Origin of the sequence: Kluyvera cryocrescens NBRC 102467 (assembly GCF_001571285.1) — a bacterium.
GTDB classification, from domain to species: Bacteria; Pseudomonadota; Gammaproteobacteria; order Enterobacterales; family Enterobacteriaceae; genus Kluyvera; species Kluyvera cryocrescens.
The window spans coordinates 1-57,251 of the sequence record NZ_BCTM01000007.1; the positions used below are offsets into that span (position 1 = coordinate 1).

The 57,251-nt window shown below is 54.5% G+C and carries 53 protein-coding genes, 1 pseudogene and 1 other annotated feature (1 of these 55 running past the window's edge); of the genes and pseudogenes, 35 read left to right on the top strand and 19 right to left on the bottom strand.

Translation table 11 applies throughout. The features are described from left to right. Window positions 1–277: 277 nt before the first annotated feature. From pstS to phoU, 5 genes are all read left to right on the top strand, one after another. Window positions 278–1,318 (top strand): phosphate ABC transporter substrate-binding protein PstS, encoded by a 1,041-nt coding sequence (gene pstS, locus KCR01S_RS04855; RefSeq protein WP_061280364.1) that lies wholly within the window; start codon window positions 278–280, stop codon window positions 1,316–1,318. 71 nt (window positions 1,319–1,389) lie between these two features. Further along, entirely contained in the window at window positions 1,390–2,352 is a 963-nt protein-coding gene (pstC, locus tag KCR01S_RS04860; protein ID WP_061280367.1) for a phosphate ABC transporter permease PstC, read from the top strand. Then, on the top strand, window positions 2,349–3,239 hold the full coding sequence (gene pstA, locus KCR01S_RS04865) for a phosphate ABC transporter permease PstA (RefSeq protein ID WP_061280371.1): 891 nt from the start codon (window positions 2,349–2,351) through the stop codon (window positions 3,237–3,239). Before pstC ends, pstA begins: the two co-directional genes overlap by 4 nt. A 48-nt stretch (window positions 3,240–3,287) precedes the next feature. Beyond that, window positions 3,288–4,061, top strand: a complete 774-nt coding sequence (gene pstB, locus KCR01S_RS04870) for a phosphate ABC transporter ATP-binding protein PstB (RefSeq protein ID WP_035893601.1) — start codon at window positions 3,288–3,290, stop codon at window positions 4,059–4,061. Between the two features lie 138 nt (window positions 4,062–4,199). Continuing rightward, on the top strand, window positions 4,200–4,925 hold the full coding sequence (gene phoU, locus KCR01S_RS04875; RefSeq protein ID WP_052284581.1) for a phosphate signaling complex protein PhoU: 726 nt from the start codon (window positions 4,200–4,202) through the stop codon (window positions 4,923–4,925). 81 nt (window positions 4,926–5,006) lie between these two features. Here phoU and yieH read toward each other — a convergent pair whose 3' ends face one another. Further along, entirely contained in the window at window positions 5,007–5,672 is a 666-nt protein-coding gene (gene yieH, locus KCR01S_RS04880; RefSeq protein ID WP_061280374.1) for a 6-phosphogluconate phosphatase, read from the bottom strand. Window positions 5,673–5,839: 167 nt separating this feature from the next. On the opposite strand from yieH, the gene adeP reads away from it, so the two are divergent. Next, window positions 5,840–7,177 (top strand): adenine permease AdeP, encoded by a 1,338-nt coding sequence (adeP, locus tag KCR01S_RS04885; RefSeq protein WP_061280377.1) that lies wholly within the window; start codon window positions 5,840–5,842, stop codon window positions 7,175–7,177. Between the two features lie 102 nt (window positions 7,178–7,279). On the opposite strand, the pseudogene KCR01S_RS04890 reads toward adeP, so the two are convergent. The 10 genes and pseudogenes from KCR01S_RS04890 to rpmH all read right to left on the bottom strand — a co-directional run bounded on the left by KCR01S_RS04890 (window position 7,280) and on the right by rpmH (window position 15,351). Then, window positions 7,280–7,847, bottom strand: a pseudogene (locus KCR01S_RS04890) (NADPH-dependent FMN reductase). Window positions 7,848–7,885: 38 nt separating this feature from the next. Further along, window positions 7,886–8,635: a 4'-phosphopantetheinyl transferase family protein gene (locus tag KCR01S_RS04895; RefSeq protein ID WP_061280382.1), complete on the bottom strand. Its 750-nt coding sequence runs from the start codon at window positions 8,633–8,635 to the stop codon at window positions 7,886–7,888. A 157-nt stretch (window positions 8,636–8,792) separates the two neighbouring features. After that, window positions 8,793–9,752 carry an HTH-type transcriptional regulator YidZ gene (gene yidZ, locus KCR01S_RS04900; RefSeq protein ID WP_061280385.1) on the bottom strand — a complete coding sequence of 320 codons (960 nt, stop codon included), beginning with the start codon at window positions 9,750–9,752 and terminating at the stop codon, window positions 8,793–8,795. Then, window positions 9,721–10,902, bottom strand: a complete 1,182-nt coding sequence (locus KCR01S_RS04905) for an MFS transporter (protein WP_061280387.1) — start codon at window positions 10,900–10,902, stop codon at window positions 9,721–9,723. Before KCR01S_RS04905 ends, yidZ begins: the two co-directional genes overlap by 32 nt. Window positions 10,903–10,996: 94 nt before the next feature. Further along, window positions 10,997–11,404, bottom strand: a complete 408-nt coding sequence (locus KCR01S_RS04910; protein ID WP_061280391.1) for a GNAT family N-acetyltransferase — start codon at window positions 11,402–11,404, stop codon at window positions 10,997–10,999. Window positions 11,405–11,523: 119 nt separating this feature from the next. Beyond that, a complete protein-coding gene (mnmE, locus tag KCR01S_RS04915; RefSeq protein ID WP_061280393.1) occupies window positions 11,524–12,888 on the bottom strand; it encodes a tRNA uridine-5-carboxymethylaminomethyl(34) synthesis GTPase MnmE in 1,365 nt (454 codons plus the stop codon). Window positions 12,889–12,963: 75 nt separating this feature from the next. Further along, window positions 12,964–14,610: a membrane protein insertase YidC gene (yidC, locus tag KCR01S_RS04920; protein ID WP_061280397.1), complete on the bottom strand. Its 1,647-nt coding sequence runs from the start codon at window positions 14,608–14,610 to the stop codon at window positions 12,964–12,966. Window positions 14,611–14,612: 2 nt separating this feature from the next. Then, window positions 14,613–14,870, bottom strand: coding sequence for a membrane protein insertion efficiency factor YidD (yidD, locus tag KCR01S_RS23920; protein WP_072129142.1), 258 nt, complete (start codon window positions 14,868–14,870; stop codon window positions 14,613–14,615). After that, window positions 14,834–15,193, bottom strand: a complete 360-nt coding sequence (gene rnpA / locus KCR01S_RS04925; RefSeq protein WP_052284591.1) for a ribonuclease P protein component — start codon at window positions 15,191–15,193, stop codon at window positions 14,834–14,836. The genes yidD and rnpA overlap by 37 nt, the downstream gene beginning before the upstream one ends. Before the next feature lie 17 nt (window positions 15,194–15,210). Next, a complete protein-coding gene (gene rpmH / locus KCR01S_RS23925) occupies window positions 15,211–15,351 on the bottom strand; it encodes a 50S ribosomal protein L34 (protein WP_003023858.1) in 141 nt (46 codons plus the stop codon). Window positions 15,352–16,124: 773 nt separating this feature from the next. Between rpmH and dnaA the strand changes: the two genes are divergently transcribed. From dnaA to KCR01S_RS04965, 7 genes are all read left to right on the top strand, one after another. Continuing rightward, on the top strand, window positions 16,125–17,522 hold the full coding sequence (gene dnaA, locus KCR01S_RS04935) for a chromosomal replication initiator protein DnaA (RefSeq protein WP_061280403.1): 1,398 nt from the start codon (window positions 16,125–16,127) through the stop codon (window positions 17,520–17,522). A 4-nt stretch (window positions 17,523–17,526) separates the two neighbouring features. Continuing rightward, complete coding sequence (dnaN, locus tag KCR01S_RS04940; protein ID WP_052284593.1) at window positions 17,527–18,627, top strand: DNA polymerase III subunit beta; 1,101 nt, start codon at window positions 17,527–17,529, stop codon at window positions 18,625–18,627. Window positions 18,628–18,834: 207 nt separating this feature from the next. Further along, window positions 18,835–19,908 carry a DNA replication/repair protein RecF gene (gene recF, locus KCR01S_RS04945; protein WP_061280985.1) on the top strand — a complete coding sequence of 358 codons (1,074 nt, stop codon included), beginning with the start codon at window positions 18,835–18,837 and terminating at the stop codon, window positions 19,906–19,908. A 28-nt stretch (window positions 19,909–19,936) separates the two neighbouring features. Next, the gene (gene gyrB, locus KCR01S_RS04950) at window positions 19,937–22,351 is read left to right on the top strand and encodes a DNA topoisomerase (ATP-hydrolyzing) subunit B (protein WP_061280407.1); all 2,415 of its coding nucleotides are present in this window, start codon (window positions 19,937–19,939) and stop codon (window positions 22,349–22,351) included. 113 nt (window positions 22,352–22,464) lie between these two features. Beyond that, window positions 22,465–22,866 carry a YidB family protein gene (locus KCR01S_RS04955; protein WP_061280411.1) on the top strand — a complete coding sequence of 134 codons (402 nt, stop codon included), beginning with the start codon at window positions 22,465–22,467 and terminating at the stop codon, window positions 22,864–22,866. Between the two features lie 121 nt (window positions 22,867–22,987). Further along, the gene (gene yidA, locus KCR01S_RS04960) at window positions 22,988–23,800 is read left to right on the top strand and encodes a sugar-phosphatase (protein WP_061280414.1); all 813 of its coding nucleotides are present in this window, start codon (window positions 22,988–22,990) and stop codon (window positions 23,798–23,800) included. Between the two features lie 103 nt (window positions 23,801–23,903). Further along, window positions 23,904–25,130 carry a YidR family protein gene (locus KCR01S_RS04965; RefSeq protein ID WP_061280417.1) on the top strand — a complete coding sequence of 409 codons (1,227 nt, stop codon included), beginning with the start codon at window positions 23,904–23,906 and terminating at the stop codon, window positions 25,128–25,130. Window position 25,131: 1 nt separating this feature from the next. Here KCR01S_RS04965 and KCR01S_RS04970 read toward each other — a convergent pair whose 3' ends face one another. Further along, the gene (locus KCR01S_RS04970; protein WP_061280989.1) at window positions 25,132–25,461 is read right to left on the bottom strand and encodes a YceK/YidQ family lipoprotein; all 330 of its coding nucleotides are present in this window, start codon (window positions 25,459–25,461) and stop codon (window positions 25,132–25,134) included. Window positions 25,462–25,703: 242 nt separating this feature from the next. Continuing rightward, window positions 25,704–25,780 (top strand) — a sequence feature (ROSE (Repression Of Heat Shock gene Expression) occurs in the 5'-region of heat shock genes and acts as an RNA thermometer to modulate expression.). Between KCR01S_RS04970 and ibpA the strand changes: the two genes are divergently transcribed. The 3 genes from ibpA (at window position 25,774) to KCR01S_RS04985 (ending at window position 28,528) form a co-directional block, all read left to right on the top strand. Further along, window positions 25,774–26,187 (top strand): small heat shock chaperone IbpA, encoded by a 414-nt coding sequence (ibpA, locus tag KCR01S_RS04975; protein ID WP_052284599.1) that lies wholly within the window; start codon window positions 25,774–25,776, stop codon window positions 26,185–26,187. Its footprint overlaps the feature before it by 7 nt. Before the next feature lie 94 nt (window positions 26,188–26,281). Beyond that, window positions 26,282–26,710, top strand: a complete 429-nt coding sequence (ibpB, locus tag KCR01S_RS04980) for a small heat shock chaperone IbpB (protein ID WP_061280422.1) — start codon at window positions 26,282–26,284, stop codon at window positions 26,708–26,710. 156 nt (window positions 26,711–26,866) lie between these two features. Then, window positions 26,867–28,528 carry a putative transporter gene (locus KCR01S_RS04985; protein WP_061280425.1) on the top strand — a complete coding sequence of 554 codons (1,662 nt, stop codon included), beginning with the start codon at window positions 26,867–26,869 and terminating at the stop codon, window positions 28,526–28,528. On the opposite strand, the gene KCR01S_RS04990 is transcribed toward KCR01S_RS04985, so the two are convergent. Continuing rightward, the gene (locus KCR01S_RS04990; protein ID WP_061280430.1) at window positions 28,525–29,235 is read right to left on the bottom strand and encodes a GntR family transcriptional regulator; all 711 of its coding nucleotides are present in this window, start codon (window positions 29,233–29,235) and stop codon (window positions 28,525–28,527) included. The genes KCR01S_RS04985 and KCR01S_RS04990 overlap by 4 nt on opposite strands. Before the next feature lie 298 nt (window positions 29,236–29,533). Here KCR01S_RS04990 and KCR01S_RS04995 point away from each other — a divergent pair, with 298 nt between their 5' ends. Further along, on the top strand, window positions 29,534–31,156 hold the full coding sequence (locus tag KCR01S_RS04995; RefSeq protein WP_061280435.1) for an alpha-glucoside-specific PTS transporter subunit IIBC: 1,623 nt from the start codon (window positions 29,534–29,536) through the stop codon (window positions 31,154–31,156). Then, a complete protein-coding gene (locus KCR01S_RS05000; protein WP_061280439.1) occupies window positions 31,153–32,475 on the top strand; it encodes a 6-phospho-alpha-glucosidase in 1,323 nt (440 codons plus the stop codon). Before KCR01S_RS04995 ends, KCR01S_RS05000 begins: the two co-directional genes overlap by 4 nt. Here KCR01S_RS05000 and KCR01S_RS05005 read toward each other — a convergent pair. Further along, a complete protein-coding gene (locus KCR01S_RS05005) occupies window positions 32,472–33,365 on the bottom strand; it encodes a helix-turn-helix transcriptional regulator (protein ID WP_061280442.1) in 894 nt (297 codons plus the stop codon). The two genes, KCR01S_RS05000 and KCR01S_RS05005, sit on opposite strands and share 4 nt — an antisense overlap. A 172-nt stretch (window positions 33,366–33,537) precedes the next feature. Here KCR01S_RS05005 and KCR01S_RS05010 point away from each other — a divergent pair, with 172 nt between their 5' ends. The 8 genes from KCR01S_RS05010 (at window position 33,538) to KCR01S_RS05045 (ending at window position 41,998) form a co-directional block, all read left to right on the top strand. Continuing rightward, window positions 33,538–35,253 (top strand): solute:sodium symporter family transporter, encoded by a 1,716-nt coding sequence (locus tag KCR01S_RS05010; RefSeq protein ID WP_061280446.1) that lies wholly within the window; start codon window positions 33,538–33,540, stop codon window positions 35,251–35,253. Then, a complete protein-coding gene (locus KCR01S_RS05015; RefSeq protein ID WP_061280450.1) occupies window positions 35,250–36,743 on the top strand; it encodes a sulfatase-like hydrolase/transferase in 1,494 nt (497 codons plus the stop codon). The genes KCR01S_RS05010 and KCR01S_RS05015 overlap by 4 nt, the downstream gene beginning before the upstream one ends. A gap of 101 nt (window positions 36,744–36,844) precedes the next feature. Continuing rightward, window positions 36,845–37,192 (top strand): YidH family protein, encoded by a 348-nt coding sequence (locus tag KCR01S_RS05020; protein WP_061280453.1) that lies wholly within the window; start codon window positions 36,845–36,847, stop codon window positions 37,190–37,192. Continuing rightward, window positions 37,182–37,544 (top strand): DUF202 domain-containing protein, encoded by a 363-nt coding sequence (locus KCR01S_RS05025; protein ID WP_061280457.1) that lies wholly within the window; start codon window positions 37,182–37,184, stop codon window positions 37,542–37,544. Before KCR01S_RS05020 ends, KCR01S_RS05025 begins: the two co-directional genes overlap by 11 nt. Next, window positions 37,541–38,665 (top strand): anaerobic sulfatase maturase, encoded by a 1,125-nt coding sequence (locus tag KCR01S_RS05030; RefSeq protein WP_167348814.1) that lies wholly within the window; start codon window positions 37,541–37,543, stop codon window positions 38,663–38,665. The genes KCR01S_RS05025 and KCR01S_RS05030 overlap by 4 nt, the downstream gene beginning before the upstream one ends. A 293-nt stretch (window positions 38,666–38,958) precedes the next feature. Continuing rightward, complete coding sequence (locus KCR01S_RS05035; RefSeq protein WP_061280462.1) at window positions 38,959–39,273, top strand: PTS sugar transporter subunit IIB; 315 nt, start codon at window positions 38,959–38,961, stop codon at window positions 39,271–39,273. 9 nt (window positions 39,274–39,282) lie between these two features. Further along, window positions 39,283–40,671, top strand: coding sequence for a glycoside hydrolase family 1 protein (locus KCR01S_RS05040; protein ID WP_061280465.1), 1,389 nt, complete (start codon window positions 39,283–39,285; stop codon window positions 40,669–40,671). Between the two features lies 1 nt (window position 40,672). Next, the gene (locus tag KCR01S_RS05045) at window positions 40,673–41,998 is read left to right on the top strand and encodes a PTS sugar transporter subunit IIC (protein WP_061280467.1); all 1,326 of its coding nucleotides are present in this window, start codon (window positions 40,673–40,675) and stop codon (window positions 41,996–41,998) included. 84 nt (window positions 41,999–42,082) lie between these two features. Here KCR01S_RS05045 and dsdA read toward each other — a convergent pair whose 3' ends face one another. Beyond that, window positions 42,083–43,405, bottom strand: a complete 1,323-nt coding sequence (gene dsdA, locus KCR01S_RS05050; protein ID WP_061280470.1) for a D-serine ammonia-lyase — start codon at window positions 43,403–43,405, stop codon at window positions 42,083–42,085. A 17-nt stretch (window positions 43,406–43,422) separates the two neighbouring features. Further along, entirely contained in the window at window positions 43,423–44,760 is a 1,338-nt protein-coding gene (gene dsdX, locus KCR01S_RS05055) for a D-serine transporter DsdX (protein WP_061280475.1), read from the bottom strand. Window positions 44,761–44,988: 228 nt separating this feature from the next. Between dsdX and dsdC the strand changes: the two genes are divergently transcribed. Beyond that, window positions 44,989–45,915, top strand: coding sequence for a DNA-binding transcriptional regulator DsdC (gene dsdC, locus KCR01S_RS05060; protein ID WP_061280479.1), 927 nt, complete (start codon window positions 44,989–44,991; stop codon window positions 45,913–45,915). Between the two features lie 34 nt (window positions 45,916–45,949). Here dsdC and emrD read toward each other — a convergent pair whose 3' ends face one another. Together emrD and KCR01S_RS05070 are read right to left on the bottom strand one after the other, a co-directional pair. Next, window positions 45,950–47,134: a multidrug efflux MFS transporter EmrD gene (emrD, locus tag KCR01S_RS05065; protein ID WP_052284617.1), complete on the bottom strand. Its 1,185-nt coding sequence runs from the start codon at window positions 47,132–47,134 to the stop codon at window positions 45,950–45,952. A 176-nt stretch (window positions 47,135–47,310) separates the two neighbouring features. Next, window positions 47,311–48,144: a DMT family transporter gene (locus tag KCR01S_RS05070; RefSeq protein WP_061280483.1), complete on the bottom strand. Its 834-nt coding sequence runs from the start codon at window positions 48,142–48,144 to the stop codon at window positions 47,311–47,313. Window positions 48,145–48,364: 220 nt separating this feature from the next. Between KCR01S_RS05070 and ivbL the strand changes: the two genes are divergently transcribed. From ivbL to uhpT, 7 genes are all read left to right on the top strand, one after another. Beyond that, window positions 48,365–48,463: an ilvB operon leader peptide IvbL gene (gene ivbL / locus KCR01S_RS23945; protein WP_072277096.1), complete on the top strand. Its 99-nt coding sequence runs from the start codon at window positions 48,365–48,367 to the stop codon at window positions 48,461–48,463. 163 nt (window positions 48,464–48,626) lie between these two features. Further along, window positions 48,627–50,315 (top strand): acetolactate synthase large subunit, encoded by a 1,689-nt coding sequence (gene ilvB / locus KCR01S_RS05075; protein ID WP_061280486.1) that lies wholly within the window; start codon window positions 48,627–48,629, stop codon window positions 50,313–50,315. Window positions 50,316–50,318: 3 nt separating this feature from the next. After that, a complete protein-coding gene (gene ilvN, locus KCR01S_RS05080; protein ID WP_052284620.1) occupies window positions 50,319–50,609 on the top strand; it encodes an acetolactate synthase small subunit in 291 nt (96 codons plus the stop codon). A gap of 73 nt (window positions 50,610–50,682) precedes the next feature. Next, window positions 50,683–51,276, top strand: coding sequence for a response regulator transcription factor UhpA (uhpA, locus tag KCR01S_RS05085; RefSeq protein WP_061280489.1), 594 nt, complete (start codon window positions 50,683–50,685; stop codon window positions 51,274–51,276). Next, window positions 51,273–52,775 (top strand): signal transduction histidine-protein kinase/phosphatase UhpB, encoded by a 1,503-nt coding sequence (gene uhpB / locus KCR01S_RS05090; protein ID WP_061280492.1) that lies wholly within the window; start codon window positions 51,273–51,275, stop codon window positions 52,773–52,775. The genes uhpA and uhpB overlap by 4 nt, the downstream gene beginning before the upstream one ends. A 9-nt stretch (window positions 52,776–52,784) precedes the next feature. After that, window positions 52,785–54,104 (top strand): MFS transporter, encoded by a 1,320-nt coding sequence (uhpC, locus tag KCR01S_RS05095; RefSeq protein WP_061280497.1) that lies wholly within the window; start codon window positions 52,785–52,787, stop codon window positions 54,102–54,104. A gap of 146 nt (window positions 54,105–54,250) precedes the next feature. Next, window positions 54,251–55,642 (top strand): hexose-6-phosphate:phosphate antiporter, encoded by a 1,392-nt coding sequence (uhpT, locus tag KCR01S_RS05100; protein ID WP_061280500.1) that lies wholly within the window; start codon window positions 54,251–54,253, stop codon window positions 55,640–55,642. A gap of 44 nt (window positions 55,643–55,686) precedes the next feature. On the opposite strand, the gene KCR01S_RS05105 is transcribed toward uhpT, so the two are convergent. Then, the gene (locus KCR01S_RS05105; protein WP_061280504.1) at window positions 55,687–56,592 is read right to left on the bottom strand and encodes a LysR family transcriptional regulator; all 906 of its coding nucleotides are present in this window, start codon (window positions 56,590–56,592) and stop codon (window positions 55,687–55,689) included. A 236-nt stretch (window positions 56,593–56,828) separates the two neighbouring features. On the opposite strand from KCR01S_RS05105, the gene KCR01S_RS05110 reads away from it, so the two are divergent. Further along, window positions 56,829–57,251: the 5' portion of a DUF1198 domain-containing protein gene (locus KCR01S_RS05110; protein WP_061280508.1), read on the top strand. It continues 30 nt past the right edge of the window; only the first 423 of its 453 coding nucleotides appear in the window; it begins with the start codon at window positions 56,829–56,831; its stop codon lies beyond the right edge, outside the window.

A 57,251-nucleotide genomic window follows, 5' to 3' on the forward strand; every position in this document is an offset into this window, starting at 1 on the left:
TCCGGCTATGTCTCAGGCATAGCCGGATTTTTTTTACCTGCTATAACTGTCATAAAGCGCAGCAATTTTGCTGTCATAAAAAGAAAATTTTTTTGAAATTTTATTGTAAATTATTTTTATAATTTATTGATTTTAATGGCTTTAATAATGACGTTTTTCACAGGGTTTCTGTTGTCATTAAACTGTCATAAACCTTACATATAACTGTCACCTGTTTATCCTATTTTGCTCATCGTAGCCACTAAACAACACTTTACGGATCCTTGCAGGAGACATTATGAAAGTTATGCGTACCACTGTCGCAACTGTTGTCGCCGCGACCTTATCGATGAGCGCTTTCTCTGCATTTGCAGCAGCAAGCCTGACAGGTGCAGGTGCAACCTTCCCTGCGCCAGTGTATGCCAAATGGGCAGATACCTATCAAAAAGAGACCGGTAGTAAAGTTAACTACCAGGGTATCGGTTCTTCCGGTGGCGTAAAACAAATCACTGCTAACACCGTAGATTTCGGTGCGTCTGACGCTCCGCTGTCTGACGAAAAACTGACGCAGGAAGGCCTGTTCCAGTTCCCGACCGTGATCGGCGGTGTTGTGCTGGCCGTCAACATCCCTGGCCTGAAATCAGGCGAGCTGGTGCTGGATGGTAAAACGCTGGGTGACATTTACCTCGGCAAGATCAAAAAGTGGGATGATGAAGCCATCACCAAACTGAACCCAGGCGTCAAGCTGCCTTCTCAGAACATCGCCGTTGTGCGTCGTGCTGACGGTTCTGGTACCTCCTTCGTCTTCACCAGCTATCTGGCGAAAGTGAACGAAGAGTGGAAATCCAAAATCGGTTCCGGTTCTACCGTGAACTGGCCGACCGGTCTGGGCGGGAAAGGTAACGACGGCATCGCCGCCTTCGTACAGCGTCTGCCGGGTGCGATTGGTTACGTGGAATATGCTTACGCTAAGCAGAACAACCTGGCTTACACCAAGCTGATTTCTGCTGACGGAAAAGCGGTTAGCCCAACCGAAGAGAACTTCGCCAACGCGGCTAAAGGCGCTGACTGGAGCAAATCCTTCGCGCAGGACCTGACCAACCAGAAAGGCGAAGGCGCGTGGCCAATTACCTCCACCACCTTCATTCTGGTTCACAAAGAGCAGAAGAAGCCTGAGCAGGGCGCTGAAGTGCTGAAGTTCTTTGATTGGGCGTACAAAAACGGTGGGAAGCAGGCTAACGAACTGGATTATGCTACCCTGCCGGAAAGCGTGGTTGAGCAGGTTCGTGCTGCATGGAAGACCAACGTAAAAGATAGCAGCGGTAAAGCGCTGTACTGATTACGGTAGCCCGGCGGTGACGCCGGGCATCTGTAAACGTCGTCGCGGATTTTAAACTGAAAGAGTAATTTATGGCTGCAACCAAGCCTGCTTTTAACCCACCGGGTAAAAAGGGTGACATGATATTCAGCGCGCTGGTAAGACTGGCTGCGCTGATTGTGCTATTGATGTTGGGCGGGATTATTGTCTCCCTTGTCATCTCTTCCTGGCCCAGCATGGAGAAGTTCGGCTTCGCCTTCCTGTGGACCAAAGAGTGGGATGCACCTAACGATGTCTACGGTGCACTGGTACCGATTTACGGTACGATCGTCACTTCTGTTATCGCCTTGCTGATCGCCGTTCCGGTGAGCTTCGGCATCGCACTCTTCCTGACTGAACTGGCACCCAACTGGCTCAAGCGCCCGTTAGGTATCGCGATTGAACTGCTGGCGGCGATCCCCAGTATTGTTTACGGCATGTGGGGGCTGTTTATCTTTGCTCCGCTGTTCGCGACCTACTTCCAGGAACCGGTCGGCAATATTCTTTCTAACATCCCGTTTGTCGGTGCTCTGTTCTCCGGCCCGGCGTTTGGTATCGGTATCCTGGCGGCGGGTGTCATCCTTGCCATCATGATTATCCCGTATATCTCCGCCGTTATGCGTGATGTGTTCGAACAGACCCCGGTGATGATGAAAGAGTCAGCCTACGGTATTGGCTGCACCACCTGGGAAGTTATCTGGCGCATCGTCCTGCCGTTCACCAAAAATGGGGTTATCGGCGGCGTGATGCTCGGCCTTGGCCGCGCGCTGGGTGAAACCATGGCGGTGACCTTTATCATCGGTAACACCTACCAGCTCGACAGCGCCTCGCTGTATATGCCGGGCAACAGTATTACCTCTGCGCTGGCAAATGAATTTGCTGAAGCGGAATCTGGCCTGCACGTCTCGGCCTTGATGGAACTGGGCCTGATCCTGTTTGCGATTACCTTTATCGTTCTGGCCGCCTCGAAGTTCATGATCATGCGCCTGGCGAAAAATGAGGGGGCACGTTCATGACCACTCTGGAAATGCAAAACACCGCTGAGCTGGCCGAGTCCCGCCGCAAAATGCAGGCTCGTCGCCGCATGAAGAACCGCATCGCGCTGACGCTCTCTATGGCCACGATGATCTTCGGCCTGTTCTGGCTGGTGTGGATCTTAATGGCCACCATTACCCGCGGTATTGATGGGATGTCGCTGGCGCTGTTTACCGAGATGACTCCGCCGCCGAACACAGCGGGCGGTGGTTTGGCAAACGCCCTGGCGGGCAGCGGCCTGCTGATTCTGTGGGCGACCGTGTTTGGTACGCCGCTGGGCATAATGGCGGGTATCTACCTTGCCGAGTATGGGCGTAAGTCCTGGCTGGCTGAAATTATTCGTTTTATTAACGATATTCTGCTCTCCGCTCCTTCTATTGTGGTCGGTCTGTTCGTCTACACCATCGTGGTGGCGCAGATGCAGCACTTCTCCGGCTGGGCGGGCGTGATTGCGCTGGCGCTGCTGCAGGTACCCATCGTGATTCGTACCACCGAGAACATGTTGAAGCTGGTGCCGGATAGCCTGCGTGAAGCGGCCTATGCGCTGGGGACGCCGAAATGGCGGATGATCTCGGCCATTACGCTCAAAGCGTCTATTTCCGGGATTATGACCGGCATCCTGCTGGCGATTGCGCGCATCGCGGGTGAAACGGCACCGCTGCTGTTTACCGCGCTCTCCAACCAGTTCTGGAGTACCGACATGATGCAGCCTATCGCTAACCTGCCGGTGACCATCTTTAAATTTGCGATGAGCCCGTTTGCTGAGTGGCAGCAACTGGCCTGGGCCGGGGTGTTGATTATCACTCTGTGCGTACTGCTGCTGAACATTCTGGCGCGCGTCATTTTCGCGAAGAAGAAACACGGTTAATTTTTTACAGCGCGGCCAACGGCGGCGCTGGATGAGGAAGAGATTGAGATGAGTATGGTGAACACAACTCCGGGTAAGATTTCAGTACGTGACCTGAACTTCTACTACGGCAAATTCCATGCCCTGAAGAACATTAACCTGGATATCGCAAAAAACCAGGTTACCGCGTTTATCGGCCCGTCGGGCTGCGGTAAATCGACGCTGCTGCGTACCTTTAACAAAATGTTTGAACTGTACCCAGAGCAGCGCGCGGAAGGTGAAATTTTGCTGGATGGCGACAATATTCTCACCAATACCCAGGATATCGCGCTGCTGCGTGCGAAAGTGGGCATGGTATTCCAGAAGCCGACGCCGTTCCCGATGTCCATCTATGACAACATCGCCTTTGGCGTACGCCTGTTTGAAAAGCTGTCGCGTACCGATATGGATGAGCGCGTGCAGTGGGCGTTGACCAAGGCCGCATTATGGAATGAAACCAAAGATAAACTGCACCAGAGCGGGTACTCTCTCTCCGGTGGTCAGCAGCAGCGTCTGTGCATCGCGCGCGGTATCGCCATTCGCCCGGAAGTTCTGCTGCTGGATGAGCCGTGCTCAGCGCTTGACCCGATCTCAACCGGGCGTATCGAGGAGCTGATCACCGAGCTGAAAGAGGACTACACCGTGGTTATCGTGACCCACAACATGCAGCAGGCTGCGCGTTGTTCCGACCACACGGCGTTTATGTACCTGGGCGAATTGATTGAGTTTAGTAACACGGACGATCTGTTCACCAAGCCCGCGAAAAAACAAACTGAAGATTATATTACTGGCCGCTACGGTTGATATGCCCTTCATTTTTTAAGCGAGAGCCGCGCTGGTTGCGTTGACCGGTCCCGATAATGCAGCGAACTGCATTATCGGGAACTTAGCGAAACACACGCCTTGTTCTTGCTAGAAATCGTTTGGGCATCTGGAGAAATGATGGACAATTTAAATCTCAATAAACATATTTCCGGCCAGTTCAACGCAGAACTGGAAAGCATCCGCACCCAGGTGATGACCATGGGTGGCATGGTAGAGCAGCAGCTTTCTGATGCGATTACCGCGATGCACAACCAGGACAGCGAGCTGGCGAAGCGCGTTATTGAAGGCGATAAGCACGTCAACATGATGGAAGTGGCGATCGACGAAGCCTGCGTGCGCATTATTGCCAAACGTCAGCCAACGGCGAGCGACCTGCGTCTGGTGATGGCTATCATCAAAACGATCGCTGAACTGGAACGTATTGGCGACGTTGCGGATAAAATCTGCAGCACCGCGCTGGAGAAATTCTCGCATCAGCACCAGCCGCTGTTGGTAAGCCTGGAATCGCTGGGCCGCCACACCGTACAGATGCTGCATGATGTGCTGGATGCATTTGCGCGCATGGATCTGGACGAAGCGGTGCGTATTTACCGTGAAGACAAGAAAGTTGACCAGGAGTATGAGGGCATTGTGCGCCAGCTGATGACCTATATGATGGAAGACCCTCGCACCATTCCAAGCGTGCTGACCGCACTGTTTTGCGCCCGTTCTATCGAGCGTATCGGCGATCGCTGCCAGAATATCTGTGAATACATTTTCTACTTCGTGAAGGGGCAGGATTTCCGTCACGTTGGTGGTGATGAGCTGGATAAGCTGCTGGCGGGGAAAGCACCGAAAGAGTAAGCGTCTTAGCGGCCGGCGTTTTGCTGGCTTGTAGCGGATGAGAGAGGCCGGATAAGCGCGTGCGCTATCCGGCTTTTTCATTTATCGCGTAATATCCCAGCCGCGCGCTTTCCACAGTGCAGGCAGCTGCGACAGATCGGTAAACGTCGTGACTTTGGGATGGTCAATCGGCTTGTTATGCGGATCGGCGCAGAAATAGAACACCTCCATTCCCGCATCAATTCCCGACTGGGCGCCGGCCGATGAGTCATCCACCAGGATGCAGTTCTCGACATTGACGTTCATGGCTTTCGCCGCGTGATACATCAGCGCCGGATCGGGCTTCCAGCGCTGAATATCGTAGCCGCTGAATAATTTATCCGGAAAATGGTGCAACATTCCCAGTTTGCCCAGCGAATGCTGCATTTTGCTGACCGGGCCGTTTGAGACGATACACATGGGAATATTGACTGCATCAATAAGGGCATTCGCGCCATCGATCACCTCGAGTTCTGTGTCGAAAAGGCGTGCGACCTCTGCGCGGTACACGGGTTCTAACGCGGATTTCTCAAGCGTAGTGCCGTGCTCCTGGTTGATGATGTCGATAATTTCGTAGAGCTTTACGCCCTTGAAACGTTTAAAAATCTCTTCCAGATCGAGCGTGATGCCAAATGTTTTAAACATATGGACGTAGGCCCGTGAACAGATAACCTCGCTGTCAACCAGCGTGCCGTCACAGTCGAAAAAAACCGCTTCAACTCCGGACATGTCATTTCCTTTTTAACAAGTTTAACGTTTACGTAATGCAGAATTAAGAGACGCAATCGTTGCCGTATAAGCAAAATCAATGAAAAAAGTATCTCAGAACCGCGCCTATTGTCGCATTTTGGTATAGGATAGCGACGAATTTTCCTTCCTTTCTGCGGAAATAGATAATGAGCCAACAACACACCACCCCGGCTTCCGGTCAGGGGATACTGGAGCGCGTGTTTAAACTGCGCGAACACGGCACAACGGCACGCACCGAAGTGATCGCCGGTTTCACCACTTTCCTGACGATGGTCTACATCGTCTTCGTAAACCCGCAAATTCTTGGCGTCGCCGGAATGGACACCAGCGCGGTGTTCGTCACGACCTGTCTGATTGCGGCGCTGGGCAGTATCCTGATGGGCGTATTCGCTAACCTGCCGGTGGCGCTGGCGCCAGCGATGGGCCTGAACGCCTTCTTCGCATTTGTGGTGGTACAGGCGATGGGCCTGCCGTGGCAGGTGGGCATGGGCGCTATCTTCTGGGGCGCCGTAGGCCTGCTGCTGCTTACGATTTTCCGCGTACGTTACTGGATGATTGCGAATATTCCGGTGAGCCTGCGTGTGGGCATCACCAGCGGTATTGGTTTATTCATCGGCATGATGGGGCTGAAAAACGCCGGCGTTATTGTCGCAAACCAGGACACGCTGGTTTCTATTGGCAACCTGACCTCTCACAGCGTTCTACTGGGCGTTCTGGGCTTCTTTATCATCGCGATTCTGGCATCCCGTAATATTCATGCGGCAGTTCTGGTGTCTATCGTGGTGACCACTCTGCTGGGCTGGATGCTGGGCGACGTTCACTATAACGGTATCGTCTCCGCACCACCGAGCATTACCACGGTTGTGGGCCACGTTGATCTCGTCGGTTCGTTTAATCTTGGCCTGGCTGGGGTGATCTTCTCCTTCATGCTGGTTAACCTGTTTGACTCCTCCGGCACGCTGATTGGCGTCACCGATAAAGCCGGTCTGGCGGATGAAAAGGGCAAGTTCCCACGTATGAAGCAGGCGCTGTTCGTGGATAGCGTCTCTTCGGTCGCCGGTTCCTTTATCGGTACTTCATCCGTTACCGCGTATATCGAATCTTCTTCCGGTGTTTCCGTTGGCGGCCGTACCGGTCTGACGGCGGTGGTCGTTGGCCTGCTGTTCCTGCTGGTGATTTTCCTGTCACCTCTGGCGGGAATGGTGCCGGGCTATGCGGCGGCGGGTGCGTTGATTTACGTTGGCGTGCTGATGACCTCAAGCCTGTCACGCGTGAAGTGGGATGACCTGACTGAAGCGGTTCCGGCGTTTATTACCGCGGTGATGATGCCATTTAGCTTCTCGATCACCGAAGGTATCGCGCTGGGCTTTATCTCTTACTGCATCATGAAAGTGGGCACCGGTCGTTTCCGCGATCTCAGCCCGTGCGTGATTATCGTCGCGCTGCTGTTTATTCTGAAGATTGTGTTTATCGACGCTCACTAAAGTGAGGCTTGCGGTATCAGGCGACGCTTTGCTGACCTGATAGACGAGAGAATGAAGGCCCGGTAAGCGTGACGCTGCCGGGCCTTTTCTTTAGGTTTTAACTTAGGCTTTAACGCGCTGAATATATTCGCCAAACGCGGTCAACTGACCGGTCAGGTGATCCAACGTTCCCTGCTCAATCACTTCACCTAACTGCGGGTCGACCTTGTTCTGAATGACGCCGCCCATAAACTCTGGTTTGTTCATCACCATGGCATCGAGGAAGACCAGGATCTGACGCAGATGGTATTGGCAGCGCGCGCCACCAATGGCGCCCATGGAGCTGGTCTGGATCAGTACCGGTTTACCCGCCAGCGGTTGATCCGGCAGGCGGGACAGCCAGTCGATGGCATTTTTCAAGCCACCCGGTACGGAGTAGTTATATTCCGGCGTGACGATGACGACGCCGTCAGCCTGGCGAATTTGTTCAGCCAGCGCTTCTACGCTTTGCGGGAATCCATCTTCTTGTTGCAGATCAGCATCGTACAGCGGGATATCGCCAATCGACGGGAGCGGAGAGACGCTCATGCCCGCCGGGGCGATTTTTGGCAGGGTGCGTGCCACCATACCGTTAAATGAACCTTTGCGCAGGCTTTCCCAATAACGTAACAACTTTCAACGCTTCAGACATGATTACTCCTTTGCATCATGAGGCTGTTTTCAGCCGAATCAGTTGAGTATAAGCGCTTTCTCTGCCGGTAGGCTGGTGAATCTCATCAACCGTGCTGCGGGTTCATTGGCCCGCGTTTGTGCGTCCGGCAGGCTGCGCCAACCGTATTTGCCATCAAACTCCCACACTTTTAGCTTCTCAATCGAAGGGGACACGGCGAGTGACCAGGCCAGCACGTCCTCTGCGTCACAAATCGCTTCGAGTTGGTCGGTGGTGGCGGAACGCAGGCGTCCGGAGCCGGGGAGCAGTTGAAGAGACTGCGGCGAGTCGAGATGCACATCGCCGGTCATTTTGAGCACGCTTTGGCGCAGAGCAATTAGCTGTACGCGCGCTTCGTGTGGATCGCTTTGGTTGTTAATCCACAGATTTTCATTACTGGTAAATCGATAGTTTTCCATCATGGTTGCCTGCGGCGTATTGCGCAGCACGCGCAGCAGTTCCATATCGAGGCCGCACTGGCCTTCGGTGGTTAGCGCCACGCCGACAATGTTGCCCGCATAGGCGATGGAAAAATCAGGCAGGTGGCTATCTTTAAAGAAGGGTTTGCCTTCTTTTTGGGTCACGATTTCGGGAAGTTCGCTGATGCCATAAAGCATAAACAGTAGCTCAGCCAGCAGTGCGCGCGACGCCAGATAACGCGTACGGCGATAGGCCGGCAGCTGGCGTGCGATGTTGTGGCTGGTGGATGATAACCTGACCGACAGTAGATGCCCGTCCTTGAGGATCCCTCTTGCAAAGTGCGTCGCCATTTTTCGCTCCGTGATTAATGGACTGTGGATATTGTGAGAGTAACATTTACACAAGTTATGGTCAGGTTTTACTGCCTAAAAATGCGAATGAAAAGGGGTATTACGAGACTTTTACACTTCCCCCTAACTGAAACGCATTATTTTTACGAATAATGAGTCAGGAAACAGTGAGATATAAGGATTTGAGGGTTTCACGCAACCAAATAATTTTCGGGTTGTGACTATTTCGTTTATGCCAAAGCAGGGTGAACGGAACCAGCAGCTTGTCTAGCTGTACGGTATCGAAGGGGAGAGGTCTGGCGACCAAAGAGAGCTGGTGGAGCTGATTATAATAGCGGCAATAGCGCGGTGCCGTGGCCAGCATATGATGATCCGGCTGAGCCGCCATAAACAATGACTGTTCAAACCCAGGCAGGCTGAGAGCGATGTTACGCTCGCGCCCCATCTCCTGCAGGACATCATCCAGCGCCCAGGTGTCGTTTTGCTCCCAGCTGATGCTGATATGCGGGTAGCGCAAAAAGGTCTCCAGACACCATTCTTCCTGTAAAGCGGGATGATCCTCACGCAGCCAGACGCAGGGAAGATCGGAAAACAGCACTTCATAATCGATCGACAGCGGCAGCAGGCTCAGCAATTCGCGTGAACGCGGATGGCTTTCGCGGCCGGTAAAGCCGATATCCACCTCGCCGCGGACAATAGCATCCAGCGAATCGTAGTCCCAGTTGCGGACTTTGATCGACGCCTGGGGATAACGCTGGTAGATCTGCTGCGCCAGCGCATTAAACATGATCATCACCAGCGGCGTTTCGGCGACCAGATCAAATTTCAGCCCGCGCGGCGTCTCGTGGTTTGGCTTATCGAGTAGCTGATTACCCATCTGCATCCATTCTGCCAGGCTATGCTCCATGCTGAGCATCAGCGGCGTGGGTGTTAACCCCAGCGGGGTGTTCACAAACAGCGGGTCATCAAACCAGGCTCTCAGCTTCGACAGCGATTTACTGACCGCCGACGGCGTCACGTTCATCCGTTTGGCGGTTTTGGTCACGCTGCGCTCCTGCATCAGGAGCTGCAGGCAGAGCAGTAAATTAAGATCGAGACTGCTGAGGGATTTCTTCATGGGCTGGCGCGGACCGGTTAGGAGCAACAATGATAATCAACATGATGCTCACTATGCTACAGCCAATCAGAATCCCGATCAGCATATTCAGCGCGTCAAGACCCAGGATGGCAGCTAGCCAAATCCACAGCGATGAGCCGCAGACCTGCGCGATGCCTAAGGCGGAACTCGCGACGCCCGCTCGCAGCGAGAAAGGACCCAGCGCCTGGCTCATGGCAACCCCAAAGCCAACCGAGAAGCCTGCGCAGATTAAGGTCAACCCGAACAGCGTCATGGTGTTGGTATTAGCGAGGGTGAGTACGACTCCGGCGGCCAGAAACAGCACTTGCGAAGCTAGCATCAGGGTGCGTGGCTTGAAGAGACTGAGGGCAAACGGCGTGGAGAACGAGACGGCCATACTGACGCCAGCGGTCATCGCCATGGTGGTGGCGTACTCTCCGCGGTCAAAGCCCATCACTTCCATCAGCAGCACCGGCGAAGTATTCACGAAGGTGAGGATCACCGACACGCTGAGAGTCGTAATGGCGAGGCGGCTGAGGAAAAAGCGGTTTAACAACGACTCCGCGCCGCGCGCCGTTGGCGTTGCGGTCTGGAGAGCCGCTGGACGCGATTCTCGCAGGATAAAAACCGACAGCAGGCACACGACCACCCCCATGCCTATCATCGTGTAGAACAGGCTCTGCCACGGATATTTGAGCATGATCAGATGCCCCATCACCGGCGCTAATACCGGGACGATACAGGTGATCCCGTTGAGTAAAGACAGCACCTTCGCCCGGCGGCGATCGTCTAACGTATCGCGCAGGATCGCAAATGCCACCACGTAACAGCAGCCCGCCCCCACGCCCTGGATAAAACGGCCCACCAGGAACGGTGTACCGCTTTCAGCCATTGAACAGAGCGCTGAGGCGAGAATATAGATAACAGCCCCGACGATGGCGACCGGCTTGCGTCCAGACTGATCGGCCACTTTACCGGCAAACAGCATGGCGGTTGCCATCCCGGCCAGATAGACCGAAAACGCGATATGCAGCTGTGCTTCGCTCGCCTGTAAATCAGCAGCAATGCGGGGTAATCCCACCAGATACATATCAATACCTGCGGGATACAGGAGAACCAAAGCAAAACTGCAGATTAGAAAGCGTGTCATAGCAACCTCATGAGGAATGTGGCGCTAAGCATACGGGGAGTGCGTCTGCGGCACGAGTTGCCATTTGGACAACAGTGATTTCCTATAAGGAAATTTACTTCCAGACTCGCGCCATTCCTTCACTTTCCGGGCGAACGGATTCGAAGCCAAACTTAGCGTACAGCTCGGGAACATCGGCGACTAACGAAACGTAAGATCCCTTAAAGGCATTAGCATTCAGCCAGCCGATCAGCGCTTCCATGACTTTGCGGCCTAATCCTTTTCCTTGATGCGCCGGATCAACGGCGATATCGACAATTTCGAAGTTTAGCGCGCCATCACCGACGATGCGGCCCATGCCCACGGGAACGCCCTGCCAGAGAATATGCACGCCGTAGCAGCTGCGCGGGAGCCCTATTTTGGCCGCCTCAAGCGGGCGGGGGGAAAGCCCGGAAACCTGGCGCAGGCGGCAAAAATCTTCAGCGGAAGGCACGGTCTCCAGCAGGGTGTATTCAGTTGTCATCACGGTTACCTGTCTTAAATGAATAGTTAGGTTTAGCAGGCTTTTTCAGATGCAGGCAAGGCGGGCATGGGAAAAGAACAGCGCCGGAATCAGGCTCAATGTGATTCCGGCGGGGGGACTTATTTACCGATACAGAAGCTAGAGAAAATACGCCCCAGCAGGTCGTCGGAGGTAAACTCGCCTGTAATTTCGCTCAGGCACTGCTGGGACAGACGTAGTTCTTCTGCCAACAGTTCACCTGCCCAGGCGCCCAGAAGCTGTGCTTTACCCTGTTGCAGATGCTCTGCGGCGTCCGATAGCGCCTGCAGGTGACGACGACGGGCCAGGAAGCCGCCTTCCATATTGGTTTCAAAGCCCATGCTCTGCTTGAGATGGTTACGCAGCACGTCAACCCCTTCGCCGGTACGCGCGGAAAGGCGTACAAGTGAGTGGTCATTTACTTCGCTAAGGCCCAGCGTCTCACCGGTAATATCCGCTTTGTTGCGCACCACGGTTATCGGCAGGGTTTTTGGCAGACGGGCGATAAAGTCCGGCCAAATCTCCGCTGGGTCGGTGGCGTCGGTGGTGGTGCCATCAACCATAAACAGCACGCGGTCAGCCTGTTCGATTTCCTGCCAGGCGCGTTCGATACCGATACGCTCCACTTCATCGCTCGCCTCGCGCAGCCCGGCGGTATCAATGATGTGCAGCGGCATGCCGTCGATATGGATATGTTCACGCAGCACGTCGCGCGTGGTGCCGGCGATATCGGTGACGATAGCCGCTTCACGGCCGGCCAGTGCGTTCAGCAGGCTCGATTTCCCGGCATTCGGACGCCCGGCAATCACCACTTTCATCCCTTCACGCAGCAGGCTGCCCTGGCGGGCTTCGGCACGGACGGCGTCGAGATCGGCAATCACGTTGTTAAGCTGGGCTTCGATTTTACCGTCAGAAAGAAAGTCGATCTCTTCATCCGGGAAATCGATAGCTGCTTCGACAAAGATGCGCAGGTGAGTGAGTGCTTCCACAAGGTGGTTAACGCGGGTGGAGAACGCCCCCTGCAGCGAGTTTAGCGCGGAACGGGCCGCCTGCTCGGAGCTGGCGTCAATCAGGTCGGCAATCGCTTCGGCCTGGGCCAAATCGAGTTTATCGTTTAAAAACGCGCGCTCGGAAAATTCGCCGGGTTTGGCAATACGTACGCCCGGCAGCGTCAGAATGCGTTTAAGCAGCAAATCGAGAATTACCGGGCCGCCGTGACCCTGAAGTTCTAACACATCCTCACCGGTGAAGGAGTTCGGGCCGGGGAACCACAGCGCAATGCCTTGATCCAGCGCGCTGCCGTCAGCGTCTTTAAAGGGCAGGTAGTCGGCATAGCGCGGCTTCGGCAGCTTGCCCAGCACCGCCTGTGCGACGTCGCGCGCCTTCAGGCCGGAGATACGCAAAATGCCCACGCCACCGCGTCCCGGTGGGGTTGCCTGGGCGACAATAGTGTCGTTATGGCTCATGGTTAGTCTCTATTTTGTTGCAATAAAAAAGGCGGTCATTCGACCGCCTTTCATTTTAGCGCTTATGGTACCGAATCAGGATTTTTTCTTCTCGCGGCTATGCAGGCCACGTTTTTCCAGACCACGGTAAATCAGCTGCTGCTGAATAATGGTCACCAGGTTGCTGACGATATAGTAAACCACCAGACCGGATGGGAACCACAGGAAGAACACCGTGAAGATGACCGGCATAAAGGTCATGATCTTCTGCTGCATCGGGTCGGTTACCGTGGTCGGAGACATCTTCTGAATGAAGAACATCGTCGCGCCCATGATGATCGGCAGGATGTAGTACGGGTCTTGTGCAGACAGGTCGTGAATCCACAGGATAAACGGCGCATGACGCAGTTCAACGGATGCACTCAGCATGTAGTACAGCGCAAGGAAGATTGGCATCTGGATAATCAGCGGGAAGCAGCCACCCAGTGGGTTCACTTTTTCCGCTTTATACAGGGCCATCATTTCCTGGCTTTGACGCTGTTTGTCGTCGCCCAGACGCTCACGCATCGCCTGAATCTTCGGCTGCAGCATACGCATCTTCGCCATGGAGGTGTACTGCGCTTTAGTCAGCGGGTACATGATGCCACGAACGATAAAGGTGATAACGATGATGGAGAAGCCCCAGTTGCCCAGGAAGCTATGGATCCATTTCAGCAGTTTGAACAGCGGCTGAGAGATGAACCACAGCCAGCCATAGTCAACGGTCAGGTCCAGGTGTGGCGCAACGGCGGCCATTTTGTCCTGAATCGCTGGGCCCACCCACAGGGTGCTGTTCAGCTTATCAACCTGGCCTGGCTGAACCAGTACTGGCTGAGATTTGTAGCCAATGGCCACAACGCCGTTACCGAGGTTAGCGGTGTAAAGGTTGTTAGTGCCTTTGTTATCTGGAACCCATGCAGTGGTGAAGTACTGCTGCAGCATCGCCACCCAACCATTCTGGGTATTGGTGTTCAGGTTCTCGTTATCAACGATCGTATCGAATTTGTATTTTTCATATTTCGAATCGGAAGTTGAATACGCCGCGCCGCGGAAAGTATGCATGGTAGACAGGCCACCGGTCTGGGTATCACGACTGGTTGGCAGCGCAGCGGTTTGCTTGAGCTGACCAAAGGTCGAGATTTCCAGCGGTTTGTCGCTGACGTTCTGCACGTTATAGCCAACGTTCACCGCATAATCACCGCGTTTCAGGGTGAAGGTTTTGGTGAAGACGTTGCCCGCTTTATCGGTATAGGTCAGTGGAATGACGAGTTCATTCTGACCGTCAGCCAGTACAAACGCATCTTTATCAACGTTATACAGCGGACGAGGGCCGTTAGCCGGGTTATCCGGGCCATCACGACCGGTTAAGCCGCTCTGTGCCTGATAGATAAACTGTGGTGTGGTTTCCAGTAACTGGAACGGTTCGTTAGATTTCAGTGCTTTCGGGTATGCCGGAAGCAGTGCCTGCTCAACATCACCACCGCGGGTGTTGATGGTCAGCTCAAGCACATCAGTTTTAACCGTGATCAGTTTCCCTTGGCCACTGGCTGGTACGCCCTGGTCTGCGGCGCTACCCGCTGCTGTGGTCGTAGTCTGCGTGGTCTGCTGCTGGGTCTGAGGATTGTTATCCTGCTCCCAGGCTTGCCAGATCATGAAAGACACGAACAACAAAGCGATGATAAGAAGATTGCGTTGCGAATCCATCGTTAGTGTTCTCTGGTATCAAATGGTCCAGGCGGGACGGGGTCGTCACCACCAGGGTGTAAAGGGTGGCATTTTAATACGCGTTTCACTGTCAACCAACTGCCTTTTATCACTCCAAACCTGCGCAATGCCTCAATTCCGTACTGAGAACAGGTTGGCGTGAAACGGCAATGCGGCCCGAGTAGCGGACTAATCAGGCGCTGATAGACCCGAATCAGGCCTATCAGGAGCCGGGAGATAGGCGACAGTGACGGCGCCATAATTTTTCCAACGCTTCCGAGAGAGCACGGTTATCGAGATCGGCAACCCCTTTCTTCGCCACCACCACGAAATCCATAGGCGGAAGTTCATGCTGACGTAAACGGAAACTTTCACGCGTCAGACGTTTAATCCGATTGCGTTCATGTGCGCGCTTAACGTTTTTCTTGGCGACGGTAAGACCGATGCGGGGATGCCCCAGCGAATTTAGGCGGCCGAGGATGGTGATTTGCGGCGTGCCAGCCCGTTGTGGCTGCTGGAAGACGAATGTGAAATGATTGGGAGTTAACAAACGTAACTCCCTGGGAAATGCTAGCTTAACCACTCGAAGGGTTAGCTTTATTACTTAGAAACGGTCAGACGAGAACGGCCTTTAGCACGACGACGTGCCAGAACCTGACGACCATTTTTATTAGCCATACGAGCACGGAAGCCGTGAGAACGGTTGCGCTTCAGTACAGACGGTTGAAAAGTGCGTTTCATGGCGATTTCTACCTAAACTTGAATAAATTCAATGGCTTTATTGGATATCCGAACGAAAATCGAACGATGGACACCGAAGCCATGGGTGATTAAAGAGGCCGGATTGTAATAATTGTACACTCCGGAGTCAATTCTCTTTCCTTATTTACCGCGTAAAAAACCACGTTTTACCGTAATTTTTCGCCCGGTAAATGAGCAGCACCCCACGCCGAAATTCGGGCGGAATGCACCGGGTGGGGGATTATACGGCCTGCCTGTTAAAGCGCAAGGATCATCCTGGATCTTTGTTAGATCATTTAAGCAGAAATTTGTCGCTAGTCATTAATTTTTCCAATATGCGAAGGAAATCGTGCCTCCTCTTCGCCGGGATCGTTTACACTTACCGCTTCCGGATCCAGCCTGTGGATAAATCGGGAAGAATCTGTGAGAAACAGAAGATCTCTGGCGCAGTTTACGCTATGATCCTCGGCCCGATCGCGATCGGTGGATCGTTTAGGGGAAGTACCGCGCTCTTTCAGCACAGCGTCTGAAGGGCCGTTGAAAACCGCAAATAGCGGTTCGCACGTCACCCGCTTGCATCGGGTCTATTCGACGTGCGTCAAAAATCACGAATTTTTAATCTTATACACAGCATTTGTTCGGGCTGCATTTTTGCAGCAGCTGAATGAATCCCCGACAGCATTCAGTTTTGCTGACGGTAGGGTTTTCAGAGGTAGCCTGCAGGTTTGCCTGGAGGATGATGTGTATCGACTTTTTTTCGAGTGGAGTCCGCCGTGTCACTTTCGCTTTGGCAGCAATGTCTTGCCCGATTGCAGGATGAGTTACCAGCCACAGAATTCAGCATGTGGATCCGCCCATTGCAGGCGGAACTAAGCGATAACACGCTGGCCCTGTACGCGCCAAATCGTTTTGTGCTTGATTGGGTACGGGATAAATACCTCAATAACATCAACGGACTGTTGAATGATTTCTGCGGGACAGATGCCCCGCAGCTGCGTTTTGAGGTCGGCACCAAGCCTGTCACGCAAACCCTTAAAGAAACGGCGAGCGTGAGCGCCCCGGCGCAAACGGCACAAGTTTATGCGCCACGCGTCGCACCGGCACCGCGTGCGGGTTGGGATAACGTCCCGGCACCTGCGGAACCGTCCTACCGCTCCAATGTTAACGTTAAGCACACCTTTGATAACTTTGTTGAAGGTAAATCGAACCAGCTAGCCCGTGCGGCGGCGCGCCAGGTTGCGGACAATCCAGGCGGCGCCTATAACCCACTGTTCCTCTACGGCGGCACGGGTTTAGGTAAAACGCACCTGCTGCATGCGGTAGGAAACGGCATTATTGCCCGTAAACCGAATGCAAAAGTGGTGTATATGCACTCCGAACGCTTTGTCCAGGACATGGTAAAAGCCCTGCAAAACAACGCGATCGAAGAGTTTAAACGCTACTACCGCTCCGTAGATGCATTGCTTATCGATGACATTCAATTCTTTGCTAATAAAGAACGATCCCAGGAAGAGTTTTTCCATACCTTTAACGCCCTGCTGGAAGGTAATCAGCAGATCATCCTCACGTCGGATCGCTATCCGAAAGAGATCAATGGCGTAGAAGATCGTCTTAAATCCCGTTTCGGCTGGGGGCTGACCGTCGCCATCGAACCGCCTGAGCTTGAGACTCGCGTCGCTATTCTGATGAAAAAAGCCGACGAAAATGATATTCGTCTGCCAGGCGAAGTGGCGTTCTTTATTGCCAAGCGTCTACGCTCTAACGTGCGTGAACTTGAAGGGGCGCTGAACCGCGTTATCGCCAACGCCAATTTTACCGGCCGGGCGATCACCATCGATTTCGTGCGTGAAGCACTGCGCGATCTGCTGGCGCTGCAGGAAAAGCTGGTCACCATCGACAATATTCAGAAGACGGTGGCGGAGTATTACAAAATCAAAATTGCGGACTTGCTCTCCAAGCGACGCTCTCGCTCGGTTGCGCGTCCGCGCCAGATGGCGATGGCGTTGGCGAAAGAGCTCACCAACCACAGTCTGCCGGAAATTGGCGATGCGTTTGGTGGCCGTGACCATACCACCGTGCTGCACGCCTGCCGTAAGATTGAGCAGCTGCGTGAAGAAAGCCACGATATCAAAGAAGACTTTTCCAATTTAATCAGAACATTGTCGTCGTGATCCTATGAAATTTACCGTAGAACGTGAACATTTATTAAAACCGTTACAACAGGTGAGTGGCCCGCTTGGCGGGCGTCCGACATTGCCGATTCTGGGTAACCTGCTGCTGCAGGTCGCGGACGGCACGCTGTCGCTGACCGGTACCGATTTAGAAATGGAAATGGTAGCGCGCGTTACGCTGCTTCAACCGCATGAACCGGGCGCGACTACCGTGCCGGCGCGTAAATTCTTCGACATTTGTCGTGGCCTGCCGGAAGGTGCGGAAATCGTTGTGCAGCTGGAAGGCGACCGCATGCTGGTACGCTCTGGCCGTAGCCGCTTCTCACTGTCTACGCTGCCCGCTGCCGACTTCCCGAACCTGGACGACTGGCAGAGCGACGTTGAGTTCACGCTGCCACAGGCGACGATGAAACGTTTGATTGAAGCCACTCAGTTCTCGATGGCTCATCAGGACGTGCGCTATTACTTAAACGGCATGCTGTTTGAAACCGAAGGCGAAGAGCTGCGTACCGTAGCGACCGATGGGCACCGCCTGGCGGTCTGTTCGATGCCGGTTGGGCAATCTCTGCCGAGCCATTCGGTGATCGTGCCGCGTAAAGGGGTGATTGAGCTGATGCGTATGCTTGACGGTGGCGATACGCCGCTGCGCGTGCAGATTGGCAGCAATAACATCCGCGCCCACGTCGGCGATTTTATCTTTACGTCCAAGCTGGTGGATGGTCGTTTCCCTGACTATCGCCGCGTGTTGCCGAAAAATCCGGATAAACACCTGGAAGCTGGCTGCGATATCCTCAAGCAGGCGTTTGCCCGTGCGGCCATTCTCTCAAACGAGAAATTCCGCGGCGTGCGTCTGTATGTGAGTGAGAACCAGATTAAAATCACGGCCAATAACCCAGAGCAGGAAGAGGCAGAAGAGATTCTGGATGTCTCCTATCCTGGTACCGAGCTGGAAATCGGCTTCAACGTTAGCTACGTGCTGGATGTGCTGAACGCGCTGAAATGCGAAACCGTCCGTATCCTGCTGACGGACTCCGTCTCCAGCGTGCAGATTGAAGACGCAGCCAGCCAAAGCGCGGCTTACGTCGTGATGCCAATGAGACTGTAGTGTCTGATAAGGGGCAGGTTTACTTGCCATTTCGCCTCCCGGCAGTGCTCGACAAAACGCTTTGCGTTTTGGACGTCTGTAAGACGGTCCGATGGACGAGCGGAGCGAGCAAATGCTCGCGTACTTCGTGTACGCTCCGCTTTCTGTGCGCTGGCGGTAGACGAACTGGCTGCGACACCCATGCCCCTGGACGAATATAATCAGCTTATGTCACTGACGCGCTTACTCATCAAAGATTTCCGCAATATCGAAGCTGCGGATCTCGCGTTATCCCCTGGCTTTAACTTCCTGGTTGGCGCTAACGGCAGCGGCAAAACCAGCGTTCTGGAAGCCATTTATACGCTGGGCCACGGCCGGGCGTTTCGCAGCTTGCAAATCGGCCGCGTGATTCGCCACGAACAGGACGCTTTTGTGCTTCATGGGCGTCTAAAAGGCGAAGAGCGTGAAACGGCCATTGGCCTGACGAAAGATAAGCTCGGTGACAGCAAGGTTCGCATTGATGGCACCGACGGTCATAAGGTCGCTGAGCTGGCGATGATGATGCCAATGCAGCTGATTACGCCTGAGGGGTTTACTTTACTCAACGGCGGCCCCAAATACAGAAGAGCATTCCTTGATTGGGGGTGCTTCCACAATGAAGCCGGATTCTTCACTGCCTGGAGCAACCTGAAGCGGTTACTCAAGCAGCGCAATGCAGCGCTGCGCCAGGTGAGCCGTTATGAACAACTGCGCCCCTGGGATAAAGAACTGATCCCCCTTGCGGAACAGGTCAGCCGCTGGCGTGCGGAATACAGCACCGGTATCGCCGAAGATATGGCGGATACCTGCAAACAATTTCTCCCGGAGTTTTCTCTCGCCTTCTCTTTCCAGCGTGGCTGGGAAAAAGAGACCGATTATGCCGAAGTGCTGGAGAAAAACTTCGAACGCGACCGTATGCTGACCTACACAGCGCACGGTCCGCACAAGGCGGACTTCCGCATTCGCGCCGACGGCGCGCCGGTAGAAGACACCTTATCGCGCGGGCAGCTCAAGCTGCTGATGTGCGCACTACGTCTGGCACAGGGCGAGTTTCTCACCCGTGAGAGCGGACGACGCTGCCTGTACCTGATAGATGATTTTGCCTCGGAACTTGATGATGCGCGACGCGGCCTGCTGGCAAGCCGTTTAAAAGCCACGCAGTCACAGGTTTTCGTCAGTGCGATCAGCGCTGAACACGTTATAGACATGTCGGACGAAAATTCGAAGATGTTTACCGTGGAAAAGGGTAAAATAACGGATTAACCCAAGATTAAATGAGCGAGAAACGTTGATGTCGAATTCTTATGACTCCTCCAGTATCAAAGTCCTGAAAGGACTGGATGCGGTGCGTAAGCGCCCGGGTATGTATATCGGCGACACGGATGACGGCACCGGTCTGCACCACATGGTATTCGAGGTTGTGGATAACGCTATCGACGAAGCGCTCGCAGGGTACTGTAAAGACATCGTTGTCACCATCCATAGCGATAACTCCGTATCCGTACAGGATGACGGTCGTGGTATCCCAACCGGTATTCACCCGGAAGAGGGCGTATCGGCGGCGGAAGTGATCATGACCGTTCTGCACGCAGGCGGTAAATTCGATGATAACTCCTACAAAGTTTCCGGTGGTCTGCACGGCGTCGGCGTGTCGGTTGTAAACGCCCTGTCGCAGAAGCTGGAACTGGTTATCCAGCGCGATAACAAAATCCACAAACAGATTTATGCGCACGGCGTGCCGCAGGCTCCGCTAGCGGTCACTGGCGATACCGAGAAAACCGGTACCATGGTGCGTTTCTGGCCGAGCTACGAAACCTTCACCAATGTCATTGAATTCGAATATGACATTCTGGCAAAACGCCTGCGCGAGCTGTCATTCCTGAACTCCGGCGTGTCTATCCGTCTGCGCGATAAGCGCGACGGCAAAGAAGATCATTTCCACTACGAAGGTGGCATCAAGGCATTTGTTGAATATCTCAACAAAAACAAAACGCCAATCCACCCAAATATCTTCTACTTCTCCACCGAAAAAGACGGTATCGGCGTTGAAGTGGCGCTGCAGTGGAACGATGGTTTCCAGGAAAACATCTACTGCTTTACCAACAACATTCCACAGCGTGACGGTGGTACTCACCTTGCCGGCTTCCGTGCGGCGATGACCCGTACGCTGAACGCCTACATGGACAAAGAAGGCTACAGCAAAAAAGCGAAAGTCAGCGCCACCGGCGATGATGCTCGTGAAGGCCTGATTGCCGTGGTTTCCGTGAAAGTGCCGGATCCGAAGTTCTCCTCACAGACCAAAGATAAACTGGTTTCTTCTGAGGTGAAAACGGCAGTTGAGCAGCAGATGAACGAACTGCTGAGCGAATACCTGTTGGAAAACCCATCCGACGCCAAGATCGTTGTGGGCAAAATTATTGACGCTGCGCGTGCTCGCGAAGCGGCCCGCCGTGCGCGTGAAATGACTCGCCGTAAAGGTGCGCTGGACTTAGCCGGCCTGCCGGGCAAACTGGCGGACTGCCAGGAACGCGACCCAGCCCACTCTGAACTGTACCTTGTGGAAGGGGACTCTGCGGGCGGCTCTGCAAAACAGGGGCGTAACCGTAAGAACCAGGCCATTCTGCCGCTGAAGGGTAAAATCCTGAACGTTGAGAAGGCGCGCTTCGACAAGATGCTCTCTTCTCAGGAAGTGGCAACGCTGATCACTGCGCTGGGCTGCGGTATCGGTCGCGATGAGTACAACCCGGATAAACTGCGCTATCACAGCATCATCATCATGACCGATGCGGATGTCGACGGCTCGCACATTCGTACGCTGCTGTTGACCTTCTTCTATCGTCAGATGCCAGAAATCGTTGAACGTGGCCACGTCTACATTGCACAGCCACCGCTGTACAAAGTGAAAAAAGGCAAACAGGAACAGTACATCAAAGACGATGAAGCAATGGATCAATACCAGATCTCCATTGCCCTTGATGGCGCAACGCTGCACACCAATGCTCACGCTCCGGCGCTGGCGGGTGAAGCGCTGGAAAAACTGGTTGCCGAGTTCAACGGTACGCAGAAAATGATCCATCGTATGGAGCGTCGTTTCCCGAAAGCGCTGCTGAAAGAGCTTATCTATCAGCCAACGCTGGTGGAAGCCGATCTCTCCGACGAGCAAAAAGTGACCCGCTGGGTGAACACCCTGGTTTCCGAGCTGAACGAGAAAGAGCAGCACGGCAGCCAGTGGAAATTTGATGTTCGCGAAAACGTTGAACAGCAGCAGTTCGAACCGATTATCCGCGTCCGTACCCACGGCGTTGATACCGATTATCCGCTGGATAATGAATTCGTGACCGGCGGTGAATACCGCCGCATCTGCACGCTGGGTGAGAAACTGCGTGGCCTGGTGGAAGAAGACGCGTTCATTGAACGTGGCGAGCGCCGTCAGCCGGTTGCCAGCTTCGAGCAGGCGCTGGACTGGCTGGTGAAAGAGTCCCGCCGTGGCCTCTCCATTCAGCGTTATAAAGGTCTGGGAGAAATGAACCCTGATCAGCTGTGGGAAACCACCATGGACCCAGATAGCCGCCGCATGCTGCGCGTCACCGTGAAAGATGCGATTGCTGCTGACCAGCTGTTCACCACCCTGATGGGCGACGCCGTTGAACCGCGTCGTGCGTTTATCGAAGAGAACGCCCTGAAAGCGGCGAACATCGATATCTAATCGCGTGTCGAACCCACGAAAACGCCTGAATCTTTCAGGCGTTTTTTTTTGCCCCATCCCGCGATCACCTATACTTCACTACGTCTTCTATTAACCGCAATTTGAGGTGGAACATGGGGCTTTTTGATGATGTGGTTGGCTCATTACTGCAAGGGGATTCCGGGAAATATCAGGCAATCCTGACCTGGGTAAACGAGCAGGGCGGTGTACAGGCGCTGCTGGAAAAGCTGCAAAACGGTGGATTGGGCGATATTGCGTCATCGTGGATTAGCAATCAGCAGAGTAACCAGCCGATTAGCGGCGATCAGGTTGAATCTGCGCTGGGAACCTCAGCCGTATCGGATCTGGGGCAAAAGTTGGGCGTAGATACCGGCTCCGCCTCTGCGATGTTAGCCGACTATCTGCCGAAAATCATTGATGCGCTCTCGCCGCAGGGTGAAGTTGATCCGCAGGCGCATAATGACCTGCTATCCGCCGGCATGAATCTGCTTAAGGGCGGCAAGCTTTTTGGCTAGCGAAACGACAAAAGGGGAGCACGCATTGTGCGTTGTATCCCCGTTTTAACCCGCTATAGCTGCTGTTTTTTGAGCTAAACCGAGTTAGCATGAGGATAGACTCATCTAACCTGGGGATCTCATGGCTATTAAACTGATTGCAATCGACATGGACGGAACATTGCTGTTGCCGGACCACACTATTTCTCCTGCGGTAAAAAACGCGCTGGAAGCTGCACGCGCGAAGGGAGTTAACGTGGTTTTGACCACCGGGCGTCCGTACGCTGGCGTGCATAGCTACTTGAAAGAGCTGGGCATGAATAAGCCAGGAGATTACTGCATTACCTACAACGGCGCACTGGTTCAAAAAGCCGGTGACGGCAGCACGGTGGCACAAACCGCGCTGAACTATGACGATTACCGCTTCCTGGAAGAACTCTCCCGCAAAGTGGGTTCTCACTTCCATGCTCTGGATCGCAATACCCTGTACACCGCGAACCGCGATATCAGCTACTACACGGTGCATGAATCCTTTGTCGCGACCATCCCACTGGTCTTCTGTGAAGCCGAAAAAATGGACCCGGCGACCGAATTCCTGAAAGTGATGATGATTGACGAACCGGCCATCCTCGACAAAGCGATCGCGCGCATTCCGCCAGAAGTCAAAGAGAAATACACCGTACTGAAAAGCTCGCCGTACTTCCTCGAAATCCTCGACAAGCGCGTCAACAAAGGCACCGGCGTGAAGTCTCTGGCCGACGTCTTGGGCATTAAGCAAGAAGAGATCATGGCCATTGGCGATCAGGAAAACGACATTGCAATGATCGAATTCGCCGGCGTTGGCGTGGCGATGGATAACGCGATTCCTGCGGTGAAAGAGGTGGCAAACTTCGTCACCAAATCCAACCTGGAAGACGGCGTGGCATACGCTATTGAGAAGTTTGTGCTGAACTGATTTTTACGTTGCCCGGCTGAGGCCGGGCATTTCACTGAAAGCCTTATGGCTTCCTCTCTTCACGTGGTAAAAGTATGCGGTATCTTTTGACCGGGACTCAGCCATGAAACAAATCACTTTCGCACCACGTCATCATCAGCTCACAAACACTCGAACATGGACCGCAGACAGCCAGTGGCTGGTTTTCGATGTCCGTCCTTCGGGCGCATCGTTTACCGGTGAGACCATTGAGCGTGTGAATGTGAAGAGTGGGGACGTTGAGGTGATTTATCGGGCAAGCCAGGGTGCGCACGTCGGCGTGGTGACGGTGCATCCGTCGGCCGAAAGGTATGTGTTTATTCACGGTCCGGAGAATCCGGATGCGCAATGGCAATACGATTTTCACCACCGTCGCGGCGTGGTGGCTGAGCAGGGCAACGTTCAGAATCTTGACGCGATGGATATCACCCCTCCGTTTACTCCAGGTGCGCTACGCGGCGGCAGCCATGTCCACGTTTACAGCCCAAACGGCGACTACGTGAGTTTTACCTATAACGACCATGTTCTTCATGAACACGATCCGGCGCTGGATTTGCGTAACGTTGGCGTTGCGACCCCGTTCGGCCCCGTTGTGCCTGCTGGTCACCATCCTCGCGAGTATTCGGGTAGCCACTGGAGCGTGCTGATAAGCCAGACTACGGCGATGCCGCGTCCGGGCAGCGATGAGATCAATCGCGCCTACGAAGAGGGCTGGGTGGGTAACGATCGGCTGGCTTTTATCGGCGACACGCTGTCGGTTGATGGCAAGAAAGTGCCGGAGCTGTTTATCGTCGACCTGCCAAAAGATGAAGCGGGTTGGAAACAGCCGGGTGATGCGCCGTTGGCAGGAACGGATACTACGCTGCCTGCCCCTCCTGCCGGCGTACGCCAGCAGCGTTTGACCTTCACCCATCAGCGAGCGTATCCGGGGCTGGTAAATGTGCCGCGTCACTGGGTGCGCAGCAATCCGCTGGGTTCGCAGGTTGCCGTATTGATGCGTGATGACCACGGCGTAGTGCAACTGTGGCTTGTGTCGCCACAGGGCGGAGAGCCGCAGCAACTCACCCACAATAGGACTGATATTCAGTCGGCGTTCAACTGGCATCCGTCAGGAAATTGGCTGGGCTTTGTGCTGGATGGCCGCATCGCGCTGTGCGATGCGAAAAGCGGTGAGGTGACATTTTTAACGACCGATCACGCAAATCCGCCGTCGGCGGATGCGGTGGTCTTCTCACCCGATGGGCATGAAATTGCCTGGATGGAAGAGGTTGCAGGTTTCCGCCAGATTTGGACGACGAAAACCAGCCGCTAGATTACTGAGTTGGCATGGGCGCTGGTGGAATCACCGAATTGGTCGCCAGCGTCTCCTGTTCGCTCTTTTCAACGCGTGAGCGTACAGAGTTATCTTTGCGGAAGAAATCCCACGGTAGCAGAACCGTATCCATCACGGCGGTAAACGGCATATCCAGGGCGACCAGTGATTTGGTGGCCCAGCCGTTATCGGTATCGCTCAGCATCTCTGCGCTGGCTCGCGTACCAGGATAAGTCCCTTCTTTGCCGCCCGTATGCGACATCACGCTGGAACACCCTCCTGATAAGAAGATCCCCCCAACCAGCGCCGTTTTAATCAGAACATTTTTCATCATGAGCTCTTCATTGTTATGAGCATAAAAAAGCCCGTCTTCCGGGTTATAGCCACCCGTTGCCAAAATAGAAAGCCCTGGATCGCCGCTCTGTGGCGGCTGTCGCACTTTGACCTTTTGTGCTCTGACCAGTGTAAGCCTTCTGCAGGAAAGTGCAAAAAAAGTCAGACAAGGGGGCTTGAAAAAGGTTCTTCCCCCCTCATTTTATAGGTGTAGCCGAAGAGAGCATGCCTACGGGGTGTTCGGGCTTCAACGACCTGTCCATGATGGAAGGTTTTTAATTTCTCGCTGATTTTCAGGAGCTATTTAACTATGCGTAACTTTGACTTATCTCCGCTATACCGTTCTGCCATTGGTTTTGACCGCCTGTTCAACCTGTTAGAAAACAATCAAACACAAAGTAACGGTGGCTACCCTCCGTATAACGTTGAACTGGTTGATGAAAACCACTATCGCATAGCGATTGCAGTGGCCGGTTTTGCGGAAAGCGAACTGGAAATTACCGCGCAGGATAACGTGCTGGTGGTGAAAGGCGCTCATGAAGCGGATCAGAAAGAACGCACCTATCTCTATCAGGGTATTGCCGAGCGCAACTTTGAACGCAAATTCCAGTTAGCGGAAAATATCCACGTGCGTGGCGCTAACCTGGTCAACGGCCTGCTGTATATCGAACTGGAACGCGTGATTCCAGAAGCGAACAAACCGCGCCGTATCGAAATTAACTAATTCTGCCGGGCCGCTCGCGCGGCCTGTGTTAATCAATAGGCTTGCCGTCAGGGAGCCGAAAGGTACTTACTCGCTTCTTAGAAGGAGAAACACAATGCGTAACTACGATTTATCCCCACTGCTGCGTCAATGGATCGGTTTTGACAAATTGGCGAATGCGCTGCAAAGCACAACCGAAAGCCAGACCTTCCCGCCATACAACATCGAAAAAAGCGACGACAACCACTATCGCATAACCCTTGCGCTAGCCGGGTTCCGTCAGGAAGATCTGGATGTTCAGCTTGAAGGGACGCGCCTGACCGTCAAAGGTACGCCGCAGCCGCAGGAAAAAGAGACCCAATGGCTCCATCAAGGGCTGGTCACCCAGGCCTTTAGCCTGAGCTTTACTCTGGCTGAAAATATGGAAGTCACCGGTGCGACCTACACCAACGGTCTGCTGCATATCGATTTGACCCGTAATGTACCGGAAGCCATCGCGCCGCAGCGTATCGAGATTAGCGAACGCCCTGCGTTGAATAGCTAACCATCACTTACTAAAAAAGCCCCGATTTTCGGGGCTTTTTTGTATCTGTTCCCTGCTGTTTCAATTACCGATTATTGTGCGCCGCACTACATACAGTCCCCCAGCCCTTCGGTCATAATCCCTATTGTTAATAATGTTAATCACAGGGAAAAAACAATGAGTGATATAGCATTGACGGTCAGCGTTCTGGCGCTGGTTGCAGTCGTTGGGCTGTGGATTGGCAATATCAAAATCCGCGGTATCGGCTTTGGCATTGGCGGCGTGCTATTTGGCGGGATTATCGTTGGCCACTTTGTCGATCAGGCGGGCATTACCCTGAGCAGCCCAATGCTGCACTTCATTCAGGAGTTCGGCCTGATTCTGTTTGTCTACACCATCGGTATTCAGGTGGGGCCGGGGTTCTTTGCCTCGCTGCGGGTTTCGGGTCTGCGGCTGAACCTATTTGCCATTCTGATTGTGATTCTCGGCGGCCTGGTCACCACGCTGCTGCATAAAATATTCGATATCCCGCTTCCGGTGGTGCTGGGTATTTACTCCGGCGCGGTGACTAACACGCCAGCGTTGGGTGCCGGGCAGCAAATCCTGCGCGATCTTGGCGAGCCCTTTAACGTGGTTGACCAAATGGGCATGAGCTATGCGATGGCCTACCCATTTGGCATTTGCGGTATTTTGCTCACCATGTGGCTGGTGCGGCTGTTCTTTCGTATTAATGTCGATAAAGAGGCCCAACAGTTTGATGAACAGGCGGGTTCCGGGCATTCGCATCTGAAAACTATCAATATCCGCGTTGAAAACCCCAACCTGAACCGCATGGCGATTCAGGATGTGCCGGTGATAAACAGCGATAAAATTATCTGTTCGCGTCTGAAACGGGGCGAAACGCTGATGGTGCCATCGCCTACCACGATTATTGAGACCGGCGATTTGCTGCATCTTGTTGGTGAAGTGGCGGATCTGCACAACGCCCAGCTGGTCATCGGCAAGGAGGTGGAAACCTCGCTGTCAACGCGCGGCACGGATATGAAAGTTGAAAGGGTCGTGGTGACCAACGAGAAGGTATTGGGTAAGAAAATCCGCGATCTGCACTATAAGCAGCGCTATGACGTGGTGATCTCCCGCTTAAACCGCGCCGGGGTTGAACTGGTGGCCAGCAGCAATGCCAGCCTGCAATTCGGTGACATCCTGAACCTGGTTGGCCGCCCGGCGGCGATTGAAGCCGTAGCGTCAGATCTTGGTAACGCACAGCAGAAACTCCAGCAGGTCCAGATGCTACCGGTGTTTATCGGTATTGGCCTGGGGGTGCTTTTGGGCTCTATTCCGCTGTTTATTCCCGGTTTCCCGGTGGCGTTGAAGCTGGGGCTGGCCGGCGGGCCGCTGATTATGGCGCTGATTCTTGGGCGTATTGGCAGCATCGGTAAGCTTTACTGGTTTATGCCGCCGAGCGCCAACCTGGCGCTGCGCGAGCTGGGGATTGTGCTGTTCCTGTCAGTGGTGGGGCTGAAATCCGGCGGTGATTTTGTTGAAACCCTGCTGCACGGTGAAGGGCTCAGTTGGATTGGTTACGGTATTTTTATTACCGGTATTCCGCTGCTGACGGTGGGAATTCTGGCGCGAATCTTTGCGAAGATGAACTACCTGACGTTATGCGGCATGCTGGCGGGCTCGATGACCGATCCACCGGCGCTGGCCTTCGCTAACAACCTGCATGCAACCAGCGGCGCGGCTGCGCTTTCTTATGCGACGGTATATCCGCTGGTGATGTTTTTGCGCATCATCACCCCGCAGCTTCTGGCCGTGCTGTTTTGGGGAATGAGCTAGCGGTCTTTAACCCGGCGAAGGTGATAGTCCACCTGATATTCGCTGGCGTTACGGAACATCACTGAGTAGTTAAGAAACTCGCCGCTGTCGCTGTAGGAAAGGGAGGTGATACGCAGCAGCGGCGTTTGCTCCGGCAGATTCATCGACATCGCCAGCTGTTTGTCCGCCAGCACCGGCGTTAGGCTTTCATAGTTGCCGCTGATGGTGATACCACACTCTTTCTCAATGTAATCAAATTTAGACCCCTCCAGATGCACCAGAGACAGCGTGCGGAACAGTTTGACCGGCATATAGCTGTCTTCCAGCATCAGCGGCTTGCCGTCCACGTAGCGCACCCGGCGCGAAAAGTAGATCCGCTCGTTAATCTGAATCCGTAACTGGCTGGCGATGGCCGGCGGGGCGGGCATCATTTCAAAAACCAGCACTTTGCTGACCACCTCTTTGCCTTGCTGGCGCAGCACTTCCGCCAACCCGGTCAGATTAGTGGTTTCGTGATGAATATCCTTGTGCGCCACGTAGGTGCCACTGCCGTGCTTTCTGACCACCAGCCCCCATTCAATCAGCAGATCGATGGCTTTACGGATGGTCATGCGCGCTACGCCAAACTCTTCTGCCAGCTTTTTCTCACCCGGTAACGGGCTACCTATATTGAAATCGGATGAATTCAGCCGTAAACGCAATCTGTCGGCAATGGATTTATAGATCACAACTAGACCTCTTATGGCTTCAAAAGGGGAATTATTGAACCGTCGTTTCTGATTTAAAACTAACGTATTACAGCCAAATACAGAGTCTTTCTTGCAGGTACAAAAAAAGTGATTTTAAACATGTCTATTTTTTATCTTAAAAGTAGACAACATTGCACTTATTAAAACCATGAATGCGATCACGAATCGCAACGCCATAACATGTTGTTGGACGGGCAAATTCCTATTCTCGTATCAGGCCGGAGATAAAGATAAATAAGGCCACTCACCCTACGAGTTGTTAAATGAGGATTCCCAAATGCTCAGTCAAATACAACGCTTTGGCGGCGCAATGTTTACCCCAGTTTTACTGTTTCCATTTGCTGGGATCGTGGTGGGTATCGCAATCATGCTGCGCAACCCGCTGTTCGTTGGTGAAGCGCTCACCGCTTCCGATAGTTTATTCGCTCAGATTGTTCACATTATTGAAGAAGGCGGCTGGACGGTATTCCGTAATATGCCGCTGATTTTTGCCGTCGGCCTGCCGATTGGCCTGGCAAAACAAGCGCAAGGTAGAGCCTGTCTGGCCGCTCTGGTCAGCTTCCTCACCTGGAACTACTTTATCAATGCGATGGGGATGACCTGGGGCCACTTCTTTGGCGTCGACTTCACCGCCGATCCAACGACAGGCAGCGGTCTGGCGATGATTGCCGGGATTAAGACGCTCGACACCAGCATCATCGGCGCGATCGTGATTTCTGGCCTCGTAACCGCCCTGCATAACCGCTATTTCGACAAACCGCTCCCGGTATTTCTCGGGATATTCCAGGGCTCTTCTTTCGTGGTGATTGTGGCATTTCTGGCCATGATCCCCTGCGCCTGGTTGACGCTGCTTGGCTGGCCGAAAGTGCAGATGGGCATTGAGTCACTCCAGACCTTCTTACGCGGTGCCGGAGCGCTTGGCGTCTGGGTTTACACCTTCCTCGAACGCATTCTGATCCCAACCGGCCTGCACCACTTTGTCTATGGCCCGTTCATCTTTGGCCCTGCGGCGGTAGAAGGCGGCATCCAGGTTTACTGGGCCGAGCATTTACAGGCATTCAGCCAAAGTACTGAGCCATTGAAAACACTGTTCCCGGAAGGCGGATTTGCCCTGCACGGTAACTCTAAGGTGTTTGGCTCCGTGGGCATCGCGTTAGCTCTCTATTTCACTGCCGCGCCGGAAAACCGGGTCAAAGTGGCCGGCCTGCTTATTCCCGCCACCCTGACGGCGATGTTAGTGGGGATCACCGAACCGCTGGAGTTCACCTTCCTGTTCATCTCGCCAATGCTGTTTGCCATCCACGCGGTGCTGGCAGCGACGATGGCCACGGTGATGTATATGGGGGGTGTGGTCGGGAATTTTGGCGGCGGCCTGCTGGATCAGTTCCTGCCGCAGAACTGGATACCGATGTTCCACAACCACGCTTCAATGATGTTTGTCCAGATAGGCATCGGGGTGTGCTTCACCGCCCTCTACTTCGTGGTCTTCCGGGCGCTGATCCTGCGATTCAACCTGAAAACGCCGGGTCGCGAAGACAGCGAAATCAAACTCTACAGCAAAGCGGATTATCAGGCCTCACGTAGCAAAACGACCGCTGAAGGCGCTGCGGGTGCGAAACCGAGCCAGGCCGCAGGCATCCTGCAGGCACTGGGGGGAGCCGCCAACATTGAGAGCGTCAACAACTGCGCCACCCGACTGCGCATCGCGCTGGTGGATATGGCGAAAACTCAAAGCGACGACGTCTTTAAAGCACTGGGCGCACACGGCGTCGTACGACGCGGCAATGGCATACAGGTCATTGTTGGGCTGCACGTTCCGCAGGTTCGCGACCAGTTGGAAAGCTTAATGAAACATTCTCTACCGACCGAACAAACCACCATGACGGAGGCAGTATCATGAAAAAATTCTCAGTTGTTATCGCAGGCGGCGGCAGCACATTCACCCCAGGTATCGTTTTAATGCTGTTGGCAAACCAGGACCGGTTCCCACTGCGGTCGCTGAAATTTTACGACAACGACGGCGCGCGCCAGGAGACCATCGCGGAAGCGTGCAAGGTCATCATGAAAGAGCAGGCGCCAGAGATTGAATTTAGCTACACCACGGACCCGCAGACGGCATTTACCGACGTAGATTTTGTGATGGCGCATATTCGCGTCGGCAAATACCCGATGCGTGAAAAAGATGAAAAAATTCCGCTGCGCCACGGCGTGCTGGGCCAGGAAACCTGCGGACCTGGCGGGATTGCCTACGGTATGCGTTCGATTGGCGGCGTACTGGAGCTGGTGGATTATATGGAAAAATATTCGCCGAATGCCTGGATGCTGAACTACTCCAACCCAGCGGCAATCGTGGCGGAAGCGACCCATCGTCTGCGCCCAAACGCCAAAATCCTCAATATCTGCGACATGCCCATCGGCATTGAAGGGCGAATGGCGCAAATTGTGGGTCTACAGGACCGCAAACAGATGCGCGTGCGCTACTACGGGCTGAACCACTTCGGCTGGTGGACTTCCATTGAAGACCTTCAGGGCAACGATTTGATGCCGAAATTACGCGAACATGTGGCGAAATATGGCTATGTGCCGCCATCTAACGACCCGCATACGGAAGCTAGCTGGAACGATACCTTTGCCAAGGCAAAAGATGTGCAGGCGCTGGATCCGGATACCATGCCGAACACCTACCTGAAATATTATCTGTTCCCGGACTATGTCGTTGCGCACTCCAACCCAGAGCGCACACGTGCCAATGAAGTGATGGATCACCGTGAGAAAAATGTGTTCAGCGCCTGTCGGGCGATTATCGCGGCGGGTAAATCCTCAGCGGGCGATCTGGAAATCGATGAGCACGCTTCCTACATCGTCGATCTGGCGGCGGCGATTGCCTTTAACACCCAGGAACGCATGCTGCTGATTGTGCCAAACAACGGCGCGATTCATAACTTTGATGCCGATGCGATGGTTGAGATCCCATGTCTGGTGGGCCATAACGGACCAGAGCCGCTGACGGTAGGTGATATTCCAAACTTCCAGAAAGGGATGATGGGGCAGCAGGTGGCGGTGGAAAAACTGGTGGTGGACGCATGGGAGCATCGCTCTTACCACAAGCTGTGGCAGGCCATTGCGCTGTCGAAGACCGTGCCGAGCGCATCGGTTGCGAAAGCAATTCTGGATGACCTGATTGAGGCCAATAAAGATTACTGGCCTGAGCTGCACTAACCTTCCGGGCCGGCATCCATCGGGTGCCGGTCACCTATTTTCAACACCGCAGAAGGCGCGTAACCAAACTTACGCTTAAACGCTTTGCTGAAATGGAAAGAGTCAAAGAAGTTAAGCATTCCCGCCACCTGGCTCACCGAGTTTCCCTCCTGTTTTAATAATGATTGCGCTAAATTGAGCTGGGCATCCAGGTAATACTCTTTGGGCGTTTTCCCGGTATAGCGTAAAAATAATCGACGCAGCCAGGGCTCGCTGCACTGCATCATGTTTGCCATATCGGCGACACTCCAGCGCTGCTGAGGATTGGCGTGAAGGGTGGCGATAAGCTGTTCTAGCTTAATCAACTGCCGGTCCTTATTGCCATTTTCCGCAATCAGGCAAATCCATTGATAAATAATCTTTGTTAAATAAGCGACGGCCAGATTATTTTTTAACGGGTCGCGATGGGCAATAAGTGTGGCCACTTCATTCATTTCTTTATTATATACATCACCATTATAGATAATTCCCGGCTGCAATATTGGAATAGGCATTAACGTCGTGGGCACAAACTCCATCCAGTATTGCTCCCAAATTAGGCCAACACAGTGGTAGGATTTTATTTCGATAGGCTTAATAAAGATGACGCAATTTCCGTTTAAGGTGATTTCTGAGTTATCTTTCAGATAAACCTTACCGCACCCCTGTAGGGTATAAATAGCCACCCAAGAATTGGCGATAAGCGGTTTTTTCTTATCGCGAGGCCAGCTTACACGGTAGCTTTCATCGGCCAGGGTATGCCACAGCGAGATCAGGGAAATTCCGCTTGAGATCACATTTTCTTCCAGAACTAACGGAATATTATACGTGGTTTCGTTTTTTACATGCGAAATGCGCGTTTTTCCATTCATTTTAATTTCCCTTCGGCGAATGATGCCAGCAACCTGAAACGTGGAATTTAGCAAAAAAAGAATCGCTCAGGGATACATGGCTTCTTATTTTATGAATCTCATCGCCTTAACCCGAAATAAACGCTATGCCTCTGACCCACGTAGCGTCGGGATATAAGAAAAGGGCTGCAAGATGAATACGATACAAATAGTGAGTTTTGTTGGTTTCACGCTGTTAGTGGCGGTGATCACCTGGTGGAAAGTGCGCAAGGCGGATACTGGCTCACAGCAGGGTTATTTCCTGGCCGGACGATCGCTAAAAGCCCCCGTTATTGCCGCGTCGCTGATGCTGACGAACCTCTCCACCGAGCAGTTGGTTGGTTTGTCAGGGCAGGCCTATAAAAGCGGAATGTCGGTGATGGGGTGGGAAGTGACATCCGCCGTCACGCTGATTTTTCTGGCGCTCATTTTCCTGCCGCGTTATCTGCAGCGCGGTATCGCGACCATCCCTGATTTCCTTGAAGAACGTTACGATAAAACAACGCGTATTATCATCGACTTCTGCTTCCTGATTGCGACGGGTGTCTGCTTTTTGCCCATCGTTCTCTACTCTGGCGCGCTGGCGCTGAATAGTTTGTTCCATATTGGTGAATCGTTGGGTATCTCCCAAGGGAGTGCCATCTGGCTGATGGTTATCCTGTTAGGAATCGCTGGGATTTTATATGCCGTTATCGGGGGGCTGCGCGCGATGGCAATTGCTGACTCCATTAACGGTATTGGTCTGGTGGTCGGCGGGCTGATGGTGCCTATTTTTGGCCTGTTGGCGATGGGCAACGGCAGCTTTTGGCAGGGCATCGAACGGCTGACGACGGTACATGCGGAGAAGCTCAACTCCATTGGCGGCAGCCACGACCCACTGCCTATTGGAGCGGCATTCACCGGTCTGATTCTGGTGAACACTTTCTATTGGTGTACAAACCAGGGCATCGTCCAGCGTACGCTGGCATCTAAAAGCCTGGCCGAAGGGCAAAAAGGTGCGCTGTTAACTGCGGTGCTGAAAATGCTCGATCCCCTGATTCTGGTTTTGCCGGGGCTGATAGCGTTCCATCTTTATCAGGATTTACCGAGCGCCGACATGGCTTATCCAACGCTGGTGAACAAAGTGTTGCCGTTGCCACTGGTGGGATTTTTTGGTGCCGTGCTTTTTGGCGCGGTGATCAGTACGTTCAACGGGTTTCTCAACAGCGCCAGCACCTTGTTTAGCATGGGTATTTATCGCCGGTTGATCAACGAAAATGCCGATCCGTCGCAGCTGGTGCGCGTTGGGCGTAAGTTTGGCCTGTTCATTGCCGTGGTGTCAGTGTTAGTTGCCCCGTGGATTGCCAATGCTCCTGGGGGGCTCTATAGCTGGATGAAACAGCTCAACGGCATTTACAACGTTCCGTTGGTCACCATTATCATCATGGGCTTTTTCTTCCCACGCATTCCGGCCATCGCGGCGAAAGTGGCGATGGGCCTCGGTATTATCAGCTACATCACCATCAATTATCTGGTGAAATTCGATCTCCACTTCCTCTACGTGCTGGCTTGCACTTTCTGTATCAACGTCGTGGTGATGCTGGTGATTGGGATCATCAAACCGCGGGCGACGCCGTTCAAGTTTCAGGATGCCTTCGCAGTCGACATGGCCCCCTATAAACATGTGAAGATCGCCTCCGTTGGCATCCTGTTCGCGATGATTGGCGTCTATTCGGGGCTTGCTCAATTTGGTGGCTATGAAACGCGCTGGCTGATGTTCCTCAGCTACGGCGTAACCGCCGTCGTGATTATCTATCTGATTTATAGCGGCTGGCGGGAACGCCGCTCCATGCCGGTACTTTGTCCTGTTGATGCTAAGGAAGAATCATGAGCCGTCCAAATTTTCTGTTTATTATGACCGATACGCAGGCCACCAATATGGTGGGCTGCTACAGCGGTAAGCCTCTTAATACGCAAAACATTGATGCACTTGCCGCCGAAGGTATCCGCTTTAATTCGGCTTATACCTGTGCTCCCGTGTGTACGCCCGCGCGCGCCGGGCTGTTTACCGGAATTTATGCTAACCAATCCGGACCATGGACCAATAACGTTGCCCCGGGGAAGAATATCTCCACGATGGGGCGATATTTTAAAGATGCCGGCTATCGCACCTGTTTTATTGGTAAGTGGCATCTGGATGGGCATGACTACTTTGGTACCGGGGAATGCCCGCCAGAGTGGGATGCTGATTATTGGTACGACGGAGCCAATTATCTCAGTGAGTTGAGCGACGAGCAGATTGGCCTGTGGCGTAATGGGCTGAATTCTATTGCCGATTTACAGCAACACGGCATTGATGAGACGTTCACCTGGGCGCATCGTATCAGTCATCGGGCCGTCGATTATCTGGCCAAAGCGTCGCGGCATGATGAGCCGTTCCTGATGGTGATTTCGTATGATGAACCCCACCATCCGTTTACCTGCCCGGTAGAGTATCTGGAGAAATATCAGGACTTTTACTATCCGTTGGGAGAAAAAGCGCAGGATACGCTGGCCACCAAACCCGAGCATCACCGGTTATGGGCGCAAGCGATGCCGTCCCCAGTGGGGGAAGATGGGCGTTACCACCATCCAATGTACTTTGCCTGCAATGACTTTGTGGATGACCAGATCGGTCGCGTGGTGAATGCACTCACCCCTGAGCAGCGTGAAAATACCTGGATCATCTACACGTCCGATCATGGTGAAATGATGGGCGCGCACCGCCTCATCAGTAAAGGGGCGGCCATGTATGACGATATCACTCGGATCCCACTCATCATGCGGGCGCCGCATGGCGAGCCTCGGCAGGTGGATGCGCCGGTCAGCCATATTGATTTGCTGCCGACCATGATGGCACTCGCAGGTATAGATAAACCGGATATTTTACCCGGTGGCAACTTACTGCAGGTAGCGCCCGAGCGCGGTGTGATGGTGGAATTTAACCGTTATGAAATCGAGCATGACAGTTTTGGCGGTTTTATTCCGGTGCGGGCTTGGGTGACGGAGGGCTACAAACTGGTGCTGAATCTGTTTACCAGCGATGAGTTGTATGATCGCCACAACGACCCTAATGAGATGCACAACCTGATAAACGACGAGAGATATGCGCAAATCCGCGATGGGCTGCATGATGCGCTATTGGACTATATGGACTGCATCCGCGATCCGTTCCGCAGCTACCAATGGAGCTTGCGGCCGTGGCGTAAGGGCGCGCAGCCGCGCTGGATGGGCGCTTTCCGCCCTCGACCAGAGGATGGTTACTCGCCGGTGGTGCGTGATTACGATACCGGTATGCCAACCCAGGGCGTGAAGGTGGAAGAGAAAAAGCAGAAGTTCTGACGCTTACGTCTTCGGTATGATTTTTCGTAAAACTCAGCGGCGAAATACAGGTGATTGCGATAATGTTAAGCCGCTGACCATTATGGATAACAGGAATCGTCATGAAAATTTCCCGCCTCGGTGAAGCGCCGGACTACCGCTTTTCGCTCGCCAATGAACGTACGTTTCTGGCCTGGATTCGGACCTCGCTCGGGTTTCTGGCGGCGGGCGTTGGGCTCGATCAGCTGGCGCCGGACTTTGCGACCCCGGTTATCCGCGAGGCGTTAGCGCTGATGCTGTGCCTCTTTGCCGGTGGGCTGGCGATTTACGGATACCTGCGCTGGCTGCGAAATGAAAAGGCGATGCGCCTGAAAGAGGATCTTCCTTACACTCGCAGTTTGCTGGTGATTAGCCTGATCCTCACGCTAGTCGCAGCGGTCGTGATGATATTGGTGTTCTATGCCGGATAGCCGTAAAGCGCGACGTCAGGCCGATCCAGGGCTGCAGCCAGAGCGCACGTCGCTGGCCTGGTTTCGCACGCTGCTTGGCTACGGTGCGCTCATGGCGCTAGCGTTAAAACACAATTGGCATCAGGCCGGGGCGCTGTTTTGGCTGTCTCTGGCCGTACTGGTGATGGTGGCGGCTATTCTCTGGCAATATACCCGCAACCGGAATGTCATGGACGTGGCGCACAACGATTTTGTTCAACCGCGCGCAGTTCGTGACAAATTTATGATCTCCCTCGCGGTGTTATCACTCGCAATATTGTTTGCTATTGCCCACGTACGCCAACTTATCATTTTTATCAGGGATTTAGCATGACAGGATGTCAGGTGATGGCCAAACCGGCCAGCTCGCGTTGTAACCTTAACTGCCGCTACTGTTTCTACATTGAAAAGCCTCAGCAATCGGTCATGGACGAGACCACACTGGAGGCGTTTATCCATCAACATATTGCCGCGCAGCCTGGGCCAGAAGTGACCTTTGCCTGGCAAGGTGGCGAGCCGACGCTATGTGGCCTGCCATTCTTCCAGCGCGTGCTGGCGCTGCAAAAGCAGTACGCTGGCGGCAAGCAGATCCACAACGCGTTCCAGACTAACGGGATTTTGTTGAACGACGACTGGTGCCGTTTCTTTCGAGAAAATGGTTGGCTGGTGGGGGTTTCACTGGATGGTCCTGCCGATCTCCACGATACCTATCGCGTTAATCGCAGCGGAAAGCCGACCCATCACAAAGTGATGAAAACCATCGACATGCTGGTACAGCATCAGGTGGAGTTTAACCTGATGGTGGTTGTGAACCGACATAACAGCCAGCACCCACAGCGTCTGTATCGCTACCTTCAGGGTCTGGGGACGCCGTTTTTGCAGTTTATTCCGCTGGTTGAGCGCGACGAGTGCGGGAACCTGAGCGCGGAGTCGGTCACTGAACAGGCGTGGGGTTCGTTTCTCAACGGTGTGTTTGATATCTGGGTACGGGAAGATATTGGCCGGGTTTATGTACAGCTCTTTGATTCGACGCTGGGTATCTGGAGCGGCTATCCGTCACAGATGTGTTCGCTCAGTGAAACCTGCGGTCACGCGTTCGCGCTGGAGGCCAACGGTGATTTGTATCAGTGCGATCACTATGTCTACCCGGACTACCTGCTAGGGAATATCCATCTGCAGACCATTAAAACGCTGAATGCGCGACCTGAGGCCGCAGCGTTCGGTCAGCAAAAATCAGCGACGCTACCCCAGGATTGTCTTCAATGCCCGGTGCTGCATTTTTGCCACGGCGATTGCCCCAAGCATCGTATTTCCGCAGGTAAGAGCGCGCTATGTGCCGGCTATCGCCAATTCTTCACCTACAGTGCACCGCACATGAAAGCGATGCGCGATCTGCTGAAACAGCATCGTTCGCCGATGGAATTGATGGCGATGCTGAATCAGAGCCATCGTTAACCCACCGTGATGTGCCATTTGTCCTATTGCCGGGTCGGCGGCTGTTAGCCGGCTCAGAGTGCGAGCCAGGACATAAAAACGAATAAAAATAACAATTTCGATATCAAAAGTAACACTTCTACCATGTTGTTTATAATGGGTATTTATTATTTTATTTCAGATTTATCAATAAAAGTACCAGCGATATAACTTGGTTTTGTGTCGCCCCTCTCTTGTCGCTATCTACCATACTACGCAGAATATATTTTGCCGCATCTCGCGGAATACCACGCTTATTACGCCAGGGGTAAATGATGAAAAAGATCTTTTTATGCTGTGCAGCAGGCATGTCGACCAGCATGTTAGTGGAAAGAATGAAACAGTCAGCCGCCAGTCGCGATATTGCGGTGGAAATTACCGCCGTCCCGGTTTCTGAATTTGGGCAGATTGTCGAAGAGGCCGACGTTATTTTATTAGGCCCGCAGGTGAAATTTCAGCTGCAAAGTTTATCAACCGCTGCCGCCCCCCACGGCGTCCCTGTTGCCGCCATCGATATGATGCAATATGGCTCAATGCAGGGCGATAAGGTGCTGGATCACGCGCTGTCTTTATTACCGCAAGCACAATAAGGACAGGCTATGAAATATCATTTTCCGGATAATTTCTGGTGGGGTACCGCAACCAGCGCCACACAGTCTGAAGGGCGAATTGCCGGTGACGGTAAAGGTGAAAACATCTGGGACCACGCCTCACATGAGTTTAACCAGCGCTTTCATCAGGGCGTGACCTGTGATGATACCTCAACGTTTTACCAGCATTATCGGGAAGATATACAGCGCGCAAAAGACATTGGGCTGAATTCATTTCGAACTTCACTCTCCTGGTCTCGCTTAATTCCTGACGGGGATGGCGAGGTTAATCCGCAGGCGGTGACGTTCTATAACGCCGTTATTGATGAATTATGCGCGCAGGGCATTGAGCCATTTATTAATCTCTACCACTTCGATATGCCGATGGCATTGCAGGAAAAAGGTGGTTTTGAGAACCGTGATGTGGTCGAGGCGTTTGCTCGCTACGCGCGTATTTGCTACCAGTTATTTGGCGACCGCGTGCGCTACTGGTTTACCTTCAATGAGCCGTTAATACCGGCCGAAGCCGGATATTTACACCCTCGCCATTACCCTTATGTCACCGATTTCCGCCGCGCGGCACAGGTGTTACACCATATTGTGCTGGCGCACTGTAAAGCCGTGGCGGCGTGGCGTGAACTGGAGCTCGATGGCCAAATCGGCATTATTATGGATGTGATTCCGGTCTATCCGCGCAGCGATACGCCCGAAGACCAGCAGGCCGCCGCGATGGCCGATCTTTTCTATACCCGCAGCATTAACGAGCCTATTTTACTGGGCCGTTATCCGCAGCAGCTTATCGATATTCTGCAAGAACACGATCAATTACCGGCATCGCTACCGGAAGACTGCGTGTTAATTGCTAACACCCGTATCGATCTGCTGGGCATAAATTACTACCGTCCACGGCGGGTCAAAGCGCGGGAAACGCCGTTGGATGAGCCGCATGGTTTTGTGCCTGAGCGATTTTTTGAAGAATACATTATGCCGGGACGCCGTATGAATACTTCACGCGGCATTGAGATTTATCCGGCAGCGCTTTATGACATCGCGATGGTGGTGAAAGAGCGTTACGGTAATTTGCCGTGGTTTGTGTCGGAAAATGGTATCGGTATTCAGGATGAAGAGCAGTTTATGGTCAACGGCCAGGTTCAGGACGATTACCGCATTGAATTCCTGAAAGAGCATCTGAGTTATCTCCATAAAGCGATAGCCGACGGCAGCAATTGTCTGGGCTACCACATGTGGACCTTTATTGACTGCTGGTCATGGCAAAACGCCTATAAAAACCGCTACGGCTTCTATCGTCTGGATTTAGCCACCCAGCAGCGCTCGCTGAAAAAGTCCGGGCAATGGTTCTCAACGGTGATTGCCAATAACGGTTTTACGGGGGAATAACATGTCTTACTTTGAACGGTTGGCTGAAAAAATGCTGCCGGTGGCTAATGCCATTGGCAACCAGCGTCATATGCAGGCGATACGTAACGGTTTAATTTCTATTTTGCCGCTGACGATTGTCGGCTCATTTTTCGTTATTCTGCTTAATATCCCGATCAAAGGTTATATGGATTTTATCGCGCCGTGGCGCGATATCCTCGACGTGCCGTTCCGCTTTACCGTTGGCTTAATGTCGCTGTACGCCGCGTTTACCATCGGTTCGTTTTTAGGGAAAAGCTACAAGCTTAATGATATTACCAGCGGCCTGCTGGCCATGTTAGCAACGCTGCTGATGATTGTTCCGGTCAACATTAAAGAGGGCGTTACCGTTGCCGGTGATGCCGTTTCCGGGCGTTATATTCCGGTCGCCTCCCTGAGTTCACAGGGGCTATTTGGCGCGATTATCTCTTCGCTCATTGCCATTGAGATCTACCGTTTTATTAAAGTCCGCAATATTGAAATTAAGATGCCGGCAGGCGTGCCGCCGGTGGTCGCCAGTTCGTTTTCGGCACTGTTCCCGACGCTGGCGGTGGTGCTGATATTTTGGATCCCGCGGCATTTCTTAAATATCGATATCAACGCCATCATCAGTTACATCATCATGCCGCTGAAGGGCTTTATGACCGGCACCAACCTGTTTGGCGGCATCGTCACGCAGTTCTTTATCGACCTGTTCTGGGTGTTTGGGATCCATGGCCACGCGGTGATGGGGCCACTGATTCGCCCGCTGTGGGATCAGGCGATTGTGCAGAATATGGAGCTGTTCCAGGCCGGAACCAGCGCTTACGATCTGCCGAATATCTTCACTGAACAGTTCTTCCAATGGTATGCCCAGATGGGCGGTACCGGCTCGACGCTGGCGCTGGTGGTGCTGTTTATCCGCTCTAAGGTTATCTATCTGAAATCGCTGGGTAAGCTGTCGTTTATTCCGGGGCTGTTTAACATCAATGAGCCGATGATTTTTGGTGCGCCGATCGTCATGAACCCGATTCTGGCGGTGCCGTTTATCCTTGCGCCGATGGTGAATACCGTGGTGGTGTACCTCTTTACCATCAGTGGACTGATCCCGCGCATGATGGTCAAGCCGCCGTTCACCATCCCCGCGCCGCTGGGGGCATTGATTACCACCAACTGGAACCTGATTGCCTGCGGGCTGGTGTTTGTCTGCTTCTTCATCTCGCTGGCAATCTACTACCCGTTCTTCAAAGTGTACGAAAAGAAAATGCTGGAAACCGAACAGGCCCAGCAGGAAGAAGAGCAAAAAGCCAAACAGCTGGCGGATGCATAATCCGTCATGCTCAATGCGCCAGCCGGAGTCCCAGCTGGCGCATTCTTATTTTTATCCCGCTACATCAATCAATTCCAGCGGCGCTTAGCGACCTTTGCTCAGGTACTGCGCCATTTCGGCTTCTGGCACCATGCCGCCGCCCGTCGCCCACACCAGGTGAGTGGCGTTATGGAGCTGCTCCGCGCTAAAGCCGTGCATCTGCTGGTACTCCGCAGAGGCGCAAACGTGCTGAGGACCGGCCATTCCCGCCAGCGCGGAAGGCTCAAGACGGATATCTTCTTCCTGCGCCAGCCAGCCCAGCATGTCGTACATCGTCTGGTCATCCAGGGTATACAAGCCGTCGAGCAGGCGCTCCATCGCGCGCCCAACAAAGCCAGACGCGCGGCCGACCGCCAGCCCATCCGCTGCCGTCAGGTTGTCGATGCCAATCTCCTGTACGGAAATGTTATCGTGCAGCCCGGTATAAACCCCCAGCAGCATGCACGGTGAATGGGTTGGCTCCGCGAAGAAGCAGTGGACGTTATCGCCAAACGCCAGCTTCAGGCCAAATGCCACGCCGCCAGGACCGCCGCCAACGCCGCACGGCAGATAGACAAACAGCGGGTGCTCGGCATCCACCACGCGCCCTTGCTGCGCAAACTGCGCCTTCAGGCGCTGGCCCGCGACCGCATAGCCTAAGAACAGCGTGCGGGAGTTTTCATCGTCGATAAAGAAGCAGTTAGGATCGGTTTCTGCCGCCTTGCGACCTTGCTCTACCGCCACGCCGTAATCTTCTTCGTATTCCACCACCGTTACGCCGTGGCTGCGCAGCTTCGCTTTTTTCCAGGCGCGGGCGTCGGCGGACATATGAACCGTCACCTTAAAGCCGATGCGGGCGCTCATTATGCCTATCGACATGCCCAGGTTGCCGGTGGAGCCTACCGCGATGCTGTACTGGCTGAAGAACTGTTTGAATTCAGGGGACAAAAGGATGCTGTAGTCATCTTCGGTGGTCAGTAAACCGGCTGTCAGCGCCAGCTTTTCCGCGTGGGTCAGCACTTCATAAATGCCGCCCCGGGCTTTAATTGACCCGGAAATGGGCAGATGGCTGTCCTTCTTCAGCAGCATTTCACCGTGGATAGGCTGAGCGTACTCTTTTTCCAACCGTTGCTGCATGGCTGGGATAACCGCGACTTCAGACTCGATAATGCCGCCGGTGGCCGCGGTTTCTGGAAACGCTTTTGCCAGATACGGCGCGAAGCGCGTCAGGCGATCGTGAGCATCCTGAACATCGCGCTCGGTCAGGCCAACATACGGTAAACCTTCCGCAAGAGAGGTGGTGCCAGGGTTAAACCAGGTCGTTTCCTTGAGAGCGACCAGATCGTTCACTAAAGGATACTGGGCGATAAGTGTTTGAATGTTTTCCATAGTCAGTCTCTTTGCGCTTAGATAATAAAGGAAAGCAGGAATGTGCAGGCCAGTGCAATAACCGACGCGATAAATGTCGCCGTCGTATAGTATTTAAACGTCTCATTCAGGGTCGCGCCGCAGTACTGCTTCACCAGCCAGAAGAGGGAATCGGTGACGATTGTGCAGCCAATTGCGCCGGAACCGATGGCAATAGCGATGATCTCCGGGCTGACGTTGGGATAGAGCGGCAGCATCGGTGCCACAATCGCCGTCGCGCCCATCATGGCGACGGTGGCAGACCCCACCGCCGCATGCAGAATTAACGCCACCAGCCAGGCCAGCAGAATCGGGTGCATGTGCATGTTGGAGAGGATCAGGGCGAGCGTATCCGCCAGCCCGCTGCTTTTCAGGATCGCGTTGAATGCGCCGCCCGCGCCGATAATCAACAGGATGTTGGCAATGGATCCAAAGCCATTTTCGGTGTGGGTCAGCAGGGCGCCCATGCCGATATGCTGACGCAAACCGAGGATGTAATAGGCCACGAAGACCGCGATAAACATCGCCGTTATTGGGTTGCCGATAAATTCCAGCAGCGTATAAACCGCGCCGTCTTTTGCCATATTCAGTTCAGCGACGGTTTTAACCAGCATCAGGCCAATCGGCAACAGCACGGTAAACAGCGTGGCGCCAAGCGAAGGCAGCGTGCTTTCATCGCGAACCTTAAGGTCGGAAAACTCAGCCGGTACCGGCTTAAACGGCAGGCGGTTGCCGAGGAATTTCAGGTACAGCGGCCCACCAATCAGTGATGCCATTAAGCCCACCAGTAAACCGTAGACAATCACGGTACCAATATCCGCGCCCAGCTTATTCACCACGAACAGCGCCGCCGGATGCGGAGGGACAACGCAGTGCACCGCCATCAGCGCAGTACACAGAGGGATCGCCAGCTTCAGCAATGAGGTATTGGTTTTTTTGGCGATGGAGAAGGCCAGAGGGATCAGCAGCACCACGCCCACCTCAACGAACAGCGTGATCCCGCAAATCAGCCCGACCAGCACCATAATGACATCGGCCGAAAGCCAGCGGCAGCGCTGCAGCGTCAGACCAATGCGTTCTGCCGCGCCGGACACTTCCATCATCTTGCCTAAAATGGTGCCGAGGCCAATGACCGCGGCGAGGAAGCCCAGCGTCCCACCGATACCACTCTCAATGGCATTCACCATATCCAGCGGGCCCATGCCCATCATCGTACCTACGAAGAAGCTGGCTAACAGCAGCGCCAGAAACGGGTGGAATTTAAACTTCACGATGGTCAAAACGATTAACACGATGCTTATCAGCAGTGTGCTCACAACCCAGATTTGAGAGTGCATAACTCACCTTGCCCTGTGATTAATAGGGTTATATTGGACAAAAATAAGGCATGGTCTGACAAACGATATAAATCCGCTTTCACATGAGCCAGATTGAATCAAGATGGTGATTTAGGTCTTATTTCGCCATGTTTATGCGATATGGTTCACCTTGGTTCATCTTTGTGCTGATTTTTACGGCGCTATTTTTTACACTCCGCGGCATGGATCAGGAGGAGAGAGGTAAGCATGGATCCCGTTCGTGAGGTCAGAAATCGGCTGCTTAATGGTTGGCAGCTATCAAAACTCTATACCTTTGAAGTGGCGGCAAGGCATCAGTCGTTTGCGCTGGCGGCCGATGAACTTTCATTGAGCCCTAGCGCCGTCAGCCACCGGATTAATCAGCTTGAAGAGGAGCTGGGCATTCAGCTTTTTGTCCGTTCGCACCGAAAAGTGGAGCTGACCCACGAGGGAAAGCGGGTGTTCTGGGCGCTGAAGTCGTCGCTGGATACGCTGAACCAGGAAATCCTCGATATCAAAAACCAGGAGCTGTCCGGCACGTTGACCGTCTATTCGCGCCCGTCCATCGCGCAGTGCTGGCTGGTTCCGGCGCTGGGTGACTTTACCCGCCGCTATCCGTCGATTTCGCTGACCATCCTGACCGGCAATGACAACGTCAATTTGCAGCGGGCCGGGGTCGATCTGGCCATCTATTTTGACGACGCGCCCTCTGCGCAGCTGACGCATCATGTGTTGATGGATGAAGAGATTGTGCCCGTGTGCAGCCCGGAATACGCGCGCCGCTACGACCTCACCGATAGGCTGGTGAACCTGCCGCACTGTACGTTGTTGCATGACAGACAGGCGTGGAGTAATGATTCCGGTACCGATGAGTGGCACAGTTGGGCGCAGCACTATGCGGTGAATTTGCCGACATCGTCGGGCATTGGCTTCGATCGTTCGGACTTAGCGGTGATTGCTGCGATGAATCATATTGGGGTTGCGATGGGGCGTAAACGGCTGGTGCAAAAACGCCTCGATAGCGGAGAACTGGTCGCGCCGTTTGGCGATATGGCGCTGAAATGTCATCAGCGCTATTACATCACCACGTTGCCCGGCCGGCAGTGGCCGAAAATCGAGGCGTTTATTGGCTGGCTGCAGGAACAGGTGAAATAGCGGCGGCAAGCGACAGAGGACGCTTGCCTGCGTTTTAGACAGCCTGTCCCTGCTGCGACATGCGCGACGCCAGCGGCAGCCAGCAGAGGAAAATCAGCAGCCCCATCAGCGTCATCAGCAGGCCAATGCTGGCCTGCCCGGTTTGCGGCATCATCGCCGACAGCCAGGCCAGCACGCCGGAACCGATATTTTGCAGGCCACCCACCAGTGCTCCGGCGGTACCGGCGAGGAACGGGAACGGCTCCATTGCACCGCTGGTCGCCAGCGGAAACAGCATGCCAGCGCCGAAGAAGAACAGCGCAGCGGGCACCAGCAGCGTCCAAATATTCATCACGCCGAACAGGCCCGGGATCCACATCATCAGCCCAGCGGCAAGGCAGCTGAGTACTGATTGCCACATCATCGTTGGGAAGCGTTTGTTGGGACGCCCGGCAAACCACGCGCCGAAGAACGCCGCGGGGATCGGCAGAATAAACAGAATACTCACCGTCATACTGCTGAGCCCCAGCACGCCGCCCATCAGGACGCCGGAGCTGGCTTCGAATACCGCAATCCCCGCCAGCCCACCGATCAGCATCAGCAGGAAGCAGTTAAAGCCGCTGTTGCTGAACAGGGTTTTATAGTTGCTGATAAGCCGCGTTTTGGGTGCACCGGTCGGCCGGGTTTCCGGCATCCAGCGCGCCATGCTGAAGGTTACGCCTGCGCACAGCACCAGCAGGAAACCATAGCAAGCACGCCAGTTAATCAGGGTTTCAAGCACGCCACCAATCAACGGTGCCAGCAAAGGGCTGACCAGAATTCCCATGTTTAACAGGCTATTGGCATGGCGAAGCTGGCTACCTTCATACAGATCGCGCGGCAGCGTTCGCGCCATCACGCCGCCGACGCCGGTCCCCATGCCCTGCATGGCGCTGGCGGCAATCAGCACCGTCAGGCTGTGGGTCGTAATAGCGACCAGCGTGGCCAGCATAAAAATCGACATCCCGACCAAAATGACCGGACGGCGCCCGACTCTGTCGGACAGCGGGCCGTAGAACAGCTGGGAAACGCCGTAGGTCAGCAGATAGGCCGCCATTACGCTCTGTACCGCCCCTTCACGGACGTTAAGATCGTTCGCCATCTGGGCAATCGCCGGGATATAAATGGTTTGCGCCATCTGTCCGACGGCCACAAGCAACACCAGCATCACCAGGATATTGACGTTTCTGTCTCTTTTCATTTCGCTGATAACTTTATAAAAATTAGGTTTGTAAGAATAAATGTCTAGGTAATGCGCTGAAAGCGAGAGGAATCTACCATAACGAGATGACGATTTAACCATCTATCATGTAAATGAAATGTGTGATGCAGGCAGGATTTATACACGTTAAACGGCAACAATAGTTGCCAGTATTTTCAGGAGAGGCGCAGCAAAATGGCACCGGCGGCAATGCCGAAGGCAGCAAAGAAACGCAGGCCGGAGACCCGCTCTTTAAGCAGCAGCCAGGCGATGATGGCGCCGAACAAAATTGAGCTTTCGCGCAGGGCCGCAACCACCGCCAGCGGGGCCTGAGTCATCGCCCACAGCGCCAGGCCATAGGAGCCCATGGTGCCCATTCCCCCCAGTAAACCTTTCTTCCAGTGCTGCGCCAGATAGCGCGATGCCTCCCGGCGCCGGGTCACCATTGCCCACGCCAGCAGGCTGCTGCCGTTCAGGAAAAATGACCACACCGTGTAGCCAAAGGCGGAACCCGAAAGGCGCACGCCGGTGCCGTCGATAAGCGTATAGCCAGCAATGATACAAGCGTTGAACAGCGCCAAAACAACGCCCAACTGCGAGCCCGAGCGGCCATTTAACGCCATCCCCAAAATCGCTGTACAGATCACCGCGATACCGAACCAGGCCATCGCCGAGAGATGGTCGCCCAGCAAAAGTACGCTAACGATAGCGACCAGTAGCGGTGCGGTGCCGCGCATCAGCGGATAGGTTTGGCTCATATCCGAAATCTGATAGGTCTTCGCCACCAGTACGGTGTAAATAACCTGCAAAATCGTGGAGGCAATCAGGAACGGAACGCTGGCGCTTGAAGGGGCGGGGGCGAAGGGCAGCAGCAGTAGCGCAATGAGCGCGGCGGAGCCGGTGACGCCGATGGCCGAGTAAAGCTTATCGTTTCCCGCTTTGACGATGGCGTTCCAGGTTGCATGCAGTAGGGCGGCGAACAGCAAAATGCAGAAAACAGAAAGCGTCATGATAATGCGTTGCTCAGGGATATTTCACCAAAACGTAACACAACCGACCGGCGCCAACCAAGGCCAGAAATAGCGGGAAAAAGGGACAGATTGGATTTTTTTTCTGACGGTAGAAATGTGATCTTTGCTGCATTTTTGTGCGGATGAAAATATTTCCATTGTCAGCATGAAAAAGCTGTGTTTGTATGAATTCACTTTATGAATTCGAGATAGACCCTTAATGACTCCATCCATGATGACCTCGACGCTACTAAAAACCGCGCTACCAGCCGCGGTAGTCGTCGTGCGTGTGGTGGTGGTCGTCGGCAATGCGCCGTAGGGTCAGGAACACACACGATTCCAAACCCCGCCGGCGCAAACCGGGCGGGGTTTTTAGTTTCTAGCCCCCCGCCCGGAAACGCGAAGTGGCTCAAGTTGCCGTTAACGCACCAGCAACTTGAAGTCCTTAGCGTAAAGTCGGCCCAGAATAAAAGGACTGGAGCATGGCAAGTTCGGGCACAACAACACAAACACAGCGCTTTACCGGCGCGCAATTGATCGTTCATTTACTGGAACGTCAGGGGATCACCATGGTCACCGGCATTCCCGGCGGCACGGTGTTGCCGCTGTACGACGCATTAAGCCAAAGCAAACAGATCCGCCATATTCTGGCGCGCCACGAGCAGGGCGCTGGTTTTATCGCTCAGGGCATGGCGCGAACCCACGGCAAACCGGCGGTTTGTATGGCCTGTAGCGGCCCCGGCGCCACCAACCTGGTGACCGCCATTGCCGATGCGCGCCTCGACTCCATTCCGCTGGTGTGTATCACCGGTCAGGTTGCCTCCTCGTTAATCGGCACCGACGCTTTCCAGGAAGTCGACACCTACGGTATCTCTATCCCCATCACCAAACACAACTACTTAGTCCGCAACATCAATGAATTACCGCAGGTCATTGCTGATGCTTTCCGGATTGCACAGTCGGGGCGTCCCGGCCCGGTGTGGATAGACATTCCTAAGGATGTACAGACTGCTGAAATTGAAATCAGCGAACTGCCGGAACCCGGTGGCCGTGCGCCGACCCCGGAATTTAGCGCTGAAAGCGTGAGTGAAGCGGCGGCGATGATTAACGCCGCCCAGCGCCCGGTGCTGTATCTGGGCGGTGGCGTGATTAACGCCCCGGATCGCGTTCGCGAACTGGCCGAAAAAGCCAATCTGCCGACCACCATGACGCTGATGGCGCTGGGTATGCTGCCAAAAGCGCACCCGCTGTCGTTAGGCATGCTGGGGATGCACGGCGCGCGCAGCACCAACTTTATCCTGCAACAATCTGATTTGCTGGTTGTTTTAGGTGCGCGTTTTGATGACCGGGCGACCGGCAAAGTGGCTGAGTTCTGCCCGGACGCGAAAATTATTCATGTCGATATCGACCGCGCCGAGCTGGGGAAAATCAAGCAGGCGCACGTCGCGATTCAGGCCGATGTGGATGATGTTTTGGCACAACTGCTGCCGCAGATTGAAGCGCAGTCGCGCGATGCGTGGCGCGGTAAAGTGGCCGAGCTGCAGCAAGAATTCCCGGGGGCGATTCCGGAAGCCGGGGACCCGCTCAGCCATTACGGCCTGATCAACGCCGCGGCGGCGTGCGTTGACGACAACGCCATTATCACCACCGACGTGGGCCAGCATCAGATGTGGACTGCACAGGCCTATCCGCTGAACCGTCCGCGTCAGTGGCTGACCTCCGGCGGCCTGGGCACCATGGGCTTCGGCCTGCCTGCGGCAATTGGCGCGGCGCTGGCGAACCCGGATAAAAAAGTGCTGTGCTTCTCCGGCGACGGTAGCCTGATGATGAACATTCAGGAGATGGCGACGGCGGCGGAAAACCGGTTGGATGTGAAAATCATCCTGATGAACAACGAAGCGCTGGGCCTGGTGCATCAGCAGCAGAGCCTGTTCTACCAGCAGGGCGTGTTTGCTGCCACCTATCCGGGCATGATTAACTTCATGCAAATTGCTGCCGGGTTCGGTCTCGAAACCTGTGATTTGAACAACGAAGCGGACCCGCAGGCCGCGCTGCAGGCGATGATCAATCGTCCAGGGCCGGCGCTGATTCACGTGCGCATCGACGCGCAGCAAAAAGTGTATCCGATGGTGCCGCCGGGTGCGGCAAATACCGAAATGGTGGGGGAATAAGCCATGCAACAACAGACTCATGACAACGTCATTCTCGAACTCACCGTGCGTAACCATCCCGGCGTTATGACTCACGTCTGCGGGCTGTTTGCCCGCCGTGCGTTCAACGTGGAAGGCATTCTCTGTCTACCGATTCATGGCAGCGACCACAGCCGTATCTGGCTATTGGTCAACGATGACCAGCGTCTGGAGCAGATGATGAGCCAGATAGACAAGCTGGAAGACGTGGTGAAAGTCGCGCGTAACCAATCCGACCCGTCGATGTTTAACAAAATCACCGTCTTCTTCGAGTAACCCGCTCAAAGCTTGAACGCCAGCGCGCTTATGGTTAAGGTAAGCGCGTTTTTTACCCGCCAGGACAGAACCCATGATCACCGTTGCCCTTATTGACGACCACCTTATCGTCCGCTCCGGCTTTGCGCAGCTGCTGGGGCTTGAGCCTGACTTGCAGGTGATTGCTGAGTTTGGTTCCGGTCGTGAGGCGCTGGCGGGGCTGCCCGGACGCGGCGTGCAGGTCTGTATCTGCGATATTTCAATGCCGGATATCTCCGGACTTGAGCTTTTAGGCCAGTTGCCGAAAGGAATGGCAGTGATCATGCTCTCGGTTCACGACAGCCCGGCGCTGGTAGAGCAGGCGCTAAACGCCGGTGCGCGCGGGTTTCTCTCCAAGCGCTGTAGCCCGGACGAGCTGATCGCGGCGGTCCATACGGTGGCCACCGGCGGCTGCTATTTAACGCCGGATATCGCCGTCAAGCTGGCCGCTGGACGCCAGGACCCGCTAACTAAACGCGAACGGCAGGTGGCGGAAAAACTGGCGCAGGGGATGGCGGTGAAAGAGATCGCCGCTGAACTGGGGCTGTCACCCAAAACGGTGCACGTCCACCGCGCCAACCTGATGGAAAAGCTGAATGTTAGCAACGACGTTGAGCTGGCCCGGCGGATGTTCGACGGCTGGCAATGAAAACGCTCCTCTCCCGCTTCATCACCGTTATTGCCTGCTTTTTTATCTTCTCCGCCGCGTGGTTTTGCCTGTGGAGTATCAGCCTGCATCTGGTAGAACGGCCTGACTTAGCGGTGCTGCTCTTCCCGTTCGGCCTGCGTCTGGGGCTGATGCTGCAATGCCCGCGCGGCTATTGGCCGGTGCTGCTGGGGGCCGAGTGGCTGCTGCTGTTTTGGCTGGCGCAGGAAGTGACGCTGACGCATCTGCCCATATTGATGATCGGTAGCTTGCTGACGTTACTTCCGGTGGCGCTGATTTCCCGCTATCGCCATCAGCGCGATTGGCGCACCCTGCTGTTACAAGGTGCCGCGCTTACCGCCGCCGCGCTGCTGCAATCGCTGCCGTGGCTGGGGCTGGGGGAAGAGGCGCTCAACGCGCTGTTGCTGACCCTTACCGGCGGGCTGACGTTGGCACCTATCTGCTTGGTTTTCTGGCACTATCTGACCAGTACTATCTGGCTGCCGCTTGGCCCGGCGGTGGTCTCCCAGCCGGTCAACTGGCGAGGACGACATCTGGTGTGGTACCTACTGTTGTTTAGCGTCAGCCTGTGGCTCCAGCTTGGCCTACCGAACGAATTGTCGCGCTTCACGCCGTTTTGTCTCGCCTTGCCGATTATTGCTCTTGCCTGGCACTACGGCTGGCAGGGGGCTCTGATTGCGACGCTGATGAACGCCATCGCCCTGATTGCCAGCCAGACCTGGCACGATCACCCGGTGGATTTACTGCTTTCGCTGTTGGCGCAAAGCCTGACCGGGCTGCTGCTCGGGGCAGGCATTCAGCGTCTGCGCGAATTGAACCAATCGCTGCAAAATGAGCTGGCGCGTAATCATCGCTTGGCGGAGCGGTTGCTGGAAACCGAAGAGAGCGTGCGCCGCGATGTGGCGCGCGAACTGCACGACGACATTGGCCAGACCATCACCGCGATCCGCACGCAGGCGGGTATCGTACAGCGGCTGGCGCCGGGAAACACCGGCGTGAAGCAAAGCGGTGCGCATATCGAACAGCTATCGCTCGGCGTTTACGATTCGGTGCGCCGTCTGCTCGGACGCTTACGCCCGCGCCAGCTCGACGATCTGACGCTGGAGCAGGCCATTCGTTCGCTGCTGCGTGAAATGGAGCTGGAGAGTCGAGGTATCGTCAGCCATCTCGACTGGCGGATTGATGAGTCCGCGCTGAGTGAAGGGCTGCGCGTCACCCTGTTCCGCGTTTGCCAGGAGGGGCTGAACAACATTGTGAAGCACGCCAACGCTAGCGCCGTCACGCTGCAGGGCTGGCAGCAGGACGAGCGCTTAATGCTGGTTATCGAGGACGATGGCAGCGGTCTGCCGCCGGGATCCAACCAGCAAGGCTTTGGCCTCACCGGGATGCGGGAGCGCGTGGCGGCGCTGGGCGGAAAGCTGACCATTTCCTGTATGCACGGCACGCGCGTTAGCGTGTCGTTGCCGCAGCGACACGCGTAAGGAGCATTGATGCTGACGTTTTTTAAAGCCCCGGCCAATGCGCCGCTGATCGCCGACAAGCGGGAAGTCGACGCCCGTTACCGCTACTGGCGGCGGCATATCCTGTTGACCATTTGGCTCGGTTACGCGCTGTTCTATTTTACCCGCAAAAGTTTTAACGCCGCGGTGCCGGAAATTCTCGCTAACGGCGTGCTGACCCGCAGCGATATTGGCCTGCTGGCGACGCTGTTTTACATCACCTACGGGCTGTCGAAGTTTGTCTCCGGTATTGTCAGCGACCGCTCCAACGCCCGCTATTTTATGGGCATCGGCCTGATTGCCACCGGGGTGGTTAATATTCTGTTCGGCTTCTCCACCTCTCTGTGGGCTTTCGCCGTGCTGTGGGCGCTGAACGCCTTCTTCCAGGGCTGGGGATCGCCGGTTTGTGCCCGTCTACTGACCGCATGGTATTCGCGTACTGAACGCGGTGGATGGTGGGCGCTGTGGAACACGGCTCACAACGTTGGCGGGGCGCTGATCCCTATCGTGATGGGCGCGGCGGCGCTGCACTACGGCTGGCGCGCTGGGATGATGATGGCCGGTACGATGGCCATTGTGGTGGGTATTTTCCTGTGCTGGCGCCTGCGCGACCGACCGCAGGCTATCGGCCTGCCGCCGATTGGCGACTGGCGACACGACGAGCTGGAAATCGCTCAGCAGCAGGAAGGCGCCGGGCTAACCCGCAAAGAGATCCTCACCAAATACGTGCTGTTCAACCCGTATATCTGGCTGCTTTCGCTGTGCTACGTGCTGGTGTACGTAGTGCGTGCGGCGATTAACGACTGGGGCAACTTGTATATGTCCGAGACGCTGGGGGTGAATCTGGTGACCGCCAATACCGCCGTGACCATGTTCGAACTGGGCGGGTTTATCGGCGCGCTGGTGGCGGGTTGGGGATCGGACAAATTGTTTAACGGTAACCGTGGGCCGATGAACCTGATTTTTGCCGCCGGGATTTTGCTCTCCGTCGGGTCGCTGTGGCTGATGCCGTTTGCCAGCTATGTGATGCAGGCGGCGTGCTTCTTCACCACCGGATTCTTCGTTTTTGGCCCGCAGATGCTGATTGGCATGGCAGCGGCGGAATGTTCGCACAAAGAGGCGGCCGGTGCTGCTACCGGGTTTGTTGGGCTGTTCGCTTATCTCGGCGCGTCGCTCTCCGGCTGGCCGCTGGCGAAGGTGATGGAAGTCTGGCACTGGACCGGCTTTTTTGTGGTGATCGCCATCGCGGCGGGGATTTCTGCACTGCTGCTGCTGCCGTTCTTAAACGCTCAGGCGCCGCGCGAAGCGTGACCCGCCTCACCTTTCTACGTCGAATGACGTAAAACTAGGAAATTTTCCCGGTTTCACCTGGACGCTGTCTCAGGCATCTCTCCCGGCTGATTTTTACAATGCCTGCTAATCGCAGGTATAAAAATCAGCTCAGGAGTAACCCAATCATGCTGGCCTTCTTAAACCAGGTGCGTAAGCCGACCCTGGATCTGCCGCTCGATGTGCGGCGTAAAATGTGGTTTAAGCCGTTCATGCAGTCCTATCTGGTGGTCTTCATCGGCTACCTGACCATGTACCTGATCCGCAAAAACTTCAACATCGCGCAGAACGACATGATCTCCACCTACGGGTTGAGCATGACGCAGTTGGGGATGATTGGCCTGGGCTTCTCCATCACCTACGGCGTGGGTAAAACGCTGGTTTCCTACTACGCCGACGGCAAAAACACCAAGCAGTTCCTGCCGTTTATGCTGATCCTCTCCGCGATTTGTATGCTTGGCTTCAGCGCCAGCATGGGCGCGGGTTCGACCAGCCTGTTCCTGATGATTGCCTTCTACGCGCTGAGCGGTTTCTTCCAGAGCACCGGCGGCTCGTGCAGCTACTCGACGATCACCAAATGGACGCCACGCCGTAAGCGCGGTTCCTATCTCGGGATGTGGAACATTTCCCACAACCTCGGCGGCGCGGGTGCGGCAGGCGTTGCGCTATTTGGCGCCAACTACCTGTTCGATGGCCACGTCATCGGTATGTTTATTTTCCCATCGATTATCGCCCTGATTGTCGGCTTTATTGGCCTGCGTTACGGCAGCGACTCCCCGGAATCTTATGGTCTTGGCAAAGCGGAAGAGCTGTTTGGCGAAGAGATCAGCGAAGAGGATAAAGAGACCGAAGAAAACGAGATGACCAAGTGGCAAATCTTTGTTGAGTACGTGCTGAAAAACAAAGTTATCTGGCTGCTGTGCTTCTCTAACATCTTCCTGTACGTGGTGCGTATCGGTATCGATCAGTGGTCTACCGTCTATGCCTTCCAGGAGCTGAAGCTCTCCAAAGAAGTGGCGATTCAGGGCTTTACCCTGTTTGAAGTGGGCGCGCTGGTCGGCACGCTGCTGTGGGGTTGGCTCTCCGATTTGGCGAACGGTCGCCGTGCGCTGGTGGCCTGCGTGGCGCTGGCGCTGATTATTGCGACCCTCGGTATCTATCAGCACGCCAGCAACCAGTACGTGTACCTGGCGTCGCTGTTTGCCCTTGGCTTCCTGGTGTTTGGTCCACAGCTGTTAATCGGCGTGGCAGCCGTCGGTTTTGTGCCGAAAAAAGCCATCGGTGCCGCCGACGGCATTAAGGGTACCTTTGCTTACCTGATTGGCGACAGCTTCGCTAAGCTTGGCCTGGGGATGATTGCTGATGGTACGCCAATCTTCGGCCTGACCGGCTGGGCAGGCACCTTTGCCGCGCTGGATGCCGCCGCTATCGGCTGTATCTGCCTGATGGCAGTGGTGGCGGTGTTTGAAGAACGCAAAATTCGCCGCGAAAAGAAAATTCAGCAGTTAAAAGCCGCTTGAGTAAGTAGGTAGTCACTTTTGCCCGGCCACTGCGCCGGGCTTTTTTATGCTTCGCGCTGGCTGGTTTCATGCAGTAGTTCGCGCAGCCACTGCTGCGCCGCATCGCGATGGCTGCGTTCGTGCCAGGCCATGCTTTTGGTGAAGCCTTGAATCTCAACCGGCGGCTCCTGGACGCAAATCAAAGCCGGTGAGTGGGCCATTCGGCTGGGCACGACCGCGATCATTTCGCTCACCGCCAGCACCTCGGGTAGCACCAGAAAACTGCTTACCGACAGCCCAATACGCCGCTTGCGGCCCACTTTGGCCAGCGCATCGTCGGTGACACCCCAGAAACTTTCCCCTTCATAGGAGACCAGAATATGCTCCAGCGAGCAGAAGTGGTCGAGCGTCAGCGGCCGTTGGGCGTCCGGGTGATCGGCGCGCAGCAGGCAAACGTAGCGCTCTTCGTACAGCGTGCGGCTGTGCAGGTCGCCGGGCGTGGTATGAGGAGTGAGAAGCGCGAGATCAATCTTTCCCTGCTCAAACTGGCCGCTTAAGCGCTCAGGTTCGACCGGAACCACCCGTACGCGAATACCCGGCGCTTGCACTTTCAGCGCGGCAATAAACGGCACCACCACCGCCTTTAGTGCGTAGTCGGTGGTGGCGAGGGTGAAAGTGAGTTCGGCGGTGCGCGGATCAAACTCGGCGGGCTGAAGCAGCACATTGATATCGCTCAGAATCTTTTTCACCGTCGGCGCAAGCTGCTGGGCGCGCAGCGTGGGCACCATACCGTGCGGTGCCCGGATAAACAGCGGGTCATCGAAGTTATCCCGTAGACGGGTCAGCATGCCGCTGACGGCGGGCTGCGTGAGCGACAATCGCGCCGCTGCGCGCGTGACGCTGCGCTCATCCAGCAGTGCGTCCAGCGTTTTCAGCAGGTTAAGGTCGAGGGTACGGATATCCGTTTTCATCCCTATTCACTCTCCGGTTACGGTTCTCTGATGTGGGGCTGCAAGCTCCTGAGGGGTAAATGTAAACCTTTCGCCGCGAAAAAGCCTCATATGGCAAGGCTTTCATCGCGTGTCTATTAACATTCGGCGGTGTTAAATGGGGCTGCGGCGTTATTTGCGCTGAAGATCACGCAGGTGGATGGGTACAGCCGGATGGTTTCCAGATATCATGAGCGGCTGAAGAGACAGGAGAACTCATGGTCTGGATTATGCTGGCCACATTGATCGTGGTCTTTATTGTTGGGTTTCGGATCCTCACTTCCGGGCCTCGCCGGGCGATACGCCGTTTAAGTGAGCGGCTGGCGATCACGCCTGAGCCGGTAGAATCGATGATTGACCAGTTGGGGAAAGCACAGGGAGAAGAGTATTTACGCTACCTCGAACGTCCCAATGAAGCCCATTTGCAAAACGCCGCACAGGTGCTGCTGATTTGGCAGGTATGCATCGTCGACGGCAGTGAGACAACGTTGGTGCGCTGGCATCGGCTGCTGCAAAAAGCCCGCCTGGCGGCGCCAATTACCGACGCTCAGATCCGACTGGCGATGAGCTTTATGCGCGAACTTGAACCCGACTTTCATGAGTTAACGGCTTTCCAGCATCGCTATAATGCGTTGTTCCAC

Bases quoted from the DNA above. Each gene is read 5' to 3' on its own strand.
- pstS (WP_061280364.1), top strand. From the start codon at position 278: ATGAAAGTTATGCGTACCACTGTCGCAACTGTTGTCGCCGCGACCTTA.
- pstC (WP_061280367.1), top strand. From the start codon at position 1,390: ATGGCTGCAACCAAGCCTGCTTTTAACCCACCGGGTAAAAAGGGTGAC.
- pstA (WP_061280371.1), top strand. From the start codon at position 2,349: ATGACCACTCTGGAAATGCAAAACACCGCTGAGCTGGCCGAGTCCCGC.
- pstB (WP_035893601.1), top strand. From the start codon at position 3,288: ATGAGTATGGTGAACACAACTCCGGGTAAGATTTCAGTACGTGACCTG.
- phoU (WP_052284581.1), top strand. From the start codon at position 4,200: ATGGACAATTTAAATCTCAATAAACATATTTCCGGCCAGTTCAACGCA.
- yieH (WP_061280374.1), bottom strand. From the start codon at position 5,672: ATGTCCGGAGTTGAAGCGGTTTTTTTCGACTGTGACGGCACGCTGGTT.
- adeP (WP_061280377.1), top strand. From the start codon at position 5,840: ATGAGCCAACAACACACCACCCCGGCTTCCGGTCAGGGGATACTGGAG.
- KCR01S_RS04895 (WP_061280382.1), bottom strand. From the start codon at position 8,635: ATGGCGACGCACTTTGCAAGAGGGATCCTCAAGGACGGGCATCTACTG.
- yidZ (WP_061280385.1), bottom strand. From the start codon at position 9,752: ATGAAGAAATCCCTCAGCAGTCTCGATCTTAATTTACTGCTCTGCCTG.
- KCR01S_RS04905 (WP_061280387.1), bottom strand. From the start codon at position 10,902: ATGACACGCTTTCTAATCTGCAGTTTTGCTTTGGTTCTCCTGTATCCC.
- KCR01S_RS04910 (WP_061280391.1), bottom strand. From the start codon at position 11,404: ATGACAACTGAATACACCCTGCTGGAGACCGTGCCTTCCGCTGAAGAT.
- mnmE (WP_061280393.1), bottom strand. From the start codon at position 12,888: ATGAGCCATAACGACACTATTGTCGCCCAGGCAACCCCACCGGGACGC.
- yidC (WP_061280397.1), bottom strand. From the start codon at position 14,610: ATGGATTCGCAACGCAATCTTCTTATCATCGCTTTGTTGTTCGTGTCT.
- yidD (WP_072129142.1), bottom strand. From the start codon at position 14,870: ATGGCGCCGTCACTGTCGCCTATCTCCCGGCTCCTGATAGGCCTGATT.
- rpmH (WP_003023858.1), bottom strand. From the start codon at position 15,351: ATGAAACGCACTTTTCAACCGTCTGTACTGAAGCGCAACCGTTCTCAC.
- dnaN (WP_052284593.1), top strand. From the start codon at position 17,527: ATGAAATTTACCGTAGAACGTGAACATTTATTAAAACCGTTACAACAG.
- recF (WP_061280985.1), top strand. From the start codon at position 18,835: ATGTCACTGACGCGCTTACTCATCAAAGATTTCCGCAATATCGAAGCT.
- gyrB (WP_061280407.1), top strand. From the start codon at position 19,937: ATGTCGAATTCTTATGACTCCTCCAGTATCAAAGTCCTGAAAGGACTG.
- KCR01S_RS04955 (WP_061280411.1), top strand. From the start codon at position 22,465: ATGGGGCTTTTTGATGATGTGGTTGGCTCATTACTGCAAGGGGATTCC.
- yidA (WP_061280414.1), top strand. From the start codon at position 22,988: ATGGCTATTAAACTGATTGCAATCGACATGGACGGAACATTGCTGTTG.
- KCR01S_RS04965 (WP_061280417.1), top strand. From the start codon at position 23,904: ATGAAACAAATCACTTTCGCACCACGTCATCATCAGCTCACAAACACT.
- KCR01S_RS04970 (WP_061280989.1), bottom strand. From the start codon at position 25,461: ATGAAAAATGTTCTGATTAAAACGGCGCTGGTTGGGGGGATCTTCTTA.
- ibpA (WP_052284599.1), top strand. From the start codon at position 25,774: ATGCGTAACTTTGACTTATCTCCGCTATACCGTTCTGCCATTGGTTTT.
- ibpB (WP_061280422.1), top strand. From the start codon at position 26,282: ATGCGTAACTACGATTTATCCCCACTGCTGCGTCAATGGATCGGTTTT.
- KCR01S_RS04985 (WP_061280425.1), top strand. From the start codon at position 26,867: ATGAGTGATATAGCATTGACGGTCAGCGTTCTGGCGCTGGTTGCAGTC.
- KCR01S_RS04995 (WP_061280435.1), top strand. From the start codon at position 29,534: ATGCTCAGTCAAATACAACGCTTTGGCGGCGCAATGTTTACCCCAGTT.
- KCR01S_RS05000 (WP_061280439.1), top strand. From the start codon at position 31,153: ATGAAAAAATTCTCAGTTGTTATCGCAGGCGGCGGCAGCACATTCACC.
- KCR01S_RS05005 (WP_061280442.1), bottom strand. From the start codon at position 33,365: ATGAATGGAAAAACGCGCATTTCGCATGTAAAAAACGAAACCACGTAT.
- KCR01S_RS05010 (WP_061280446.1), top strand. From the start codon at position 33,538: ATGAATACGATACAAATAGTGAGTTTTGTTGGTTTCACGCTGTTAGTG.
- KCR01S_RS05015 (WP_061280450.1), top strand. From the start codon at position 35,250: ATGAGCCGTCCAAATTTTCTGTTTATTATGACCGATACGCAGGCCACC.
- KCR01S_RS05020 (WP_061280453.1), top strand. From the start codon at position 36,845: ATGAAAATTTCCCGCCTCGGTGAAGCGCCGGACTACCGCTTTTCGCTC.
- KCR01S_RS05025 (WP_061280457.1), top strand. From the start codon at position 37,182: ATGCCGGATAGCCGTAAAGCGCGACGTCAGGCCGATCCAGGGCTGCAG.
- KCR01S_RS05030 (WP_167348814.1), top strand. From the start codon at position 37,541: ATGACAGGATGTCAGGTGATGGCCAAACCGGCCAGCTCGCGTTGTAAC.
- KCR01S_RS05035 (WP_061280462.1), top strand. From the start codon at position 38,959: ATGAAAAAGATCTTTTTATGCTGTGCAGCAGGCATGTCGACCAGCATG.
- KCR01S_RS05040 (WP_061280465.1), top strand. From the start codon at position 39,283: ATGAAATATCATTTTCCGGATAATTTCTGGTGGGGTACCGCAACCAGC.
- KCR01S_RS05045 (WP_061280467.1), top strand. From the start codon at position 40,673: ATGTCTTACTTTGAACGGTTGGCTGAAAAAATGCTGCCGGTGGCTAAT.
- dsdA (WP_061280470.1), bottom strand. From the start codon at position 43,405: ATGGAAAACATTCAAACACTTATCGCCCAGTATCCTTTAGTGAACGAT.
- dsdX (WP_061280475.1), bottom strand. From the start codon at position 44,760: ATGCACTCTCAAATCTGGGTTGTGAGCACACTGCTGATAAGCATCGTG.
- dsdC (WP_061280479.1), top strand. From the start codon at position 44,989: ATGGATCCCGTTCGTGAGGTCAGAAATCGGCTGCTTAATGGTTGGCAG.
- emrD (WP_052284617.1), bottom strand. From the start codon at position 47,134: ATGAAAAGAGACAGAAACGTCAATATCCTGGTGATGCTGGTGTTGCTT.
- KCR01S_RS05070 (WP_061280483.1), bottom strand. From the start codon at position 48,144: ATGACGCTTTCTGTTTTCTGCATTTTGCTGTTCGCCGCCCTACTGCAT.
- ivbL (WP_072277096.1), top strand. From the start codon at position 48,365: ATGACTCCATCCATGATGACCTCGACGCTACTAAAAACCGCGCTACCA.
- ilvB (WP_061280486.1), top strand. From the start codon at position 48,627: ATGGCAAGTTCGGGCACAACAACACAAACACAGCGCTTTACCGGCGCG.
- ilvN (WP_052284620.1), top strand. From the start codon at position 50,319: ATGCAACAACAGACTCATGACAACGTCATTCTCGAACTCACCGTGCGT.
- uhpA (WP_061280489.1), top strand. From the start codon at position 50,683: ATGATCACCGTTGCCCTTATTGACGACCACCTTATCGTCCGCTCCGGC.
- uhpB (WP_061280492.1), top strand. From the start codon at position 51,273: ATGAAAACGCTCCTCTCCCGCTTCATCACCGTTATTGCCTGCTTTTTT.
- uhpC (WP_061280497.1), top strand. From the start codon at position 52,785: ATGCTGACGTTTTTTAAAGCCCCGGCCAATGCGCCGCTGATCGCCGAC.
- uhpT (WP_061280500.1), top strand. From the start codon at position 54,251: ATGCTGGCCTTCTTAAACCAGGTGCGTAAGCCGACCCTGGATCTGCCG.
- KCR01S_RS05105 (WP_061280504.1), bottom strand. From the start codon at position 56,592: ATGAAAACGGATATCCGTACCCTCGACCTTAACCTGCTGAAAACGCTG.